Here is a 57,671-nt window from a genome sequence, read left to right as displayed (position 1 = left end):
GCGGATCATCTTCGTCCGCTGCGCCTCGCCGCCGGAGAGCGTGCCGGAGGCCCGGTCCAGGGAGAGGTAGCCGAGGCCGATCTCCACGAACGAGTCGAGCGTGTAGTGCAGCTTGGCGAGCAGCGGTGCGACCGAGGCGTCCTCGATCCCGCGCGCCCATGCGGCGAGGTCGCGGATCTCCATCGCGCAGGCCTCCGCGATGTTGAGTCCGGCGATGCGCGAGGAGCGGGCCAACTCGCTCAGCCGGGTGCCGTCGCAGTCGGGACACACGGCGAAGGTGACCGCCCGGTCCACGAAGGCCCGGATGTGCGGCTGCATCGACTCCCGGTCCTTGGAGAGGAACGACTTCTGGATCTTCGGGATCAGGCCCTCGTAGGTGAGGTTGACACCGTTGATCTTCACCTTGGTCGGCTCGCGGTACAGGAAGTCGTGCCGCTCCTTCTTGGTGTACTCCCGGATCGGCTTCTCCTTGTCGAAGAACCCGGATTCGGCGATGACCCGCACGACCCACCCGTCCCCCGTGTAGGTGGGGATGGTGAACGGGTCCTCGGACAGCGACTTCGTGTCGTCGAACAGCTGGGTGAGGTCGATGTCGGAGACCGTGCCCCGGCCCTCGCAGTGCGTGCACATCCCGCCGGTGCGGCTGAACGTCACCTTCTCCGTCTTGGTCTTGTCGGCGCCCCGGTCGACCGTGAGGCCGCCGCTCGCCGAGACCGAGGCGACGTTGAAGGAGAACGCGCCGGGTGGGCCGATGTGCGGGGTGCCGAGCCGGCTGAAGAGGATGCGCAGCATCGCGTTGGCGTCGGTGGCGGTGCCGACGGTGGAGCGCGGATCGGACCCCATCCGCTGCTGGTCCACGGTGATCGCGGTGGTCAGCCCGTCCAGCACGTCCACCTCGGGCCGGGCGAGGTTCGGCATGAAGCCCTGGAGGAAGGCGCTGTACGTCTCGTTGATCAGCCGCTGCGACTCGGCGGCGATCGTGTCGAACACCAGCGAGCTCTTCCCCGAGCCGGAGACCCCCGTGAACACGGTCAGCCGGCGTTTCGGGATCTCGATGCTGACGTCCTTGAGATTGTTCTCCCGCGCCCCGTGCACACGGATCAGATCATGGCTGTCGGCGGCGTGCGGCCCGGGAGCCTGCGCCTGCGTCCGCGCGCTCGTGGCCTTGGTCATCGTTCCTCCATCAGTCGGGCGGGGCCGCGTCACGGTCCCCACCGGCGTCGCCCGTCCACTGCCCACCGTCGTACGACCGCGGTGGCCCTCTTCGTGACGTCCTCTTCGTAACGGCTGCGGCGGTCCTCCGGATCTCAGACCTCGTGGACGCGGATCAGGTTGCCCGCCGGATCACGGACGGCGAAGGCACGGACGGCGATGGCGCGGACGCCGTAGGGCTACACATGCGTACGTCTCCCTGGTCATCATCTCGACGTGCGGGAGGACGCTCGCGTCGATGGTGAGGTCCATGGCCCTCACGCTAGGCGCGCCCCACCCGCCCGCGCTTCTCGAATCCTGACCGGTGCGGTGGCGGGGCCGGACCTGGCCGGCGGCGGGTGCCTGTTGGTCGTCGACGGGCAGGGTCGGAGGGTCGGCGTTACGGTGTGGACAAACCGGAAGCAGGGACCCGAAAGGTGCGTGCTGCCCGTGCGATCCATCTGGAACGGCGCCATCTCCTTCGGCCTGGTCAGCATCCCGATCAAGCTGGTGAACGCGACCGAGAGCCACTCCGTCTCCTTCCGCCAGGTCCATCTGGACGACGGCGGCCGCATCCGTTACCGCAAGGTCTGCGAGCTGGAGGACCGTGAGGTGACGCAGGGGGAGATCGGCAAGGCGTACGAGGACGCGGACGGCACGATGATCCCGATCACCGACGAGGATCTCGCGTCGTTGCCCATCCCCACGGCCAAGACCATCGAGATCGAGGGCTTCGTACCGGCCGAGAGCGTCGACCCGCTCCAGGTGGACGCGGCGTACTACCTCGCGGCGAACGGGGTCCCGGCCGCCAAGCCGTACACCCTCCTCCGCGAGGCGCTCAAGCGCAGCGGCAAGGTGGCGATCTGCAAGTTCGCGCTGCGGGGGCGTGAGCGGCTCGGCATGCTCCGGGTGGTGGACGACGTCCTCGCCATGCACGGTCTGCTCTGGCCCGACGAGATCCGTACGACCGAGGGGGTCGCTCCCGACGCGAGTGTCACCGTCCGCGACAAGGAACTCGACCTGGCGGACGCCCTGATGGACACGCTCGGGGAGGTCGACCTGGAATCCCTCCACGACGACTATCGCGAGGCAGTGGAGGAGCTGATCGCGGCGAAGGCGTCCGGCGAGGAGCCGCCGAGCGCTCCGATGCCGGCGGCGGAGGGCAAGGTCCTCGACCTCATGGCCGCGCTGGAGAAGAGCGTGCGTGAGGCGAAGGAGTCCCGTGGCGAGAGCGCCGAGGCCGACGCCGACGCTGACGTGACCCACCTCGCGGCCCGGCCCACCCCCAAACAGTCCCCGGGCAAGAAGTCCACGGCGTCGACCCGGAAAACGGCTGCTTCCCCCAAGAAAACGACCGCGAAGACAGCACAGCCGGCAAAGAAGACGGCCACGAAGCAGCAGACGTCCAGAAAGACGACGACGGCGAAGTCGACGACCACGAAATCCACGGCGGCGAAAAAGACCGCGACGGCGAAGACGCCCACGAAGAAAACCCCGGCAAAGAAAACCACCGCACGCAAACGCTCGGCCTGAGGGGGGCGACTCGACTCGGTACGACCCCACGCCGAGGGCCTCCTTCCGCGGTCTGGCCCAGTTCTTTCGTCGCCGGCCCTCGGCTTCCTGCCGCCGGTTCCCCTCCGAGCTCTCCGGTTGCTCTCCCGCCGACGCTCCCCGCCCGCGCGCCGCTCACCCACGACGGTCGCGGTAGGCCGGCGGCGCCGGGACGCACAGGAGCGGGTCTGCGTCAATCCGCGGCCGACCCGGAGGGCTACGTGGTGCGGCGGAGGGCCAGGACCGCGTTGTGGCCGCCGAAGCCGAAGGAGTTCGTGAGGGCGAGGTCGCCGTCGCGAGGCAGCGGGCGCGGGGCGGTGGTGACGACGTCGAGGGTGATGGCCCGGTCCTGGTCGGCGCAGCCGATGGTCGGGGGGATGAGCCCGTGGTGGAGCGTGAGCGCGGTGGCGAGGGCCTCCACCGCCCCGGCCGCCCCCTGAAGGTGCCCGAGGTGCCCCTTCAGCGCCGTCACCGGCACCCGGCGCCCCGACAGCACCGCCGTCAGCGCGTTCGCCTCCGCGAGGTCCCCGTCGACCGTGGCGGTGGCGTGCGCGTTGACGTGGACCACGTCCGAGGGCCCCGCCGCCGCGTCCTCCAACGCCCGCCGCAGCGCGAGCGCCACCCCCGAGCCCGACGGATCGGGCGCCGCCATGTGATGCGCGTCGGCGGACAGCCCCCACCCCGCGGCCTCGCAGTAGACCCGGGCCCCGCGAGCCCGGGCATGGTCCTCCGCCTCCAGCAGCAGGAACCCCGCCCCCTCGCCGTTCACGAACCCGTCCCGGTCCTTCGCGAACGGCCGGGACGGACTCGCCTCACCCTCGTCCAGCCCGTGCCGCGACAGCGCCCGCATCGCCGCGAAGGACGCCATGATCGCCGGGGTCACCACCGCCTCGGCCCCACCCGCGAGCGCCAGGTCCACCCGCCCGTACCGGATCCGGTCGACGGCCTGACCGATCGCCTCGGTCCCGGAGGCGCACGCACTGGTGACCGTGCGCGCCTCCCCGGTGATCCCGAGGTCCAGCGAGACCTGCGACGCTGCCTGCGAGGGCACACACATCGGGGTCGTGAGCGGCGAGACACCGCGCGGCCCCCGGTCCCGTAACTGCCGGTCGCCGGCCACCAGCACCGACGCGTCTCCGAGGATCGCCCCGGCGGACACCCCGACCCGGTCAGCGTCGAGCCCGCTCTCCGCCGCACCGCCGGGCTCGAAGCCCCCGTCCCGCCACGCCTCCCGCGCCGCCAGTACGGCGAACCGCGCGGCCCGGTTCATACGCCGGGCCCGGGGCCGGGGGAGCAGCTCGGCGGGATCCACCGGCACCGTCCCCGCGACCCGCACCGGTAACTCCGCGAACTCCTCCCCGTCCAACTCCCGTATCCCGCAACGGCCTTCCAGCAGCCCCTGCCACAGCTCATCCACGCCCACCCCGAGCGGGGTGACGGCCCCCAGCCCCGTGACGACCACTCGGCGCCCCACCGAGTACGACATACGCCCTCCCCGAACTGCCCAGTACCGCCCGATCCTCCAGTCCCTGAGATGGTTCCCGCTTCAACTGCTTGCTGCACCCACCCTGCACCCATGACCGGCGAGGGCACCCGCACGGGGGCGTAAGCGCGAAGGTGTCCCGCGAGCCCTTCCCGCGAGGCCGAGGCCGAGGCGGACACGGAGGTCCACGGCGGCCTCCCGCACCGTCGGCCGCTTGCCGGGGCGCGGCCCGAAGGCCGCCGCCCGTCAGTCGCCCGTCAAAGCACTTTCGCCCGCACCAGCGCCGAGAGGACGAGCGTGCCCGGCAGGAGGGGGAGCCAGACGGTGAGGACGCGGTAGCCGATGACCGTGGTGGTGGCGAGGGCCGCGGGCGCGCCGAAGGCGACCAGGGTGAAGACGAGCGCCGCGTCCATGGGGCCGAGGCCGCCCGGCGCGGGCACCGCACCGGCCGCCGTACTGGCGACGAGATAGGCGAAGAGCATCTGCGGCCAGGACACGGGCAGCCCGAGCGAGGAGCCGACCGAGGCGACCACGGCCCCCTGGCACAGAGGGAAGGCGGCGGCCCCGCCCCACAGGGCCAGCGCCCGGCCGGGGCAGCTGTGCACGATCCGGGTGTCGGTGAGGGCGGAACGCAGCCCTCCGATCAGCGGTCGCCGCAACGGCCGTACGGTCGTGATCAGTGTGACCACGGCCGCGAGGCTGACGCCGGTGATCGCGCCGACGAGGGCGAGCGTCTCGCCCTTCGGGAGGAGTTCGGTCAGGCGCAGCGTGCCCGGGAAGGCGACGACGAAGGCGACGATCACCAGGGTCTTGGCCACGGGTTTGACCGCCGAGTACAGGGCGAGCGAGGACGTGGCCCGGGCGAGCGGGATGCCCTGGCGCCGCAGGAAGCGCAGGACGACGGCGTGGGCGCCGATGTTGCCCGGCAGCGCGTGCCCCGCCGCCCCGGCTGCGAACTGCGTCGCCAGCAACGGGCCCGGCGGCAGCCGTTCCGGCACCGCGCCCTGCCGTACGAACGCGGAGGCCACTGAGCACAGGCCGGTGAACAACACCCCGGCCAGCAGCCACCGCGGATCGGCCGAGGCCAGCCGCACCGCCCCGCTGTGCACGGTGCGCCAGTCGAACGCCGCCCAGGCGCCGAGCAGTACCAACGGCAACAACGTCAGGGCCAGCCGCAGCCGTCGGCCATTGGCGGCCGACCGGGCGGGGAGCAGCGCCCGAACCCTGCCGGACAGGAGCGCGACGAGCCGGGCCGGGTGGGGTACGGGGGGCTGGGCGGAGGTGGAGGCGGAGTCGCAGGCTGGGGCCACCGTCGGGTTCGCGGGAGCCGCAGGGACCGTGGGGGCCGTGGGGGCCGTGCGAACCACGGGGTCGGCAGCTGCGGGATCCACAGGAGCCGCGAGCTCGCACACCGCGAGCGCGCACACCGCGAGCTCGCACACCGCGAGCTCGCACACCGCGAGCTCACCATCCGTGGGCGGGCAATCCGCGGGCGCGCAATCCGTCAGCTCGGCAGCGGGCTCAGAATCCGTGAGCCCGGCAGCCGTGGGTGCGGCAGCCGTGGGTGCGGCGTGACGCGGGGCCCGGGTGAGGTCCACGGGACGGGCCGGGCTGGGTATCAGGGTGAGGGGATCGGGGACCGGGGACGGGGTGGGCCGCGAGGGGGGCGGCGCGTCGAGCGGGAGCGGGAACAAAGGGCACGTCGTCCTTCCGCGTCGCGTCGGTACGGCGGGGGACCGCGTCGACGGAGGCAGGGCAAGTCAAGAACGAAGGGAACCCCAGGACCGTTCCCACCCCAAATGACTCCCCGGTATGCACCGCCCGAACTCCTGCCACCGCCAGAACGACGACACCGCCTCCGAACAGCGACTCCGCGCCCGAAACCCATCCGAACCCCACGACCCCGCATGAGACGCAAGTCACTCCAGAGACCCCCGACGCAAGGGGGCCCCACCCACCCCCTCCGGTATCCCGCCCCGCCCGCCTCACCGGTCGCCACCGGCAGCGACGACCGCCGCCGTACCCCGCCGCACGTCCTGAGCCGATCCGCCGCAACCACCACCACACCCACCCACCCGGCGCCCCCCCGACGCCGGAGTCCGCATCGGCACCATGCTCGACGTCACCCGTACCGCGGAGGAACCCGCCGACGTGGCCGCCCTCCGCTTCGCCGACTTCGCGGCCGTGGACCTGCTGGTCTCCATCCTGCTCGGCGACGAGCCGGAACCCTTCGGCCTCGGCACACGGCTGCGCCGGGTCGCCCTGGGCGCCGTGCACGAGGAGTCGCACCGGTACGAGGTCGGAGACTCGGTGGGACCCGGCCCGGCTGCAGCGCGCCCTCGCCGCCGGCATCCACTGCCGCGGTCGTGGAAGGACTACCGCCGTACCACCGGCGCGAGCCTGCTCGCGGTCGGCCACGACCGCACCTCCTACAGCGCTGGGGCGACCGCACAGTCCACTGGGAACGGTCAGCGAAAGCCGTGTCAACCCGATGCCCCGGACCACCCCCGCGGCACCGCCCCCCTCAGCCTCAATGGCGAGCGCCGGCTCCGGCAACGACGACACGGAGGACGGCACCCCACGGCGGCCCCCCACCGTGGCCCCGGTGACGCCACCGATCCCCGCTTCACGCACGTCCTCGCCGCAGCAACCCTCTCCCACCTCGGTGACCGGGTCCGCGCGGTCGCCCACCCGCTGTCGGCCGCGGCCACTACCTGCGATCCTTCAGCGAGTCGTGCCGCATTTCTACGAAGCCGCATTTCTACGAATCGGTCTCGATCCGGGCCACCGCTTGGGCGCTGAGGGCGGTGGGGCAATCATGGGGCCATGCATCGGCCGCCGCTCCGCCTCCACGCCCCTGAGTGGTTCACGGCCGACGAGTCGACCCTGAATGTGGCGTTCGTGTACCCGATGCAGGGGCCGGCCGGGATCTTCGGTCCCACCTGCGAGGCGTGCGCGCGGCTGGCCGCCGAGGAGATCAACAAGGCGGGCGGCGTGCTCGGCAAGGAGCTGCGGCTGCTGGAGGTCGACGGCGGCGCGGCTCCTCAGCAGGTCGCGAACGAGGTCGAGGCCCTGGTGGCGGCGGGTGCGGTGCAGGGCGTCACCGGCTGGCACATCTCCTCGGTGCGGCAGGCGGTGGCACCACGGATCGCGCACCGGGTGCCGTACGTCTACACGGCCCTGTACGAGGGCGGCGAGCGCACCGAGGGCGTCTACATGACCAGCGAGACGCCTGCCTGGCAGCTGCTGCCGGCGATGCGGCTGCTCGCCGAGGCGCGGGGCGTACGCCGGTGGTTCGTCGTCGGCAACAACTACATCTGGCCCCGGCGCACCGCCCGGGCCGCGCGCCGTTACGCGCGCGAAGGCCGGGACCGGGTCTGCGGCGAGGTGTACCTGCCGCTGGGCACCGACGACTTCACCGACGTCCTGCGGCGCATCGAGCGGGCGGACGCCGACGGCGTGCTCATGCTCATGGTGGGCAGCGACGCGGTCCGCTTCAACCGGGCCTTCGCCGCTGCCGGGCTCGACCAGCGCTGCTTGCGGCTGAGCACACTCATGGACGAGAGCATGCTGCTGGCGAGCGGCGCCGAGGCGACGACCGACCTCTACAGCACGGCCGGGTTCTTCGCCTCGCTGGCCGACCAGAACACCATGGACTTCCACGGCCGGTACGCGGGCCGCTTCGGTGTGGACGCACCGGTTCCGGGCAGTCTCGGCGAGTCCTGCTACGAGGGCGTGCTGCTGCTCGCGGCGCTCATCGAACGGGCCCGCACCCTGGACGTGTCCGCCATCGGAGCAGCCGCCGAGAACGTCGCGTACGAAGGTCCGCGCGGCCTGCTGAGCCTGGACGGACGGCATGTGCGCCAGCGCATCTACCTGGCGCGGGCGGACGGGCTCGACTTCAACGTGCTCGCCCAACTTCGCGCTCCGCACGAGCTGTTGTGACGCTCCCCTCGCCTTCCAGCGCCCCGGCCAGCCGATCGAGCAGGGTCTGCAACCGCTCCTCCTCGTCCTGCCCGAGCAGGGGTTCCAGCTCACCCCAGTCGGCCCGGACCGCGCGGGACAGTCGCTGCCGGCGCTGAATTCCCCGTGGGGTGAGCTGGGCCAGGACACGGCGCCGGTCGGCAGGGTCGACGCGGCGGAAGACCAGGTTCTGGTCGACGAGTTGGTCGATCAGCTTCGTCAGGGTCGGCGCCGGCAGGAAGGCATGGTCGGCGAGGGCCGTCATGTTGTGCCCCTCGCCGTCGGAGAGCAGGTCGAGCACCCACCACGCCTCGATGGAGCAGTCGAACTCCTCCAGCACGGACTGGACTCGGCGCACCGAGAGGCGCTCGGCCCGTGTCAGCAGGTGGAGCAGGTCCTGGGGCTGCCTCGCCATTGCACTCCTCAGCTCGCATGCGCACGACCCCGGGGCGGGGATGCCGTGAGCCTACCGTCGATCAACGCACTCTTGACGAGCATTCCCAGAATATGATCCTTTCTGGCGGAAGCAATAAATGCCGTCACTGAGACGCCGTCAATCATGCGTCGTCAGTGGCGGCTTTCCTCTTTTTCAGCCTATCTCGATACTTCCGATGGAAACTGTTCTTCAATTGCGCCGAAACGCCGTTGAAACAGTTCCGCCGCAGGCTGTGGACGCACTTCAACGACCAGCCCGGAGGTCACCCCGGAACGGCTGGGGGCTTCGCGCGCCAACGCCGCCGCCACTGAAGCGCGTCCGATCCATTCCTTCCCCAGAGTCTTCCGCTCGCTTCGCACCGCCCTTCGGGGCATGGAGGTATCGAATGTCCGGGCTCAACATCAGCAGGCGCGGTCTCCTGGCAGGCGTATCCGCCCTCGGCGCATCGGCCGCCCTCAGCGCGTGCGGCGCCAAGACCGGCAGCGACACGTCGTCAGGCTCCGGCGCCAAGGCGGACACCTCGGGCGACACCGTCAAGGTCGGCCTGCTGAACTCGCTCTCGGGCACCATGGCCATCAGCGAGGTGACCGTTCACAACGCCCTGCTGCTCGCGGTCAACGAGATCAACGCCGCCGGCGGCGTCCTCGGCAAGAAGCTCAAGCCGATCAGCCAGGACGGCGCCTCGGATTGGCCCACCTTCGCCGAGAAGGCACAGACCCTGATCACGGACGACAAGGTCGTCGCCACCTTCGGCTGCTGGACCTCTGCCAGCCGCAAGGCCGTCAAGCCGGTCTTCGAGCGGAACAAGTCGCTGCTGTTCTACCCCGTGCAGTACGAGGGCCTGGAGCAGTCCCCGTACATCTTCTACATCGGTGCGACCACCAACCAGCAGATCGTGCCCGCACTGGACTACCTCAAGAAGCAGGGCCTGACCAAGCTCTACCTCGTCGGCAGCGACTATGTCTTCCCGCGCACCGCCAACAAGGAGATCAGGGCCTACGCGAAGGCCAACGGCATGGAGGTGGTCGGTGAGGACTACGCGCCGCTGGGATCGACCGAGTTCAGCACCATCGTCAACAAGGTCAAGGACGCCGGCGCGGACGCCGTGTTCAACACCCTCAACGGCGACAGCAACGTGGCCTTCTTCAAGGAGTACAAGTCCGCGGGCCTGACCGCGAAGAGCCTGCCCGTGCTCTCGGTGTCCATCGCCGAGGAAGAGGTCAAGAGCATCGGCACCCAGTACCTGGAGGGCCAGCTGACGGCCTGGAACTACTACCAGACCACTCCGGGCGCGGCGAACGAGAAGTTCGTGAAGGCGTACCAGGCCGCCTACGGCAAGGACAAGCCGACGTCCGACCCGATGGAGGCCGCCTACATCTCGGTCTACCTGTGGAAGGCGATGGTCGAGAAGGCCGGCTCCTTCGACGTGGCGAAGGTGAAGGCCGCCTCCGACGGCATCACCTTCGACGCCCCCGAGGGCAAGGTCACCGTCGACGGCGCCACCCAGCACGTCCACAAGACGGCCCGGATCGGCAAGGTCGGCGCGGACGGCCTCATCGAGGAGGTCTGGAACTCGGGCAAGCCGATCGAGCCGGACCCGTACCTGAAGGGCTACTCCTGGGCCTCGGGCCTCTCCTGAGCCCCGCTCGGCCCCTCGCGGTGGGACCCGGCCTCGTCGTGAGGCCGGGTCACGCCCATGGAAAGCCCGCACCTTACGTCCCCGACCCGGAGCCGCTTCATGACGGTCGTCCTCAACCAGTCCTTCACCGGCATCAGTATCGGTGCCGTCCTGCTGCTCATCGCGCTCGGCCTGACCCTGACCTTCGGTCAGATGGGCGTGATCAACATGGCGCACGGCGAGTTCATCATGGCCGGCGCCTACACCACGTACGTGCTGCAGAAGTCCATCAGCGGCGCGGGCGTCTCCCTGCTCGTCGCCCTGCCCCTGGCCTTCCTGGTCGCCGGCGCCATGGGAGCGCTCCTGGAGTGGCTGCTCATCCGCCGCCTGTACACCCGGCCGCTGGACACCCTGCTGGTCACCTGGGGCGTGTCCCTGATGCTTCAACAGCTCGCCCGTGACATCTTCGGCGCCCCCAACGTGCAGACCGCCGCCCCGGACCTGCTGACCGGCAACATCTCGGTCGCGGGCATCACCCTCGCGAACAACCGGCTGTTCATCCTCGGCCTCGCGCTGCTGTGCGTCCTCGGCCTCACCCTGATCCTGCGGCTCACCCCGCTCGGGCGCCGGATCCGGGCCGTCGTGCAGAACCGGGCCCTCGCCGAGGTGTCCGGCATCGCCACCGAGCGGGTGGACCGTACGACGTTCTTCATCGGTTCGGGCCTGGCGGGTGTGGCGGGCGTCGCGCTCACCCTGGTCGGCCCGATCGGCCCGACGATGGGCACCAACTACATCGTCGACGCCTTCCTGGTCGTGGTCGTAGGCGGCATCGGCCAGCTCAAGGGCAGTGTCATCACGGCCTTCGCGCTCGGCGTGCTGCAGTCGGTGCTGGAGTACTCGACGACCGTGAGCGTCGCGAAGGTCATCGTGCTCGTGGCGATCGTCGCCTTCCTGCAGTGGCGACCCCAGGGCCTGTACGCACTGCGCACCCGGAGCCTGGCATGACGACGACAACCTCCCCGACCAGCACGACGCCCGTGGTGCAGCCGTCGGCGTCCCTCCTGGAACGCTTCCGCGTGCCCGGCGGGTTTCTCCTCGGCGCCGTCCTGCTTCTCGGCATCGCCCCGCTCGCCCTGTCCGACTTCCGGCTCAACCTCCTGGCCAAGTACCTCTGCTACGCGATCGTGGCCGTCGGCGTGAGCCTCGCCTGGGGCCGCGGCGGACTGATGGTCCTCGGCCAGGGCGTCTTCTTCGGCCTCGGCGGCTACGCCATGGCCATGCACCTCAAGCTCGCCGACGCCGCCGCCACCGGCCAGACCCTGCCCGACTTCATGCAGCTGTACGGCACCGGTGACGCGCTGCCCTGGTGGTGGAAACCGTTCGCCGACCCGGCCTTCGCGCTCGCCATGACCGTACTGCTGCCCATGGCGGTCGCCGCGCTGCTCGGCTTCCTCGTCTTCCGCCGCCGGGTCAAGGGCGCGTACTTCGCGATCCTCAGCCAGGCCCTCGCGGCGGCCCTGGCCATCTGGCTGGTCGGCCAGCAGGCCACCACGGGCGGCACCAACGGCCTGACCGACATCCAGGGCTTCTTCGGCTACGACCTCAACGACCCCGTCAACCAGCGGACGGTGTACTTCATCATCGCCGCTGCGCTTCTGCTGCTGATGGCGGTCGCTCGCCAGCTGTTCGTCTCCCGCTACGGCGAACTCCTCGTCGCCGTACGGGACTCCGAGGAGCGGGTGCGCTTCCTCGGCTACAACCCGGCCAACGTCAAGCTGGTGGCGTACGTCGTCGCGGCCGGCATGGCGGGCCTGGCCGGCGCCCTCTTCGTGCCCGCGGTCGGGATCATCTCCCCGGCGCTGATCGGGATCGTGCCGTCCATCGGCTTTGTCATCGGCGCGGCGGTCGGCGGCCGGGCCAGCCTGGTGGGCGCGGTGCTGGGCGCGATCGCGGTGGCCTGGACGCAGAGCACGCTCTCGGACGCCTACCCCGCCGCGTGGACGTACCTCCAGGGCCTGCTGTTCGTCGTGGCAGTCGGCTTCCTGCCCGGCGGCCTGGCGTCCCTGGTGACCGTCCTGCGCAAGCGCCGTACCGTTGCGACCCCGACGGGAGAGACAGCATGAGCGGCGAGGGACTGACCGTCCGCGACCTGCGCGTGACGTTCGACGGCTTCAGGGCCGTCGACGGAGTGGACCTGGACATCCATCCCGGCGACCTGCGCTTCCTCATCGGGCCGAACGGCGCCGGCAAGACCACACTCGTCGACGCGGTCACGGGTCTGGTGAAGGCGACCGGCTCGGTCCGTTTCGGAGACCAGGACCTGCTGGGCAAGCCGGTCCACAAGATCGCCCGTATGGGCGTCGGCCGTACCTTCCAGACGGCCACCGTCTTCGAGGAGCTGACCGTCCTGCAGAACCTCGACATCGCGGCAGGCGCCGGACGCGGCCCGTGGACGATGCTGCGGCGCCGCAAGGGTGTACCGGAGTCGGTGACGAGGGCGCTGGAGACCACCGGCCTGACGGACCTGCGCGATCGCCCGGCGGGCGTGCTCGCCCACGGTCAGAAGCAGTGGCTGGAGATCGGCATGCTGCTCGTCCAGGACGTGAAGCTGCTGCTGCTCGACGAGCCCGTCGCAGGGATGAGCCACGACGAACGCGAGGCCACCGGCGAACTGCTCCAACGGGTCAGCGGCGACCACACCGTCGTCGTCATCGAGCACGACATGGACTTCATGCGCTCCTTCGCCCGCAGCGTCTCCGTCCTGCACGCGGGCAAGGTGCTCAGCGAGGGCTCTGTCGCCGAGGTCCAGGCCGACGCCAAGGTCCAGGAGGTCTACCTCGGCCGCGCCTCCGAACCCGAACCCGAGCCCGCTGCCGTTCCCGTCGCCGAGGAGGCGTGACGCCCATGTTGGAGATCAACACCGTCCGGGCCGGCTACGACCGCACCACCGTGCTGCACGGAGTGACCGTCGCGGTCCCGACGGACGGCGTCGCGGCCGTCCTCGGCCACAACGGCGCCGGCAAGAGCACGCTCCTGCGTGCGGCCATGGGACTGATCAAGCCGACGGGCGGCACGATCCTGCTGGACGGCGAGGACATCACCCACCTCGCCCCGCACCGGCGGGTGGGCCGAGGCATGGCGTACGTCCCGCAGGGCCAGCAGTCCTTCCCACACCTCACCACCACCGAGAACCTCCAACTCGTCGCCGACGGCCGCCCCGACGGCAAGGAGGCCATCACCGAGGCCCTGGACCTCTTCCCGGCCCTGCGCGAATTGTCCGGCCGCCGCGCCGGCCTCCTCTCCGGCGGCCAGCGCCAGCAACTCGCCATCGCCCGCGCCCTGATCACCCGCCCCAGTCTCCTCCTTCTCGACGAGCCGACCGAGGGCATCCAGCCCTCCGTCGTCGCCGAGATCGAGGAGACGATCCTCGCCCTCACCCGACGCGGCGGCCTGTCCGTCCTCCTCGTCGAACAGCACGTCGGCTTCGCCATGCGCGCCGCCCAGCGCTACTACGTCCTGGAAGCGGGACGCGTGACCTCCTCCGGCGACGGCGGGGTGGCGGCCGAACAGACCGTACGGACCGCGCTCAGTGTGTGAGGACGGAGGGTTCCCCTGCTCATCGCGCAGGTGAGCGACCTCCACATCGGAGGTTGGCGAGGACAGCGTCGAGCGGGCCGTGAGGGTCCGGGAGTACCTCAACGGACTCCCGGACGGCGTTCCGCACAGTGCTCCTCGGCCGGAGAGGGTGGGGGCGGGTGCGGTAGGCGAAGGGCCGGCAGACGCAGGTCCCCAACGGCCCGGCCGCGCAGTGGCTCGGTCCCGGACGGCAGGCGGACCACGGCGGACGAGGTGGTTGGCCTCATCCGTGATCAGCGTCGGGTGACGGAACCGGGTCCGCACCGCCGTGGTGATGACGACTGTCGTCCACGTCGGCCAGGCCCTCGCGGTCGGCCTGCTCTCCGGCTCCTCCTCGGTCAGCTCCGACCCGCCTCACCATGGCGCGCAACCACTGGTGGCCGGGGTCGTTCTGCTGGTTGCGGTGCCAGTACATGGCTTCCACGAACGACACCTCGGGGAACGGCGTCGGCACGACCGTGCAGCCGGTGGAGTCGGCGTACCGTCTGGCGAGCCGCTCCGGGACCAGCGCCACCATGTCCGTGCCACTTACAAGAGAGGGCAGCAGACTGAAGCCGGGCACACTGGTCCGGATCCTCGGTGTGATGCCCTGGCTGTCCAGGTGACGGTCGAAGAGCATCAGAACCTTGCCGAACTCGGCCGCCGCATGCGGCATTTCGGCGAAGTCGCCCAGACTCAGTCCGCGACCGGTCAGCCGGGGGTTGCCGGCGTCGACGAGGCAGACGAAGCGGTCGCGCAGCACCGGCTCGCTGAACCCCGGCTGGCGGTGGCCGAGTGGCAGCAGGAGCAGGTCATGGCGGCGCAACCGGGTGTCGTCGGTCGGCTCGGCCGGGACCGGGAGGTGGATGTCGATGCGTGCACCCGGGGCCGCGCTCCCGATGGCACGCAGCAGTGGCTCGGCCATCATCGTCATCAGGTAGTCGGACATCACGATGGAGAACCGCTGGGTACTGTGCTCGGGTTCGAACGGCTGGATCAGTGACAACGTCTCCTCTGCTTTGCGCAAGGTCTCCTGGACGAGCGGCAGGAGACGGTCGGCGAGCGGCGTGCGTTGGTACTCACGACCCACCCGCACCAACAGGTCGTCGCTGAAGTGCCGGCGCAACCTCGACAGGGACCCGCTGGCGGTGGACCTCTACGCGTTCGGCTGTGTGCTCTTCGAATTGCTGACGGGCGAGAAGCCGTTCGAGGACAAGCCGGACCGGAACAAGGACATACAGCACCTCGAAGACCTACCGCCCCGCGTGCGGGACATCTACCTCGGCATTCCCGAGGACCTCGACGAACTCGTGTGGGACCTGCTCGGCAAGACACCCGCCGACCGTCCGGCAGGCATCGGCGAAGCACTCGCCGTACTGCGCGGACACCTGCCCGCACCCGGTGACCCCGGACCCGACCCGGAGCTGCATCCGGACCCCACGGCCCGGTACCGGCTGGGCGGAGCAGGCCCTGCCCTCGGGCCTCCCGGGCCGAGGGGGTGGGCGGACCCCGCGGGGCATGCCGAACATGTCCGGCACGGCGGCTCCCGTCGTCCCGTGCGGCGACGCGGGCCCTGGCTCGGACGTGGGGAATTCGCCGACCTGATAGCCCTGGCCAGGGCGGAACTTGCGGCGACCGGACCCGGTGCCGAATGCGAACGGCTTGCTTCGGTGCTCGCTCGCGCCGTGTCCGAGTGGGGGCTTCAGGAACCCGCCGTTGCGGAGGCCCACCTGATGTGCGGCGATGCCGCGCGCGCCTCGACGGCGGCACGGCCGTGCCAGGGAGCTCTATGACAAGGTGGCCACGCTTGGCGACGGGCGGCAGCTGCCCCGCCACGGCACGCTGACGCTGGAGGCGCGGCTGGGCGTGGCGGAATGCCGGATCCCCGAGGGCGACCTGCGGACCGCGCTCGAGGAATGGCGCCGGACCGTATCGGAGACGCTTGCTCTCACCTCGCCTCCGGCTCACCTGGTCGAACGGTGCCGTGAGCTCGCACTCGAACTGACCGAGCGCGGCTTCGGCGCCGAGGTCTCTTCCCTGGTCCGCCGCCTGGCCGAGCTGTAGGGACCTCCGGCAGTCGCGACCGGCTCGCTGACCAGTGGCCGCGGACGAGCCAGGTGCGGCGGCCCGGCTGGGGGACGGCGGCAGAACCGGGTACGGCGATCAGGTGCGCGGCAACCCGCCGTGGACCAACAGATCACCGAGCGAGCGGACGAGTTCGCCTCCCACCTGGCGAATCCCCTGGAGCTCCCTCTCGAACTTCGTGATCCTCCGGTAGATCTCGCCGTACCGCCGTTGCTCCTCCAGGGAGAGGCAGCTCAGAGCAATCACGTCCCGTCGGTCGAGGCGGCCGCCTACCTGCGCGGGTTCGTGGCGGGATGGTCCCGGCGCAGGGACGAGGCGGAGGTGCGCACGGTGTGGAGCGGCCCGGCCACACCGGGCGTGCCGGTCCGCGCGACTGCACGCGTCCTCACCGAGGTCGTCAGCCGGGCACGCTCCGAACTCCTGGCCATGACTTACGCGGCCCGCCGCCACCCACCGCTCATATCGGCCCTGCGTGAAGCCGTCGCCCGAGGCGTGGACGTCCATGTCGTCGAAACCCGGGAAGGCGCGGCCGGACTGCTCGACGGACCCGAACCGGCTGCCGCCTTCACCGCGGTGCCCGGTCTGCGACTGTGGCACTGGGCTCCCGAGGCACGCGAGCACGAGCGTGCCCGTCAGCACGCCAAACTGGCTGTCGCCGACCGCCGTGTCCTGCTGGTGGGCAGCGCGAACCTCACCGAGTCCGGAGTACGCAGGAACCTGGAAGCCGGGGTGATCGTCACCGGCGGCACCGCTCCGCAGAGAGCCGCCGAACACATCCGGGAACTGCAGCGCCGGGGAATTCTGATGCCGTTGCCTTGAGTCGGCCACTCGCCACTGCGCCGTGGCTGCTTCGACCGCAGGGGCCCGGTCCGGTGCCCACCGGTGGGACTCCGCAACCACTGTATCGTCAGCCGAGCCCGGCCCGGCCCACCACGCGCCTGGACGTGGTCCGTGACCAGCCGACCAGCCCTGGCACTTCACGAGCTGGAGGTCAAACCCTCCGAAGTCGTGGGCCCGCTCCCGAGGCAGCCCCTAGGCTGGCGACGCATCAAGTGCACAGCCACAGCAGGGCGGAAGAGAATCATGCGCGGCCTCACCGAGGCGAACCTCAAGAAGCTGGCGGGCTCCCGTTCCTTCGACCGCGGGCGCGGCTATGTCGACGCTGTGTCCGGGGTCGAGGTCGGTGACGGCTGGGTCACCGCGAGCGTCCACGGCACGGAACGGTACGAGGTGGAGCTGGCCCTGGACGCGCCCGGTGGGCTGTCCGGCGAGTGCGACTGCCCGTACGGCATGGAGGGCAACTTCTGCAAGCACCTGGTCGCCCTCGGCCTGACCGTGCTCGCCCAACGGGAGAGCCTGCCGCGGCAGCGGAAGGCGGCCCGGGACCGGGCCCAGGACCTCGACGCGTGGCTGTCGGCCCTCTCCCAGCCGGAGTTGCTCGCTCTGCTGCGGGAAGAGATCGACGAGAACAGGCAGCTGCGCCGCCGTCTGGAACTGCGGGCCGCGAGCGCCCGCGGAGACCTCGCCGGGGTCCGGGCCCGTATCCGCGACCTGATCGACATCGGTCCCTTCGCGCAGTACGGATACGTCGAGTACGCCGATGCCCGCGCCTACGCCGACCAGGCCGGGCAGGCAGTGTCCGCCATCGGCGCGCTCACCGGCTCGGGCCGGGCCATCGACGCGATCACCCTGGCGCGGGAGGCGATGCGGCTGCTGGCCGAGGCTGTGGAGAGCGTCGACGACTCCGACGGCTGGCTCGGACAGATCGGTGCCGACCTCGCCGACGCCCACCTCGACGCCTGCCGTGCGGCTCGCCCCGCCCCCGAGGAGCTCGCGCACTGGCTGGTCGGCCATGTGCTCGGAGACTTGGACGACGGCCTCACCGACATCGATCCGCTCGACTACGAAAACGTCCTCGGCGAAGAGGGAATGGGCGTCCTGCGGAAGCTGGCGGCCGAGGCGTGGCGGGGCAACCGTCGCGGCTGGGCCGAGAAGTACCTGATGGAGCGTCTGGCCAAGGCGGGAGGCGACGTCGACGCGGTGATCGCCGTACACGCGGCCGACCTGGCGCCGAACGGACACACGCACCTGGTCATCGCCCGCGAGCTGGACACGGCGGGGCGCCCCGCCGAGGCGCTGAGCTGGGCGGAACGCGGTATCCGGGAGGTCGAGGACCTCGCCACCGTCGATACCGCCCTCGTCGACCACCTCTGCGAGCGCTACGCGCAGGTGGCCCGGCTCGCCGACGCGGTCGCCCTGCGCCGCGACCACTTCGGCGCCCGCCTCTCCCTGCTCACCTACCAGCAGCTGCGGGCCGCCGCCCGCGCCGCCGAGTGCTGGCCGGCCGAACGTGAGGCGGCCCTGGCCCTGCTCCGCGCCGACGCCGCGGGACCCCGGCGAGGGGGCTGGTACGCCGGCCCCGTCCTGGTCGACGTCCTGCTCGACGACAAGGACACCGACGCCGCCTGGCAGGCCGCCACCGACGCGGGTGCCGACGACCGGCAATGGCTTGCCCTCACCGACCAGGCCCGCGCCGACCGCCCCGCCGACGCGCTCGGCGTCTACCTGCGCCTGGCCGAACCCCTGCTGAAGCAGACCGGCAACGCTGTCTACGAGCGGCTCGTCGGCTTGCTGCTGAGCATCCGCGACTGCCACCGCCGCCTGGGCACGGAGGACGAGTTCGGCGTGTACGTCGCGACTCTGCGCACCACCCAGAAACGCAAGCGGAATCTGATGAGCCTGATGGATGAACACGGTCTGTGAGCCGGACGGCGCATCGGAGGATCCCCCGGCTGGTGGGATGGTCAACCGTGGGAACTGTCAGTTGTCCCGGCCGTCCTACTCGCCCAGGCCCTCCCTCAGTCATCCTCGTGCAACCCGTGTTCTGTTCGGCCTCGGTCCGCGCGCCGCGACTTGCAGGGACCTGGCGAGCACCACGACCGCGTTCCAGCGGGCTTCGTTCAAGGAGCCGTCGGGAGCATCGGGGGTTTGTCAGGCGCAGTGCCGCGCGGACGGCCTCCTCTGCGACGCCGGGGCAACCGAGACGCAGCAGAACAGCCGAGACCGCGGTCAGCACCTCGCCGAGCAGCTCCGCGGATTCGGCGGAATACGTGGCGGAAGGCCCCAGTGCGGCCCTTGTCTCGACAGGCGTGTGCCGTTCGGCCACCGCCGCAGGGGCGGGTGGCGCAGCAGCGCCTGCTGCGGCGCGGACAGGCGCTCCGCGGTGCGAACGGAGGCGGTCGTCGTTCAGGCTGGTCAGGACGGCCCTCAGGCCAGTGCCGAGCGCCGCCATGGATGCCCTTGACTGGCTTGACCATCCGCACACAAGCCGCCGGGGCCAGCCGACCCCAACAATGGTGGGTAGTTAAATGACCGCTCACATGAGGTCACCTGCATGCGCACATCGAAGGGCGAACTCCACTAGCCAGGCCGAGTGGTCCGCGTGGCAGCGCCCAAGGCTGTTCCAGCGATCCGCCCAGGGCGCAGCGACAGGAAGACGAAAAATCGGGCACCCGCACCGAAGTGCTGGTACCCGATCATGGCACCCGGGTTCAGAGGCCGGGACGAAATGCCCGACCCCCGATTCTGTTCCAATGTTCTGGGTGCCCCCGGCAGGATTCGAACCTGCGCACACGGCTCCGGAGGCCGCTTGAGGGGCGGGTGATGTAGCTGGTCAGGGCCCTGCAGATACTCACTCGTCTGGCGCCGGTCCACAGGTAGTCCACGTAGCCCTGGTTGCTGCCGGAGGCCCATAGGGCACTGCCTAGTGCCGCAGGTAGTGGCCTCTGGCCCCACTCGCATGAGCGATCCTGTGCAGAACACGGCCCGCGACACGACACAGTGGGCACGTCTCAGGGCGGCGAGAACGCCAACGCGCTTGACAGGGGAGGTTGTGGGGATGGATGAGGGTCTTGCTGCTGTGATTGCCGGTATGGCCGGTGCTATCGGAGGCGTTAGCGGCGGAGTGTTTGGCGCTGTCTCAGCAGCGCGTGCCATGGCTCGGCAGGTGCGAGACCAGGCCACGACGGAGCATGGCCAGTGGATCAGGGGCCAACGAATGGCTTCCTACCTCACCCTTCTCCAGGAGTGGGATGCGGCCCAGAAGCACCTAAAAAGGATCTGGACACGGGCAGTCGATGCCTACTACGAGGATGCCCACGGCGTGCTGCAGGGCGACCTCGGCGAGATCTGCAACATGCTCCTGGAAGAGGTGGAAGAAGCCGTAGAGCCGACGGCGACGGCGTTTGAGCGTGTCGCAATGCTGGGCCCAAAAGAGATTGACGAGGTCGTGCTTGGACTGGAAATGTCGCTGCAAGAGCTCCGCGGAGTCACGGAAAATCGGTTGGGCCCAGATGAGACGCGGAGCACCCGACAGGCTCTGAGCTGGGGGCCTTGGAACGGAGCCGATTCGGCCGCAGCAGGTGCCCGTCAGGAGTTCGTGGAGTGTGTTCGACGAGTGCTGAGTGCTCCGCCAACACCATCCTTTAAGTCTCCAGCTTGACACCGGCAGCAATCGCCAGGAACTGCTCCATTCGATCAAGCCAAGGAGGACTGCTGAGCCGCCACGAATGGAGCGAATTTTACTTCTTGCATTCCTTCTTAGCGGCCACTGCACGGACTGAGCTGGAAGGCACCCTATTGACCACGCCGCGTTCACTGGTCACTATGAAAACACCCTTTGAAATTTTAACGCTACCGCAGTAATTCACGCCAGCAGCGTCCGTCACCGAAACCACGGGCTTGCCTGCTTCTTTTTGGGGGGCGTACGACATTACCGCGATAGAGGCCAAGTAAAAGGGAATGATCCAGAGGGCTAGCACCCTGCTTCGCGTCAGGTATTTGTTCGCGGTTTCTGTTCCAAGTAGGGTGGCCTGCCGGAATCTATCGCCTGTCGGAAGAACCCGAACTGCTTGACCTTGCGCGGCCCTAGCAGCATAGACCACGCTGCCCAACGCAGTAAAAAGAGACAAAGCGGAGAGAACGCCGACTGTTACTTTGCTGGCAGTGCTCTGCAGTGCATTAACGTCGCTTGGGCCACGGATGACCGTCAAGGCCGTGAGAAGGCCTGTGATGACCAGAATAGTGGCACCCCACCGCTCAGCAGTTGCTTGGATAGCGGTAAGGCTGTTAAAGCGTGCTTCTGTAGCACGTCGATCCCATTCGACGTCCTCAGCGGTTACGGGAACGTCGACGAATTCCAGGGTGAGTTGGCCAGTGGAAATTTGTGAAAGATCTTCTTCTTTTTTCTTCCTGCGGAAGGACACCATGTTTAGTGCCTAATCGTTACGAAGGCCCTGGAGCCGCAGCCCGAGGTGGTGCCTTCCGGGCGGCCGGGGTGGTCTTCTGAGCACGCGCACCGCACCAGGTGCTTAGCTGGTTTATCTGTCAGACCTCGCGCGGACTGGCCAGACACGGCACGGCCAGGGGTTATCAACTGTGGAGTGGTGAGGAGCACATAGGTGAAATCATGGTTACAGTCGGGACATTCACCCGTGATAATGAAACCCCCGTCGATGTCCTCCCGTGTGAAATTATTCAGAGCCCTTCCGAACGTCGGGCTCGTGCATTCTGCGTAGGACGTCTGACTGCCGGTCAAGTTTCAGCCCCCGAAACGTGAACGTGAAGGTTTCTATTTTCGACAGCGCCGCATAGCTGCCGAACGTGTGGGGTATGATACACCGTGCAGGCGTGTGTCCGGCGCCCGGATGTTGATCTGTGTAGGGCCGGAGCAGCGGGAGCATCTGACGACGCGTTGGTGAGGATGCGGTGATCCAGGACACCTTGATGGGTATTAGTAGCGGCGTCCATCAGAACGAAACGGCAAGGAACGGGGGCCTCGCCCAAGCGATCGAGAGGCGCGCCGAAACCGTGCGAGGAAATAAGCGGCCTCTGACCAGCGGAGTCACGCCATTGCCTCTGAGTGATGACGGCATGCCGCTACTCCTCCTTAGTGACAGTCGGGTCAGCTTCTCCGACATGGTGCTATCAAGGGAGAATCAGGAGATTCTTCTCGAACTAGTGCAAGAGCATCAAAGGCGGGAGCTTCTTGCGTCACACGGCTTGAGGCCTAGGCGCCGGCTACTGCTCGCTGGACCTAGCGGGACGGGAAAGACGCAGACAGCTGAGGCTCTCGCTCACGCTCTTGGTGTTCCTCTCGCTCGCGTCCGGCTTGCTGCTGTGGTCTCGTCATACTTGGGGCAAACAGCCCGCCATATTGAGAAGATCTTGGAGTTCACCCGTCGAGGCGCTTGGGTCTTGAGCTTCGACGAAATTGACATGCTCACAAGCGATCGCAATGGATCAGATAATGACGAGATTCGACGCGTTGTGACAGTAATTCTGCAGGAACTCGAAACGTATTCTTCAGACAATCTTGTAGTGGCAACGACCAACCACGGTGAATTGCTGGACACTGCGCTTTGGCGACGTTTTGATGAAATACTGACTTACAAATATCCAACGCAAGAGCAGATCGCCCATCTGCTCAAAATTAAGCTACGTCGCGCAAAGCGTTTGAGGGTTAACAGGGAGCAGGCGGCGCGCGCACTTCAGGGACTCAGCCACGCGCAAATTGAGTCGGTGTGCTTGGATGCGATGCGGAAGAATGTCCTCTCCGGCAGCGAATTTTTGTCAACGGCTGACCTTGTGGAGAGCGCAAGTTCCCGAAAGAAGAGGCTGAAGGAAGCGGGTCAGGTAGACAAATGATGCCACTGCCGGGCATGGAGCCGATTCGCTTGGATCACCTTCAATTTGAGCGGATCGACTATACGGGGGGTCGGCGTAAAGTAAAACGCGCGATTGGTAACGGCCCTCGCCACCCAGACTCAAAGGCGCACGCCGCTGATCTGCAGGCAGCCGCTGAGTTAGTAATCTCCGATACTAGCGACCGATCCGCTGCATTGGGTATCGACCCAAAGCTGATCCTGGTCGTTGAAATTGGGCCACCTGTTTCAGTAGAAGATGAGACTGACTGGGCAAATGCTGGGCTCCGAGTAGTTGATTCAAGTAGCCAGAAGAAGGTTGTGGCGTTTGGAAGCGATCCGCAGCTGACTGAGTTCTTGGCCCGCTTGAAAGCGTATGCTGACGGCCCAGAGGGGGAGCAGAAGCATCCCCCCTACAGTTCGTTTTTCGATGGTATCGATGCTGTACGGCCTTATGGTCCCCAAGATCGCGTTGGTCACCTGCTTGAAGAGGCGATTGGTGATCCAGAACACCATTCACTTTTGGTGGACGTGGAAGTTTGGTATCCCGGCGATACCTCGCTTGCAGATGACTGGGTCGATGAGATCAGCGACGGCGTCATTGCCGGCGGTAGTGAGGTGGTAGATAGATACGTCAGTCCGTCGGCTGGGATCTGTCTTATTCGGGTAAGGGCTTCTAGGGATGTCGTCGAGGCTCTTTTGCATGTGGACCTCGTGGCACGTGTTGAGCTGGTTCCTGGCGGAGTGCCGCAAAATACCGCGCTGAGCCAATACTCGGCTGATGAAATCGGCGAGCTTCCTACGCCCGCGCCTGATGCTCCAATCGTTGGGTTGATTGACAGCGGTGTAGTGGCTGAGCACCCTCTTCTCCGTGATTGCATCGCAGGCGCCGTAGTGTTGAGTGATTGGCTTCCTGATGGCGCCGATCGCACGGGTCATGGAACTGCGATTGCTTCGCTCATCGTGCGAGGTCAGATTGAGGGGCAGATTATTGAGGAGGAATGGGAAGTCCCACCTTGTCGCGTACTCTCGGTACGTGTTCTCGATGAGCAGAATGAGTTGCCTGCCCATCGTCTCATTGAGAATGAGATAGAGGCGGCCGTCCGATACCTCGTGGAGCAAGGCGTTCGGGTGATTAACTTGAGCCTTGGAGATCTTGGGTCATCTTATGACGGTAACAAGGTGCCCGTCCTGGCTGGCACGCTGGACCAGCTGGCGCGTGAATTGAATGTAGTTTTCACGATCCCCACCGGAACGGCGTACCCTGCTGATTATGCCTCTGAATATGGTGAGGGGTTCAGAACCGGTTATGCGCGTGACTTGGTGGAGTCGGACGCTACGCGGCTTATTGATCCCGCGCCTGCTGCAATCGCCCTGACTGTGGGCAGCGTAGTACCACCTCCTCGGCACACTTCTTTGGGGCTTCGACCAGTCGGCGAGACAGGATGGCCCTCCCCATTTTCGCGTGTTGGAGAGGGTGTAGCTGGCGCAATCAAGCCGGAACTCGCAGCGGTTGGTGGCACGATCGCGCAGGAAGTAGGTTCCGGCGACTGGCGGTTGGCTGACGAAATGAAGGTCCTCGTGGCCGATGGTCGCCCCGATGCTGCCGGCGTGATTACCTTCGAGCTTGGTACGAGCTTTGCTGCCCCGCTCGTGGCTCGGATTGGCGGGGCGTTGCAGCAGTCCTTCCCGACTGCATCGGCCAATCTGCTTAGAGCGTTGATTTTGCAATCAGCGCAGGAACCTCCCAATTTTTTGCAAGGCTGCGTTGACCTGGCAAAGGCTGAGAGGGAGAAGTTGCAGCGCAGGGCGGTGGGGTACGGAACTCCTGCGATGCTTCACAGTGTGACAAGCGATGAGCGGAATACTGTTCTCTACGCACAGGATGAGATTGAGGTTGATGACGTCCACCTCTTTGCACTTCCGATCCCTGCGTCCTTTTTTGCGCGCCGTCGTTTCCCCAGGGGTGTGACAGTTGCTCTTTGCTATGATCCTCCTGTTAGGGTACGCAGGTATGACTACCTCGGTAGTCGAATGGCATTTGAGATGGTCCGTGGAATCTCGGCCGATGCGGCACTGAAGTTGTTCCTAGACGAGAAGGCGGCAGGGCATATCGATGCTCGCGTTTCCCGTCTTTCCGAGATGAGTCCGGTTAACCGCATCTCTTTTGATCCAAGTAAAGCTGCGCGCTCGCGAGGAGCGAACCAGATTGGTAGATACGTCTGGAAGCAATCGCTCCAGGTTCTGGACGGTACCGGTGATGAATTTCTACTGGCTGTGCAGAACACTCGGCGTTGGGTTGCGCCTAAAAGCAAGCAGCGTTACGCCCTCGCCGTAAAGTTCTGGGTAGATGATCGCTTGCCTCCTATTTATAGCGAAATTCGTAGCCGCGTGCCGCGACTGCGTGCTCGTGAGCGTTTGCGCTGAGAGCTCCTAACGAAATGAGTGTTGGAGAACGGTAGGCTCGGTGGCCATGAGTCAGAGCGGTTCGCAAGCGGCGGCATTCTTCCGAGACGTCCGTCAAAGCGGCGTGGTCTGGCTTGTCCGGGATGACGACGGAAGCCCGACTCACCTCTCGGCAGACGGCACGCGAAGTCTTCCCTTCTGGTCGACCTCGCCCCGCGCCAAGAGGGCAGCAAAGATCTGGGGCGCGGGCTTCGCGTTGAGTCCATGCCCTTGGACACCTGGTGCGGTCGCGTACTGCCCGATGCCGCCCGGGATGGACTCGTGATCGGCATCAACTGGAGCGGGCCGCGCCTGGTCGGCTGGAGCTTCACCCCCAACGAAGTTCTTAACCGGCTATCGGGGGCTCGCACAGCGACCTGAGTTATCGGTGGTGATCAGGCAGCAGGCGAGCTTGAGGAAGGCTTCGTGGATGTCGGCTCGCCTTTCCCAGCGGATGCAAGGTTCCGCGTCGGGCGATGGCGGGAACGATGCCGCGGGCGCGGACCTGGTCGCGGACTGCGAGTGCCGTAGACCAGAGCAAGTTACGACGGCCGGCACGTGATGACGGTGCCTGAGCCCTCAGCTTGGGAAGCTGTGGGCGTTCGGCGTCGATCTGTGCGCTGGCCTGGGGAAACGATCGAGGCGTGGTGTCTTCGGGCCTGGCTGCTTTCACCGTGGTTCCCCGCTGTGCCTCGCCCGATCCGGTGCGCTTGTGGTGCGGCCATGGTTCGCGCACCACGGCCGTAACTCCACAGAAGCCGATCATTGGAGGTCATGCAGGCTGCGGTACAGCGTGAGAGTCAGTGAAACATCCTGCCAGTTGCTGGGATTGCTGTACGTTGCTGCTGAACTTCGAGCATGCGCGGGGGGTCGCAATGGACGAGCGTACGTACGCGATCATGGAAACCATGCGGTCTGCGCAAGCGGACACGATGGTGCGCGCCGTCAGGAAAGCTCTCGACGACGAGCCCGGCATCTCCGGGCGTGGGGTCTTGGCCCTACTTGAAGAACTGGCCAACGAGGCTCAGGAGCGCGCCACTGAGGCGATGGCGGACAGTGAGCCCGATCGGGACACATGCGCAAAGTGTGGGCAGCCTATTCAGACAGACTCCCGGGACCGGGAGCGTTGGTTGCATAGCTCCGATCGAAGCCGGGGCTGCCGAGCAGCCACCTTCGACCGAGAGAACGGCTGGAACGACGACATCCCGAGGTCTTGGATGGCTACCCCCCGTCGGCGTCACCCCTGACGGGCAGGTGACCCTACGGCCCGGCGTCTACGCCGGAGACGGAACAGACCCGCACGCTTTCCAACTGTGGTGGTGGTCTCGGAGGCCTCGGACGGGGCCGTTCACCTGCGTTCATGGGCGGTCGGTCGCCTGAGCGGCTGCCGCCTCGGGTCCCGTCTGAACGGCCACGAACGGCGCTGAATGAGACGGAAACTGAGACGGACGGCGGGACCGAGTTCGCTAGCATCGTCGCTCTTGGGGTGGGTGCCATGGCGCTGGTCCGCAAGGGATCACGACGGATCGTCGTCGACGGCACGGCCTGCCGCTGGCGCCTGCGAGGCAGGCCTACGTATGCCCAAGGTTGGCCTGTTCACCGTGCATATTCGTGGTCGAGCATGCGGACACTCCGGGTACGACCCTTCTGGTCACCACCGACCAGCCGCATCCGAGCAACTGGACCGGTCGCGAGACTGACCCGGTAGTGCCGTTTGGTGTTGGTGCTGTTCGGCTTGCCCTGCGTGAGGGTTGGACTCCGACGGTTCCGGGCTCCGTGTTCCACCTCGATCACTCCGCCGACTTCACGCCTTCGAACTGACCGGATCCGGGAATCGTTGGTGCTCGCACCTCAGCCGACGACAGTCAGCCACGACGGCGGGTGCGCCGACCGACCACGCACGCGTGTGCCTCGCTGCACCCCCACGGGCCTCAGCCACGCTGCTATGCCGTCGTCCAGAGCAGGCCGTGCCGGCGGAAGCGTGGCGGGGAGACCTTGGGTGACGACCTCTTCGTCCCGAACAACTTGGGTGGGGCTCTGCCTTGGGCTGGTGTTCCTCTTACCTGCGCTGATGGTCCGCAGGCGTCCGCGCTTGTTCGCCGTCGTCTGCTGGCGTTGCCATGCAGTTAGACACTCACCATGGCGTGCGTCCAGCAGACACGCCGACGGTCGCGTAATCAACAATTGTTGTTAGGACTCTAACAGCAGCACACCTGACGGGATCCGTCACCCTAATATGGCGTCTCCGTCGCCCTGCAGCTGAAGCAGACATGCGGCTGGATGGCCGCCGGGGTAACCTGGACACAGGTGATCTCCATGAAACTGGGACCTTTTGTCATAGGCCTTATGAGCATTGTCGATCCCACCGGAAGGGCGACGCGGGCGTTGACTATCCCTCGAGAAGCGCGGCACAACTCCAGCCGAGCTTCGTGCCACATGCGTGAAGCCTATGCCAGAAAAGAAACGCCGACGAATGCACCCTTCTCCTTGGAGTCGCACCCCGATATCGAGGAACTTCGCGAGATAGCTCGCAGGATAACCCCAAAGGGTGCGTCCAGGCGGCCCAAAGGGCAAAAGAATCAAATTCCCCGGAAACCGTTGATTCTCTGGCCTTTGGTGACCTACAACATCCTCTACCTATTCCAGATCGCCGCATCCATCTTCGTGATTACATCTAACGACCTCCATGGTGAATCATTCGCCTTCATGATCGCGATAGCGATACTGTCTGGAGCGTGGCTCCTCAACTCTTGGATCCAAGCGGCACGCTACCTTTCCATCACGCGAAGGAAGCAGACCCGTACTACCAAAAGCGAGCGCGTGGGTCGTGCATGACGAGCGCGTGGGTCGGGCATTTCGGCGAGGTCACAATGGTCGATAGAGGAACACCCGCGAGGCCAGCAAAGGGATATGTCCTGCCCCCTCCGGACATCGCCAAGCAATGGGAAGAAATTAGTCCCGGGCTGGCAGATAAGTTGTACAAGGATGCTCTCGCCGATTCGAAGCATGACCGGCGCACGGACTGGCTTCAAAATGCGCTGCAACTCACCGGTCAAATCGCAGGCGTAGCAGTTGTTTTTGTACTTGTCTGGTTTGGGCGTTACTGCATACAACAGAACGATGCATGGGTAGCCGCTACTGTTCTCGGTGCGCCTATGGTTGCTCTGGCGGTAGTTTTCGTGCTCGCTAAACAGCCCACGGAGTCACTAGCCAGCAGCCTGCGACCGGGTTGGGGGCGTGGAGAAGCGCGAGAAGATAAACCAGAAACGGAAAGCAAATAACAGCGGACGAGTCGCTTGGAGCAGCACAGGGCGGCTACCGTCGCTGGGGCATCGACCGGACTGTCTCCTGGCTGTGCTAATCGTTCACTGGACTTGATGCCTTTGCGGTCGAAGTCGACCGCCCACCGCCGTTTTCGATCTGGTCCAGGGCTGGTGTCTGGGGCCGACTCGACGACGCCGGCCTCATCGACGTCACCCGCGTCGTCCTCGACACGGCGCACGTGCGCACTGAAGAGGGGGCGAACACGCAGGTCCGGGCCCCGTGGACCGGGTCGGCGTCTCTGCCGCGGCGACACGCACGACAGCGAAGGGCTGAAGCCATGCTCCAGGCGCCACACACCCTCTCCGTGGGGCAAGCGGCTGATTGCTGTGCGCGCGGCCCGGGCGCCGGCCGGGCTGGAGCGGGGCGGAGACAGACATCCGATGCGGTTGATCAGTCAAGCGGTGTTGGGGAAAGCGGTCTGCTCGTCGTAGGGGATGCGGTGGGTGAGGCAGTGGTGCAGGCAGCCCAGTAGGCGGTTGAAGAGGTTGCGCTGGGCTGCGACATGTCGGTCCTCGGCCGCGCGGCGGCGGTCGTAGTGGGCCCGTGCTCCGGGAGATGCGGTGAGGGCGGCAAAGGCCCAGATGTAGCCGGCTGAGGCGAGACGCTGGTTCTTGATGTGCCTGGCCAGGACGGTGGTCTTGCGTCCGGAGGATCGAGTGATGGGGGCAGATCCGGCGTAGGCCTTGAGTGCGCGGGGGCTGGTGAAGCGGGTGTGGTCGTCGCCGAGTTCGGCCAGGAGGCGGGCGCCGGTGAGGGCGCCGAGGCCGGGGAAGCTGGTGATGATCTCGGCGTCCTGGTGGGTGGTGAAGGCGGCGGTGGTGGCTGCTTCCAGGTCGTCGGCGCTGGCGCAGGCCGCGTTGAACTGCCGCAGCAGAGCGAGGGCTTTGATGCCCATGGCCTGCTCGATCATGGGTGGCTGGTGCATCTGCGGTTCGCGGAGCAGGGTGTGGAGTCGTTCGACTTCTCCTGTGATCTCACGCTGACGTCCGGCCTTCTTCAGGATTGCTCGCAGTTGGGGGCGGGTGAGCTGCGCGGCTTGCGTGGGGGTGGGGGCTGCGGCGAGCAGGGTGCGGGTGACGGGTGAGGCGAGGCCTTCGCGGAAGTGACGGAAGACGGTGAGGAAGCCGGGGAAGTATTCGCGCAGGTGGGAGCGGAGGCGGTTGCCGGTTTGGACGCGGTCCCAGACGGCGTCCTGGTGGGCTCGGGCCAGGACGGTGATGGCCTGGGCGAGGTGGCTGTCCGCGGGCAGGGGCCGGTGTTCTGCAGGGTCGGTGCGCAGGATGTGGGCCAGGACTTTGGCGTCGAGGTGGTCGGACTTCTTGCGGCTGAGTGCGTAGCGGTCGCGGTAGCGGGCGGCGGTGAGCGGGTTGATCACGTAGATGGGTCTGCCGGTGGCGCGTAAGCAGGCGACCAGGAGCCCGTGAGAGGTCTCGATGGCGACCGGGATCGGGTTATCTGGACTGTCGCCGTGCTGGGCCAGCAGCTGCAGGAGCTGGCCCAGGCCCTCTGGAGTGTCGTCGATGCGGAGCTTGTCCAGGAGGGTGCCGGCCTCGTCGAGCAGTGCGATGTCGTGGTGGTCGGTGGCCCAGTCGATGCCGCAGAACACGCTGGTCATGGTGGTGTCCTTGGGTGGGTGCCGGTGGTGAGGTCGTTGCCGTGCCGGGGTTGCGCGTCTCCCTAATGGCAGGGCTCCAGGGCCCGTCATCCGATTAGCCGTTCGCAATCCCAGCGGTCGTCAGGGGTCTCGGTCAGCTGCGGAACTGGGGCGTTCACCGAGCGGTGAGAGGTGTTCCCTGGCGGCGGCTTGGACCACGAGAGCCAACGATGCCGCTGTTTGTGTGCGAGCGGGGGTGGTGGGGCCGGTCCGCGCGGGACGAAGGCAGGAGCGCGGACCGGCCCCACCACCCCCGGCGCTGCTTCACAGAGCGGGAAGGCACGTGGGGCCGACTCTGTCTTGAGAGGTCAGGCCTCAGGAGCGACTACGGATCACCACATGCCCACCTGCTTACGGCACCATTAGGAGCGCAGGCCCGGCCGGGGGCCGGGCCTGCGCGCGGGGAGCGGAGCGAGCCGCCTTGAACCAGTAGAGAAAGTTTGAATCACGGAGGGGCTGGCCGTGTGTCCGGTCCCGGGAGATGCTTGACACTTCGATCCCAGCTGATGGTTGACGGTGGCCGTGATCGGCTTTTCTGTGCCGGGCTGCCCTGTGGTGTAGAACCCTGAGCATGGGGAGTGAGCGGCGGGAGCGGATGCGGGCGCTTGGTGCGCGTCTTCGGGAACTTCGGGCAGAGGCTGGGCTGACGGGTGCTGTGCTGGCGCAGCGTGCCGGGGTAGGACAGCCGACCGTGTCCAAGGTCGAGACCGGACGCATGGTTCCGAGCGTTGATGTGCTCGACCGGCTCTCACGTGCTCTCGGCCTCGATGAGTCGACCGCTCGTGAGGTCCGTGAGCTGCTGCATGCTGTGATCGCCGCTCCGGGTGCTGACCCACAGGCAAAGGGCACAACTCCGGGCGTCGGTAGCACCGTTGATGAAGAAGTGCGGTCCGCGCAGCTGGTGAGGTCGTTCCAGTGCGTTGTGTTGCCGGCCCTGCTTCAGAGCGCGGAGTACGCCCGGCACGTCTTCGCGAGTGTGCCGAACTCGACGCCTGATGCCATCGGTCGGGCGGTGGCTGCCCGCATTGAGCGGCAGAGCGTGTTGTACGAGCCGGGGCGGGAGTCGGTGTTCGTGTTGACCGAAGCCGTGTTGCGTACCTGGCCGGGGACTCCGGCGCTCATGCTCGCCCAGCTTGACCGGCTGCTGGCTGTCGAGAGCCTGGACACGGTGCGGCTCGGGGTCATCCCCTGGCGTCGGAGGGTGCCGGTGCTGCCTCGCCACGGGTTCACCCTGTGCGACCAGCGGGCCGTTGTCGTCGAGACCTTCGACCGTGAACGCGTGTCGGCTGACTCCGCCGAACTGGCCGCCTACGAGGACACGTTCGCCCGCTTCGAGGAAGCGGCCATCTTCGGCGACGAGTTGCGGGAGCTGCTGCTGCGGTCGATGTCGGACTTTCGCAGCTTGGGAGACACCCTCACCCGATAGAGGAATAATTCCCCTGAATGCCTAGCTCGGCATCCAGTCATGGGAATACCCTTCCGTTGCGCTGTCTAGCCCCCTAGACGTAGAGTGAGGGATCTCCCATGCGAACCAAGTGGTGCCGCGCCTTTCCCGGCCTGGCCGAGGAGGTGGGTCATGCTCGACGCTTCGTCGCTGCTCTGCTGGAGGAGCGAGGACCGGTCGACGACGCGGTCCTGGTCGTCAGTGAGCTTGCGACCAACGCTGTGCGGCATTCGTTGAGCGGCACACTCGGCGGCTGGTTCGTCGTGGTCGTCAGCTTCGGCGACGACAGCGACCTCGTGCGCATCGAGGTAGTCGACGTGGGAGGCGAACGCGAACCTCACCTGCGCGACGTGACGGACCGGGATGAAGGTGGTCGCGGCCTGGCGCTGGTGGCCGCGTGCGCCAAGGACTGGGGCATCAAGAGCTGGCCCGACGGGCGGACCGTGTGGGCGGACCTCGTGCGGGAGAGCGTGTGATCGTGCCCGCCTCGACGGTCGTCTCGGGTCGCCTCGCGGGCGGTGACGGGTGAGCCCTCGGGGCGTGCCCGGCAGACGGTCGCGGTTCTACGTGGTCGGCGTAAGTACGGGACGCCGTCTCCCGCCCGTTCCGTCTAGGGCCCTAGACTCCTGGTTAGTGCTAGGAGGTGAAGTCATGTCGGACGAGTTGCAGCGGATCATGGCGATTGATGATCCGTACCGGCTGTTGCGCGAGGTCACGACCCGGTTGGCTGATGCACAGCAGGAGGTGACCGAGCTGGCTCGCCTCCGTCGACGCGTGGTCCAGGACCTCCACGCGCAAGGGCTGTCGTATGCGCAGATCGCTGAGAAGGCGGGCCTGAGCCGCGGGCGGATTCACCAGATCCGGCACACCGGCCCGGCGCCGGAAGGTGCCTTCCTCGGCCGGGGCTCCGTCGTCGTCGCCACCCCTCTGCGGCGTGATGACGAGCACGGGCGCACGGTCGTGGCCATGGACGACGTCAGCTCCGGCAAGCGGCTGGAAGATCTCGCGCGCACATACGGGCTCGAAGTCGCCTCGGAGCATGTGTCGGTCGGAGGAAAGATCGACCTCAATCGGGACGGCTTGGTCGTCGTCTGCGGGCCGCGCATGTCCCAGGAGATGTGGGACACCTACGCGCAAGACCCCGTTCTGAGCTGGGAACGCGCGGAAGACGGGCCCTGGACGGTGGTGGACCGGCGCACCGGCACCGTGTACCGGTCGGGCCAGGACAGCGACCCGGCCAGGCCGTACGACGTCGGATACCTTGGCCGGCTGCCGCGCCCGGACGGCAACGGTTCGCTGCTCGCCATCGCCGGTATCCACACTCAGGGTTCTCTCGGCGTCGTGCATCTGCTCGCAAACGACCTGAATGCGCTGTGGGGCCAGGTCGGTGACCGCCGGTTCTCCACGCTGGTCGGCGTCGAGTACGACCCGGAGACCAGCGAACCGCAGTCCGCCGAACTGCTCTGCCCTCTCTACAGGCACGACGAAGAGGTGACGGGGGCGGCGGGGTGAGGTTCGTGCTCGCCACGCAGCCCGCCGAACCCGACCGCGAGAACGAGGATTTCGCCGCTGCCGCCCCCGGTGCGGCCGTCGTCCTCGACGGTGCCGGTGTCGGCGGGACCGAGACCGGGTGCACGCACGGCGTCGCCTGGTTCTCCGCAACCCTGGGCGCTCTGCTGCTGCGCTGCATGACTGCGTGTCCTGCCCGGCCGCTCGCCGACTGCCTTGCCGACTCGATCAGTCTCGTCCGGTTGCTGCACGAGGACAGTTGCGACCTCGCCTACCGGGCCAGTCCCACCAGTACGGTCGTCGCCGCGCGGCTCGGTAGGGGAGTTCTTGAGTACCTCGTTCTCGGTGACTCGTCCCTGCTGCTGGCAGACAGGGAAGGCCGTACGACCGTGGTCACCGACCGGCGCCTGGACGAGGTCGGCAAGCGGCTGCGCGGGGCCGTCGACCAACTGCCCACCGGATCGCCGGAACACACTGCCGCGCTCGCCGAGTACCGGGATGCCTTGACCGGGCTCCGTAACCGGCCGGGCGGCTTCTGGATCGCCGGCCCCGATCCACGGGCGGCCGAGCATGCTCTGACCGGGACGGTGCCGCTGGACTCGCTGGCGTCCGTGACGCTGATGAGCGACGGTGCCACGCGACTCGTCGACCGGTTCGAACTCGCGGACTGGAGCGAGACGTTGTCTCTCCTCGACTCGTCGGGGCCGGATGAGCTGATCCGCCGTGTACGGGAAGCCGAGGCTGGCGACCCAGAGGGCCGGCGCTGGCCGCGGGGCAAGGCTCGCGACGACGCGACCGCCCTCCACTGGGCCTGGGCTGACGCACGCAACTCACGCGAGCGGTGAGGCCGCGACCCAACTCGTATACCCCCCTAGACAGTTCGAGCGACGGTCGTTTACCTTAGCTGTAGACCCCCCTAGACAGTTCAGGCGGCGGTCGCCTCCCTTCGTGCTGTCTAGGGGGGTATCCAGTTGGAATGGTGCTGCTCAGCGAGTGGGCATCAACGACCCTGTGAGGTACAGACAATGCGTGTCATCCCCGTGGACACCTCGGCCGCGACGCTGCTCATCACCAAGCTGCCGGAGGTCAAGGTGAGGGACCGGCAGACCGGTGAGGTGGCCGTTGATCCGGTGACCAACCAGCGGCTTATGACCGTGGAGTTGGTGTTCATCGCGGCCGGTGGCTCGGACATGATCAAGGTGACGGTTCCCGAGCAGGGCATCGGTGACGGTCTGGTCATGGGCGCCCCGGTCATCCTGTCCGGTCTGGTCGCTCGGCCCTGGGAGAGCGAGTTCGGGGGGCGGGCCCGGCACGGCATCGCCTACCGGGCCGACGCCGTCATGGTCAACGCCCCGGCTCCGGTTCAGGGTTGATCGCCGTGACGGAGGGATTTCGGGTTCCGCTGTCGATTCTGCTGCCGGTCCTGCTGGGCCTGGTCGTGCTACTGGTCGTGCGCCGTCGTATGCCGGTCGTGTTCTGGTGGGCCATCGGCTATCCGGTCGCCGCGCTGAGGGTGCTCGTGTCGTACCGGGACACGATGGACGCGTGTGGTCTGACGGTCCCGGCCTCGGCCGTCCGTCGGGCCACCGCCCGGATGGTCGGGCGCCAGGCCGCGCCGGTACCGCCTCGGCGGTCGTTCCCGCTGCCGACCGGGTCCGGTCTCGTGATGCGGCTGCGTATGGCGGCAGGTCAGGCTCCCGAGGACTTCATGGCCTCCGCCGACCGGCTGCGGCACGCCTGGGGCGTACATGCCGTGTACGTCCGCACCACAAAGCCGGGGCGGCTCGAACTGAGGCTCGTCGGCTGGGACGTGCTCGCCGAGGTCAAGCCGGCCCGGCGTCGGCCGGGGTCCGATCCGCTCTGCCTGCCGCTGGCGCTGCGGGAAGACGGTGAGTGGCACGTACGGGACTTCCGCACCGTGCCGCACGAACTGATCCTCGGCGCCACGCAGTCCGGCAAATCCGTCTACCTGCGCAATCTGCTGTGCGGTCTGGCCCGGCAGTCGGTCGTGCTCGTCGGCATCGACTGCAAGTGGGGCGTGGAACTCGCCCCGTTCGCACCACGGTTGTCCGCGCTCGCCGACACTCCCGACCGGGCTGACGAACTCCTGGACGCGCTGGTGGACGAGATGGAGGCACGATTCCGGCTCATCGGGCTCCGTAGTGGTGCGGGCAGTGGGGCCGATCCGGACGCCGTGCTCACCTCGGATGTGTGGGGGCTGCCGGAAGCCGTACGGCCGGTGCCGGTCGTAGTCGTCGTCGACGAAGTGGCGGAACTGTTCCTCGCCGCGAACCGGGACGACGAGAAGCGACGAGACGCCATGGTCACCAAGCTGATTCGCCTCGCCCAGCTCGGGCGTGCGGCCGGCATCTACCTGGAGGTGTGCGGGCAGCGTTTCGGATCCGAACTCGGCAAGGGGGCCACCATGCTCCGTGCCCAGCTGACCGGCCGCGTCTGCCACCGCGTCAACGACGAAGCCTCGGCGAACATGGCACTCGCCGACATCTCCCCGGAAGCGGCCCTCGCTGCTACCGCCATCCCGGCCGAACGCCCCGGCGTCGCCGTCGTCGGTGACTCCTCTGGCGGCTGGTCCCGCGTCCGCGCACCACACTTCACCCTCGCCGAAGCGGCGGCCGTCTGCCGTGATACCGCCGCACTGATGCCGGACCTGCCCCGGCTCGACTCCTTCCGGCCCGCCGTCGCCGTGGAGTCCGCCGTCCCGTCCTCTGCCACCGCTGCCGTTCCCACCGCCCAGCCGGTGACCGAGTAGCCCCTTCCTCACCCGGTCGGCGCGACCGTCTCGCGCCACGTCCCTACCTCTCCCATGCCAAAAACCGGAAGGAAACCCGATGACCGCCATGGTCAAGCGCCTGCGGGTCGACGCCGTGATCGTCCAGGCCGTCATCGCCGGTGCCCTGTCCTTCTCCCACCTGCACGACCTCGCCGAAGCGGCCGGGCAAGGCGGCTGGAAAGCGTGGGCCTACCCCGTCAGCGTCGACCTGCTGCTGGTCGCCGCCTGGCGCCGGATGCGGCAGGCACAGCGAGCGGGGCTGGGGGCTGGGGGTCCGCGGTTGTGGTTCCTGGTGGCCCTGACCGCCTCCCTCGGCGCCAACGTCGCCACCGCCGGGCTCCTCGACCTCGACCACGTCCCGGCCTGGCTCCGCGTCCTGGTCGCGGGCTGGCCAGCCGTCGCCTTCTTCGGCGGCACGCTCCTCGCCCACACACCACACCACCCCCAGGAAGCGCCTGCGGAGCCGACCTCGTCGACGACCGACCCGCACGAGGAATCCCGCTCCGCCCCGACTGCCGTCGACCTGCCCGACCCGGTCGCGCTCCCCACCCCCGACCTCGTCCCTGAGCCCACCATCAGCGAACCAACCACCGTCGCCGACCCGGTGGCGGAATCCACCCCCGCTCGGGCCCCGGCGGCCGTTCCCGCCGTCGCCCTCCCTCCCGCTCTCGTCGACCGCGTCCGGGCCCTCGCCGACGAACACCGCTCGGCCACCGGCCACCCCGCCGACCCCGACGTCGTACGCGCCCGGCTCGGCCTGCCCCCGTCCATGACCGCATCCGTCGCCGCCCACCTCTGAGAAGGGACCGCCATGCATCGCCGCTTCCGCAACGTCCGCCGTATCGGCCCCGTGAACGTCGCCTCCTACCTCGAACGCGGCAAGCACCGCCACCTGGCCGCCTGCACCGCGCCCCGCTGCGACTTCTCCGCCGAGTACGACTCCCGCGCCGCCGCCGAACTCGCCGCCCGCACCCACCGCTGCTCGGCCTGACAGGAGACCAACCCCATGGACGTACCGCTCTGGCTCGCCCTCCTCTGCATCGGGGTCCTGGGCGTCAAGCTCATCCGCCCGCCCTGGTGGCTCATCACCGTGCTGCTCCTCGGCGGCTACCTCATCGCCGACAGCCTGCTGGCCCCCGTCATCAACTCCCTCGTCGAGTAACCGAGAAAGGAGACCCGCTCATGTTCCGGCCCAAGATCCCGACCATGCCTCAGCCCACCGGCCTGGTGACACCGCCTGCGGTCATCGAGTCGACCGTCGGCACCCCGGCCGCCCTGCCCCCGCAACCGGCCCCTGCCACTCCCGCGCCGCCCCGTCCGGCCGTCCAGCTCACCCCCGGCACCGCGCTCGCCCTCGTAGGCGGCGGCACCGCCGTGGTCCTGGTCGTCGGCGCCGTCCTCGTCTCCATGCTCCTCGCCGTCGCCGTCACGGCCACCTCGACCGCTGTGTGCGCCGTCGTCATCCGCTCTCTCCTCACCCGTCGCGCCCGCTGACACGACAACTCCACGCGCCCGGCCCTACTCACACTGTCTAGCCCCCTCGACAGGCCGGGCCGGGCGCGCCAGACCTGCAACGCCTGCAAGGAGGAACCTGCACATGCGTCCCCCGGCTCCCCTCGGAGCCATCCGCCACCTCGCCGCCCTCGCCCGCTACGGCGACCTCGGCGCCTACGCCCGGCAGATCCAGCGCCTGGGCGGCTGTGAGCGGCCCGTACGGATGGAGGGCCACCGGCTCGACGTCCACGCCGCAACGGGAGAGATCGTCCGGGAGATCACCGACACCGACCTTCCGGCCGGACAGCTCCTCATCCGCTGCAACAACCGCCGGGCCACCAGATGCGCCGCCTGCGCCGAGGTGTACCGCAAAGACACCTTCCACCTCGTCACCGCCGGACTGAGCGGCGGCAAGGGCATCAGCCCGGCCGTCGCCCAACACCCGCGCGTCTTCGCCACCTTCACCGCCCCCTCCTTCGGCCCCGTCCACAACCGCCCCACCGGAGGGCGATGCCGCTGCGGCCGGGCCCACCTGGAGGATGACCCCGCCCTGGGTACGCCACTCGACCCGGACCGGTACGACTACCGCGCGGCCGTCCTGTGGAACGCACACGCCGGTGCACTCTGGGCCCGCTTCACCACCTACCTGCGCCAACAACTCGCCTCACGAGCGGGCATCACCCGCACGGCGCTGCGCCACAGCGTCAAGGTTTCCTACGCCAAGGTTGCCGAGTACCAGCGGCGTGGCGCCGTCCACTTCCACGCCGTGATCCGCCTCGACGGCCCGGAAGGTGCCGGGGACGCCCCACCGCCCTGGGCCACGACCGAACTCCTCACCGACGCCATCCGCACGGCGGCCCGCCTCGCCGAGACCCCTGGCCCCCTCCTCGACGGACGCTCCTTCTCCTTCCGCTTCGGCAAACAGCTCGACATCCGCCCCATCCGCTCAGCGGACTTCGCGGGGACCTCGGAACTCTCCAGCCGCGCCGTCGCCGCGTACATCGCGAAGTACGCCACCAAGGGCGCCGAGACCGCCGGCACCCTCGACCGCCCCATCCGTAACCCGATCACCGACCTCATCGGCGCCCAGGTCACCGACCACGCCCGACAGCTGATCCTCACCTGCTGGCACCTCGGCGCCCGCCCCGAACTCGAAGCCCTGCGCCTACGCAAGTGGGCCCACATGCTCGGCTTCCGCGGCCACTTCTCCACCAAGTCCCGCGCCTACTCCGTCACCCTCGGAGCCCTCCGCCAGGAACGCGCCGACCACAACGAAGCCCTCACCCGCGCCCGCGCCGCCGAAGCAGGCCACCCCCTGCCCGACCCGGACACCGTCCTCGTTCTCTCGCACTGGCGGTTCGCCGGCACTGGCCTGACTGCTGCTGAGACCTGGTTCGCGACATCGCGTCGGCCCGACGCCACCCCCGACACGGAAGGAGACTCGGCATGGATCGCCGACGAGACGAACTGATGACCGTCCCACAGATCCTCTCCGAGCTGGGCGGAGTCTCCCGCCGCACCTTCTACCGCTGGCGTGAGCTGGGGCAGGCTCCGGAAGCGATCAAGCTTCCGAACGGCGAACTCCGCGTGTGGCGGAGCGACTTCACCGCGTGGCTTCACGGACTCGGGGAGGCGGCGTGAAGTCGCATGACGTGAAGGTGTGGAGCATCCGTAAGCGGCCGTACAAAACGCCGTCCTACGACGTCCGGTGGAAGGTCGCTGATGCTCCGCCGTTCTCGGAGACCTTCCGAACGAAGGCACTCGCCGACAACTTCCGCGCGAAGCTCCTCCGGGCTGCTCAGAAGGGCGAGGCGTTCGACACGGAAACCGGGCTGCCGGACTCCATGGCACCTGCCAAAGAGTCCCGCACCTGGTACGACTTCGCGCGGGCGTACGTCGCCATGAAGTGGCCGCACGCCGCTCCGAACTCCCGCGACAGTCTGAACGAGACCATGACCCTCGTCACGACGGAACTTCTGGGGGATCGGCCTGGGCGCCCGGCCGACGACATCTTGCGGCGTGCTCTGCGCGGCTGGGCCTTCGTAGTCCAGGCCGGGGACGAGGACGAGGCTCCGGTGGACATCGCGAACGCTCTTCGGTGGGTGGCCAAAGCCTCGCTGCCGCTGGCCACGCTCAAGAATCCGGCGGACATCCGTCGCGTCCTCGACTCGCTCAAGCTCAGGCTTTCCGGGGAACCGGCGGCTGCCGAGACGGTGCGGCGCAAGCGAGCAGTCCTCTTCAACGCCCTCGCCTACGCGGTCGAACTGGGGGAGCTGCCCGAGAACCCCGTCACGCTGGTGAAGTGGAAGCTGCCCAAGGTCACCAAGGAAGTAGACCGCCGGGTGGTGGTGAACCCTCAGCAAGCCCGAGACCTCCTCGCCGCCGTTTCGTACGTGGGTGGCTATCGCCGGGCCCGTGGGCGCCGTCTCGTCGCGCTCTTCGCCTGCATGTACTTCGGTGGGCTTCGGCCGGCGGAAGCCGTGGCCCTGCGCCGCCCCGACTGCACGTTGCCGGAAACGGGGTGGGGTTCTCTGATCCTGGAAAAGACCCGCCCCACCGTTGGAAAGCGCTGGACCGGAACCGGGGAAGTTCACGACAACCGTGGCCTCAAGAACCGCCCCGCGAACGAAACTCGCATCGTCCCAATCCCGCCTCGCCTCGTCCGTATGCTCCTCGCTCACATCGAGGAGTTCGGCCCTGCCAAGGACGGGCGGATGTTCGCCAACGAGCGCGGGGGAGTGATCGCCTCCACCACCTATTGGCGCGTCTGGGACGAGGCTCGACACCTGGCGCTCACGCCGGAGCAGGTGGCCTCGCCGTTGGCCGCTCGGCCGTACGACCTGCGGCACGCTGCGCTCTCCTCCTGGCTCAACGCTGGCGTGGACCCCACCGAGGTCGCGGAGCGCGCGGGCAACAGCGTCGAAGTGCTCCTGAGCCGGTACGCCAAGTGCCTCGACGGTCGGCAGGACGTCGCCAATCGGCGCATCGCCGAACTCCTCGGCGAGGATGACGACCAGGAGGACCGGACCGGCGCCGGGCTCTGATCCACGCACTCCTCACGCACACCTGCGGCATGATGGCCCCTGGACTCCCGTCCGGGGGCCTCGGCGTTTTCCGGGGCTGACCTGCGGATTCCTGGCCTGCCGCCAGTCCACACATAGTCCACAGCGTCCGACATACAGCCGCTCCGAGCGGCATACGGCTGCACAAACACGAAGACCCCGGCCTCAGCGTTTCCGCTGGTGACGGGGTCTTTGGGCACCTCATGCAAGGTGCCCCCGGCAGGATTCGAACCTGCGCACACGGCTCCGGAGGCCGTTGCTCTATCCCCTGAGCTACGGGGGCGTGTCGGGCGCCTTGTTTGGCGGCGACGGGTAGAACCCTACCAGCTCTCCGAGGGAGATCATGAACGGTTTTTGTGGGGGTGGGAGCGGGGTTGAGTGGTCCGGGACCGCCCGCAGGGGGTGGAAGTGGGGAAAACCCGGACGCGGCGGTGGGTGTCGACCTACTCTCGAGTTGTGCCAGGCGCGTCCGGCCGGGTGCTTGTTGTGGACGACAACAAGGTCATCCGGCAGCTGATCAGGGTCAACCTCGAGCTGGAGGGCTTCGAGGTGGTGACCGCGGCCGATGGTGCCGAATGCCTGGACGTCGTTCATCAGGTGCGGCCCGACCTCATCACCCTCGATGTCGTCATGCCTCGGCTCGACGGTCTCCGTACCGCCGCCCAGCTCCGCGGCGACCCGCGCACACGACGTCTGCCACTCGCCATCGTCAGCGCCTGTACCCAACACGAGGTCGAGGCCGGGCTCGACGTCGGCGTCGACGCGTTCCTCGCCAAGCCCTTCGAGCCGAGCGAACTCGTCGCCTTGGTAAGGCAGTTGGTCGAGCAAGCGCGGCTCGGGAGCGGTGTGACCGTGCCTGACGGGGTCGGCGTAGTGGCCCACGGTCCGGTCGCCTCCGCCACCACCCTCGGCCCCGGCACCGCCACGTCCACCACCGCCCCCGGCGCTGCCATCGCTCCCTCCTCCACCGGTTCCGCCGGGTCCACGGCTGGCGGCTCGGGCAACGGGAGCGACCAACCCGAGCGTGCCCAGCGCGCAGGCCGTACCGGAAGTTGATTCGAGGGCGCGACACCTGACATCTGGCACCTGACACTGACACCGACACCATCACGCGTCACACGTCAGGTGTCTCCGCGGACTCCTGCTCCTTGTGCTTCGGCCTCGCCAGAAGTCCCGCCCGTCCACATCGCGGACCCCGAGGTAAACCGGCTCGCATACCCACCCCCCTCCTCCCATACGCTTGTCCCCGTGACCCCCGTCGAGCTCTCCCGTACCGTGCTGCGCGCGGTGCGTCGTGCTGTCGACGACGGGGAGCTGAGCGTGGCCGTGCCCGCACGCGCCGTCGTCACCCCACCGGGGCCCGGCGGGCGCGGGGACTACGCCACGAACATCGCCCTGCAGCTGGCCCGGCCCGCCGGTCGGCCTTCCCTGCAAGTCGCCGAGATACTGCGACCCCACCTCAGCCGCACCGACGGAGTCGCCGCCGTCGAGATCACCGGCCCCGGCTTCCTCAACATCCACCTCGACCGGGCCGCCGTCACCGCCCTCGTGCGCCGGATCCAGGGCAACGAGGGTGGTCCGGACACGACGAGTGCCCTTCCCTACGGTCACAGCGACACTCTCGCCGGGCGCGTCGTCCGGCTGCGCATTCCTTACGACATCCGCGCCGAGGTCGTCGCCGATGCGCTCGTACGGATCATCGCCAGTCAGGGTGGCCGGGTCGAGGTCGATCACGTGTCCGGTCCACTTCTGAAGCTTGGTGCCGATGACCGGAGCCGGGCCACGCCGCTCGGCGCTCCGGAAACGGCCCTCACCAGCACGCCCACCTCCGAAACCCCCATCGACCTCCGCCCCGTCCCCGCCCCGGAGGACCCCACCCCCCTCGGCCCCGACGCCCTCCGCTGGGCCCTGTTGCACCCGGCCGCCCACGACCGGCCCCGGGTCACGGCGGACCTCCTCGTGCAGCGGGCATCCAACCCCCTCTTCCGGGTCCGTTATGCCCACGCCCGGGCCCGCGCGCTCACCCGCAACGCCGCGGGCCTCGGGTTCACAAGCGACGTCACCACCCCCGACGTCACCGCCCCAGACGTGGCCACCCCCCTCGTCAGCGCCCTCACCGAGTACCCCTCCGTCCTCGCCCGAGCGGCCACGCACCGCGCTCCCGATCGTCTCGCCCGGCACCTGGTCGTCCTCGCCGACGCCCTGCTCGCCTTTCAGCCCACGGTGCTGCCGCGCGGCGACGAGAAACCCTCGGCCGCCCACCGGGCCCGGCTGGCCCTTGCCGAAGCCGCCGGGACGGTGCTGGCCGGCGGCCTGTCCCTGCTCGGCATCGACGCACCCGAATATCTCTGAGCGAGCGAGGGAGCAAGCCAGGAGCGAGGAGCGAGCGAGCCGGAGGCCATAGCCCAAGCCCAGGTCCAACCAAGGTCCCAGCCCAGGTCCGAGCCCGAACCGCAAGCCGAGCCGCCGACCGCAAGCCGCAAGCGAGCGAAGCGCAGTAGAGCCGACAGCCACCGTCGCCCGCCCGCCCGTCCGCCCACACCGCACCGCACCGCACCGCCGGCCAAAGCCCCCCGCGCCGCCCGCCCAGAGAGCACACAGAAAGCCGTAGGAAAATGAGCCGTTCCGCACACCCCGCCGGGCCCCGTCACGCCGACGTGCTTCCCGAGGGGCATTACTCCGCCCCGCCCGCCGACCTGAACACGTTGGACCCCAAGGTGTGGGCGCAGACCGTCACCCGTACCCCCGACGGAGTCGTCAGCGTCGGCGGGATCGATGTGAAGGCGCTTGCGGAGGAGTTCGGTACGCCCGCGTACTTCGTCGACGAGGCCGACTTCCGTGCGCGGGCGCGCGCCTGGCGCACCGCGTTCGGGCAGGACGCCGACGTGTTCTACGCGGGCAAGGCGTTCCTGTCCCGGGCCATCGTGCGCTGGCTGCACGAGGAGGGGCTCAACCTCGACGTCTGCTCCGGCGGCGAGCTGGCCACCGCGCTCTCCGCCGGGATGCCCGCCGACCGCATCGCCTTCCACGGCAACAACAAGTCCGAGAGCGAGATCCGCCGGGCCGTCGAGGCCGGCGTCGGGCGGATCGTGCTCGACTCCTTCCAGGAGATCGTGCGGGTCGCGCACATCGCCCAGTCGCTCGGCACGCGGCAGCGGGTGCAGATCCGTGTCACCGTCGGCGTCGAGGCGCACACCCACGAGTTCATCGCCACCGCCCACGAGGACCAGAAGTTCGGGATTCCGCTGGCGGGAGGGCAGGCCGCGGAGGCCGTTCGGCGGGCTCTGAAGCTCGATGGGCTCGAACTCATCGGGATCCACTCCCACATCGGGTCGCAGATCTTCGACACCTCCGGGTTCGAGGTCGCGGCCCACCGCGTCGTCGGGCTGCTCAAGCAGATCCGTGACGAGCACGGCGTCGAGCTGCCCGAGATCGACCTCGGCGGCGGGCTCGGCATCGCCTACACCAGCGACGACGACCCCCGTGAGCCCCACGAGATCGCCAAGGCGCTGACCGAGATCGTCAACCGGGAGTGTGACGCCGCCAAGCTGCGCGCCCCGCGCATCTCCGTCGAGCCGGGGCGGGCCATCGTCGGGCCCACCGCCTTCACGCTCTACGAGGTCGGAACCATCAAGCCGCTGGACGGGCTGCGGACGTACGTCTCCGTCGACGGGGGCATGTCGGACAACATCAGGACCGCGCTCTACGACGCCGAGTACAGCGTCGCGCTGGTGTCCCGGACCTCCGACGCCGAGCCGATGCTCGCGCGTGTGGTCGGCAAGCACTGCGAGAGCGGTGACATCGTGGTGAGGGACGCGTTCCTGCCGGCGGACCTGGCACCGGGTGACCTGATCGCCGTACCGGCGACGGGCGCGTACTGCCGTTCCATGGCGAGCAATTACAACCACGTCCTGCGCCCGCCGGTCGTCGCCGTCAATGATGGAGAGGCCCGTGTCATCGTCCGCCGCGAGACGGAGGAGGATCTTCTCCGGCTCGACATCGGCTGAAGCGCGGCGGAAATGAAGGATGAAGAACCTCAGGGCCGGAAGATCTCCGTCCTCCGGCGCTGAGAAAATGAAATAGATGTCTCACGATCCGGACCGGGGATAGAAACCCCCGTCCGGTGAGTGAGACTGGTCCCACCGTGTTCGGTATGTCGGTATGTGAGGAAACGAGGTCGGATGATGCGTACGCGTCCGCTGAAGGTGGCGCTGCTGGGCTGTGGGGTTGTCGGCTCAGAGGTGGCGCGCATCATGACGACGCACGCCGACGATCTCGCCGCGCGCATCGGCGCCCCGGTGGAGCTCGCGGGTGTGGCGGTCCGGCGGCCCTCGCGGGTGCGTGAGGGCATCGACCCGGCGCTCGTCACCACCGACGCGACCGCCCTGGTCAAACGGGGGGACATCGACGTCGTCGTCGAGGTCATCGGCGGTATCGAGCCCGCCCGCTCCCTCATCACCACCGCGTTCGAGTACGGCGCCTCCGTCGTCTCCGCCAACAAGGCACTCCTCGCCCAGGACGGCGCCGCCCTGCATGCCGCCGCCGGGGACCACGACGCGGACCTCTACTACGAGGCCGCCGTCGCCGGTGCCATCCCGCTGATCCGGCCGCTGCGCGAGTCCCTCGCCGGCGACAAGATCAACCGGGTGATGGGCATCGTCAACGGGACGACCAACTTCATTCTCGACAAGATGGACAGCACGGGCGCCGGTTATCAGGAGGCCCTCGACGAGGCCACCGCCCTGGGATACGCGGAAGCCGACCCGACCGCCGACGTCGAGGGCTTCGACGCCGCTGCCAAGGCCGCGATCCTCGCCGGCATCGCCTTCCACTCGCGTGTGCGCCTCGACGACGTGTACCGCGAGGGCATGACCGAGGTGACGGCGGCCGACTTCGCCTCCGCCAAGAACATGGGCTGCACCATCAAGCTGCTCGCCATCTGCGAGCGGGCCGCGGACGGCGGGTCCGTCACCGCGCGCGTGCACCCCGCGATGATCCCGCTGACCCACCCGCTGGCCTCCGTGCGTGGCGCCTACAACGCCGTGTTCGTGGAGTCGGACGCCGCAGGTCAGCTGATGTTCTACGGACCGGGCGCGGGCGGTGCCCCCACCGCCTCCGCCGTGCTCGGTGACCTCGTGGCCGTATGCCGCAACCGCCTCGCCGGCTCCACCGGACCCGGCGAGTCCGCCTATGCCGCCCTGCCGGTCTCGCCGATGGGCGAGGTCGTCACGCGCTACCACATCAGCCTCGACGTCGCCGACAAACCGGGAGTTCTCGCCCAGGTGGCGACCGTGTTCGCGGAGCACGGCGTGTCGATCGATACGGTTCGGCAGCAGGGCAAGGACGGCGAGGCCTCTCTCGTCGTCGTCACCCACCGCGCCTCCGACGCCTCCCTCACCGGGACCGTCGAGGCGCTGCGCAACCTCGACACCGTGCGGGGTGTCGCCAGCATCATGCGGGTTGAAGGAGAGTAACCAGCAATGACCCACCAGTGGCGCGGAATCATCGAGGAGTACCGGGACCGGCTGCCCGTCTCCGACAGCACGCCGGTCGTGACGCTCCGCGAGGGTGGTACGCCCCTCGTCCCCGCGCAGGTGCTCTCGGAGCGCACGGGCTGCGAGGTCCACCTCAAGGTGGAGGGCGCGAACCCCACCGGGTCCTTCAAGGACCGCGGCATGACCATGGCCATCACGCGTGCGAAGGAAGAGGGCGCGAAGGCCGTCATCTGTGCCTCCACGGGCAACACCTCTGCCTCCGCGGCCGCCTACGCCGTCCGCGCGGGCATGGTCTCGGCCGTGCTCGTCCCGCAGGGCAAGATCGCGCTGGGCAAGATGGGCCAGGCCCTGGTGCACGGTGCGAAGATCCTCCAGGTCGACGGCAACTTCGACGACTGCCTCACCCTCGCGCGTGAACTGAGCGACAACTACCCGGTGGCGCTGGTCAATTCGGTGAACCCGGTGCGGATCGAGGGTCAGAAGACCGCCGCGTTCGAGATCGTGGACATGCTCGGCGACGCGCCCGACATCCATGTCCTGCCGGTGGGCAACGCGGGCAACATCACGGCCTACTGGAAGGGCTACAAGGAGTACGCCGCCGACGGCATCGCCGCCAAGACGCCACGGATGTGGGGCTTCCAGGCCTCCGGTTCCGCGCCGATCGTGCGCGGCGAGGTCGTCAAGGACCCGTCGACGATCGCCACCGCGATCCGGATCGGCAACCCCGCGTCCTGGCAGTACGCCCTGGCCGCGCGGGACGAGTCGGGCGGCGCCATCGACGAGGTGACGGACCGTGAGATCCTGCGCGCCTACCGGCTGTTGGCCGCTCAGGAGGGTGTGTTCGTGGAGCCTGCCTCCGCCGCCTCCGTGGCCGGTCTGTTGAAGGCCGCCGAGGCCGGCAAGGTCGACCCGGGCCAGACCATCGTCTGCACGGTCACCGGCAACGGCCTGAAGGACCCCGACTGGGCCGTCGCGGGCGCCCCGCAGCCCGTCACGGTCCCGGTGGACGCGGCCACGGCGGCCGAGCGCCTCGGCCTCGCGTAACGACACGGACGGCTGCTCGCGTATCCTCTCGCCCAGCCGTTCGAAAAGACCTGGGAGTCGCGCGTAGATGTCGATTCTCGGGGGATAACCCTGACAGGACCCGACAGGGGGTGCACAGGGGGCTTACGACACGCATCGTGCGCCTCCTGTGCGCCCTATGTCGCCACAGAACCTTCCTTCGATAGGCTGTGGTGAACCCGCCCGCTGCATATGCCCCGCAAGGGTGCGGCGCCGCGCCGTCCTGAGCGGCCGCAGGGTTCCAGGTACCTGTCGAACGCCAATCGAATGTCATTCGACAATCGTCAATCTCGCAGCTCAAGGAGAGTCATCGAGCGATGGCCGGTCCAGCGTTCCGCGCCGCCGCCGTACGGGTGCGCGTCCCCGCCACCAGCGCCAACCTCGGTCCGGGCTTCGACGCCCTGGGCCTTTCGCTGGGGCTCTATGACGACGTGGTCGTCCGGGTGGCCGACTCCGGCCTGCACGTCGACATCGCGGGGGAGGGCAGCGAGACGCTCCCGCGCGACGAGCGGCATCTGCTCGTCCGCTCCCTGCGCACCGCCTTCGACCTGCTCGGCGGACAGCCCCGGGGCCTGGAGATCGTCTGCGCCAACCGCATCCCGCACGGCCGTGGCCTCGGCTCCTCCTCCGCCGCCATCTGCGCCGGCATCGTCGCCGCCCGCGCCGTGACCATAGGCGGGGACAACCGGCTCGACGACGCCGCGCTGCTCGAACTGGCCACGGAGATCGAGGGCCACCCCGACAACGTCGCGGCCTGCCTCCTCGGTGGTTTCACGCTCTCCTGGATGGAGGGCGGCGCCGCGCGAGCGATCAGGATGGATCCTGCGGATTCCATCGTTCCGGTGGTTTTCGTGCCCGGGAAGCCGGTTCTGACGGAGACGGCGCGCGGACTGCTCCCGCGCAACGTCCCGCACGTCGACGCTGCCACCAACGCGGGCCGGGCGGCCCTCCTCGTGGAGGCCCTGACCAGGCGCCCCGAGCTGCTGCTGCCCGCGACCGAGGACCGGCTGCACCAGGAATACCGGGCGCCCGCCATGCCGGAGAGCGCGGCCCTGGTCGAGCGACTGCGGGCCGACGGCGTCCCGGCGGTCATCTCCGGCGCCGGACCCACCGTCCTGGCCCTGGCCGACGAGGCCAGCGCCGACAAGGTGGCCGATCTCGCGGGTGCGGAATGGGCCGCGAACCGGCTGGACCTCGACGCCCGAGGGGCGTGCGTCCTGCCGCTCACCACCACCGTCGCCGAACACGGCGTCGACACCGGCGACGCGTAGGGGCGCGGTTGCCGGATTTCGAGAGGGGGAATGTTTGTTGGATCCGGTAGTGTTAACCTCAAGTCTGCACCTGCCCCAGCCATGGCGAGGTGCTTATCGTCCCCGTCCGGGACAACCATTCTTCCGGGAGTCTCCCAAGCCGCACTGTGCTTCGTACGTCAAGCTGTACGCCGTACGCAGGCACTGAGCGGTCTGCCGAGCAGGCTCCGGAACCGGCGTTGCCGAGCTGCGTGACACAGACACATCAGTGCCACGGCCCGGAAAGCGCCGAATCACCAGAAATTCCCCTCCGCCGCCTTTGGCGGACCACCGCCCCGGCACGGTCCACCCGAACAGGACCGAAGCCGGACAGCACAAACGGTCGCCGAGCCAGAAGGCCGACGTCCGCTCCAGGGAAGGACCCTTCGTGAGCGACACCACCGATCTGATGGGCGCACGTGTCGAGGACACCGCTGCCGCGCCCGCCACGGACGCCGCGCCTGCCAGCGGTGCCGGCTCCCGGCGGCGCCGTGGCACCGGCCTCGAGGGCATGGTGCTGGCCGAGCTGCAGCAGGTCGCATCCGGCCTCGGCATCAGGGGCACCGCGCGGATGCGCAAGAGCCAGCTGATCGAGGTCATCAAGGAGGCGCAGGCTGGCGGGGGTGCCCCGGCGAAGGCCGAGGCCGCCGCCGAGACCAAGCCGAAGCGCCGCGCCACCTCGAAGGCGCGCACGGGCGACGATGCCGCCCCGGCCGAGAAGGCCACCGCCACCGCCAAGAAGGCCGCGGCGCCCGCCGAGAAGGCCGAGAAGGCCGTGGCCCAGCAGCAGATCGAGATCCCCGGCCAGCCGGCCGGTGGCGACGAGGCGCCCACTGAGCGCCGTCGGCGCCGTGCCACCGCCGACGCGGGCAGCCCCGAGACGGTCGCCGCCGAGGCGAAGAGCGAGCCCAAGGCCGAGACCCCGGCCGCGCCCGCCGAGACCAGGGCCGACGCCGGTGACCAGGGCGGCGAGGGCCGTCAGGGTCGCCGCGAGCGTGGCCGTGACCGGGGCGAGCGTGGGGACCGCGGTGAGCGCGGCGACCGCGGCCGCCGAGGCAAGGGCGACGATCAGCAGGGCGGCGGCCAGCAGCAGCGCGACCGCGGCCAGCAGGGCCAGCAGCAGGGCGGCGGCCGTCAGGACCGTCAGCGTGACAACGGCCCGCAGGACGACGACGACTTCGACGGCGGACGCCGTGGCCGTCGCGGCCGCTACCGGGACCGTCGTGGCCGCCGTGGCCGTGACGAGATGGGCGCCCCCGAGCCGCAGCTCGCCGACGACGACGTCCTGATCCCCGTCGCGGGCATCCTGGACATCCTCGACAACTACGCCTTCATCCGCACCTCGGGCTACCTGCCCGGCCCGAACGACGTGTATGTCTCCCTCGCCCAGGTCCGCAAGAACGGCCTGCGCAAGGGCGACCACGTCACCGGTGCCGTGCGTCAGCCCAAGGAGGGCGAGCGCCGCGAGAAGTTCAACGCGCTGGTCCGCCTGGACTCCCAGAACGGCATGGCGCCCGACTCCGGGCGCGGCCGTCCCGAGTTCAACAAGCTGACGCCGCTGTACCCGCAGGACCGCCTCCGTCTGGAGACGGACCCGGGCGTGCTCACCACCCGCATCATCGACCTGGTCTCGCCCATCGGTAAGGGTCAGCGCGGTCTGATCGTGGCCCCGCCGAAGACCGGTAAGACCATGATCATGCAGGCGATCGCCAACGCGATCACGCACAACAACCCCGAGTGCCACCTGATGGTCGTCCTCGTCGACGAGCGTCCGGAAGAGGTCACCGACATGCAGCGGTCGGTGAAGGGCGAGGTCATCTCCTCGACCTTCGACCGCCCGGCCGAGGACCACACGACGGTCGCCGAGCTCGCCATCGAGCGTGCCAAGCGCCTCGTCGAGCTGGGCCACGACGTGGTCGTGCTCCTCGACTCGATCACGCGTCTGGGCCGTGCCTACAACCTGGCGGCGCCGGCCTCCGGCCGCATCCTGTCCGGTGGTGTCGACTCGACCGCCCTGTACCCGCCGAAGCGCTTCTTCGGTGCGGCCCGGAACATCGAGGACGGCGGTTCGCTGACCATCCTCGCCACCGCCCTGGTGGACACCGGGTCCCGCATGGACGAGGTGATCTTCGAGGAGTTCAAGGGCACCGGCAACATGGAGCTCAAGCTCGACCGCAAGCTCGCCGACAAGCGCATCTTCCCGGCGGTGGACGTGGACGCGTCCGGTACCCGTAAGGAAGAGATCCTGCTCGGCAACGAGGAGCTGGCGGTCGTCTGGAAGCTGCGCCGGGTGCTGCACGCGCTCGACCAGCAGCAGGCCATCGAGCTGCTCCTCGACAAGATGAAGCAGACCAAGTCGAACATCGAGTTCCTGATGCAGATCCAGAAGACGACGCCCACGCCCGGTAACGGCGACTAGGTCTCGTACCTCTGCAAACGCTGGGGCCACCCTCTTTGTGAGGGTGGCCCCAGTTTTCTGTATGCGACACGTGTACGATCACGGTCTTCCACGATCAGTTTCTGCACGATCTGATCAATCTGATCAATCCATGCACTCCCAGGGGGGAATTGAGTGGCCAGACCTGTGTCCGGAGCCATAGCCGCCGCGATAGCCGGGACGCTACTGATGTCGTCCGCGAGCGCGGCCGGCGCCGACAGCACCTCGACACCGGACGAGGCGGATGTACGCATCGCCAAGGCGATGGCGGCGGACGACACCGTGGCCGTGACGCGGGAGCCGTCGTCGACCGCGAGCACGGACAGCGACAGCGACAGCGGCATGAAGCCGTCCGCCCAGATCATCGGCGGCTCGGAGACGACCATCGCCAACGCGCCCTGGATGGCGCAGCTCTGGTACTACGACCCGACGCAGGACCTCGGCTTCTTCTGCGGCGGTACGGTCGTCTCGCCGACGAAGATCCTCACCGCCGCGCACTGCGTCGACAAGAATCACTACAACTGGGTCAAGTACGGCGAGGTCGTCACCGGCACCGACCAGCTGCCCACGGCCGTCTACAAGTCCGACGGCAGCCTCGACCACCTCGACTACCACGGCGGCACCCCCAGCAAGGTCTCGCGCCAGTGGAACCACTCCTCGTGGGACGAGGAGGCGATCGACAACGACGTCGCGGTCCTCACGCTGTCCGCCCCCGTCAAGGCCACGCCGATCAAGATGACGACGTCCGGCGACACGGCCTCGTACGCGGCGGGCACCAGCGCCAGGGCCTACGGCTGGGGCCGTACCAGCTCCACCAACCAGGACATCTCGCAGACGCTGAAGACGGCCACCCTGCCGATCGTCAGCGACACGACCTGCGCGAACACCTGGAGCCCCTGGTTCGTCAAGGGGCACATGGTCTGCGCGGGCAAGCCCGCCGGCGGCACCGACGCCACGACCACCGCCACCTGCAACGGTGACTCCGGTGGCCCGCTCGTCGTGAACAGCAAGGTCGTCGGCGTCGTCTCATGGGGCGTCGAGGACTGCGTGTACAAGGGCGCCTACCCGGTCTTCGCCAAGGTCAGCACCTACGTCGGTGCGGTCTACCCGAGGGTCGACGACGCCGCCATCACCCGGGACGGCAAGGCCGACGTCTTCCTGCGCAACAAGGAGACCGGCAAGGGCTACGTCCGCGCCTCCACGGGCTCCAAGCTCGGTGACCGCAAGGCCCTGACCGCCGAGGGCAGCTGGAAGGGCTACAACCTGGTCCAGCAGACCGACCTGAACCGGGACGGCTACCAGGACTACGTCCTGCGCCGCTCCTCCGACGGTGACGTCTTCTGGCGGCGGTACGTGCCCTCGTCCAAGACCTGGTCGACCACGCAGATCTTCGACAACTGGAAGACCCGCACCCGGATCCTCACCCCCGGTGACGTCACCGGCGACGCGCTGCCCGACCTGCTCTCGGTCGACTCGGCGGGCGCCCTGTGGATCTACCCGGGCAAGGGCAACGGGGCGTTCTCGACCCGCGTCAAGGTCGGCACGGGCTGGAACACGTACAACGCGGTGCTCGGCCACGGCGACTTCACCGGCGACGGCAAGGCCGACCTGATCGCGCGCACCAAGACCGGCTCGAACGTCTACCTCTACAAGGGCACCGGCAAGTCCGGCACGGGCGCCTTCGCCACCCGGATCAAGGTCCGCTCGGACTGGAGCGCCTACAACACGCTCATCACTCCCGGTGACGTGAACGGCGACGGCAGGGCGGACCTGCTGGCCCGTAAGCCGTCCGGCACGATGTACCTCTACAAGGGCACCGGCAAGGCCACGAGCGAGATCTTCAGCACACGCGTCTCGGTCGGCACCAGCTACGCCCAGTACGACCTGCTCGGCTGAAACACCAGGTGAGCCCGGTCCCGCCGGGCTCATCCGTCACACACGGTGCCCATCGTGCTTTGCGCGATGGGCACCGTTCGTTGTGCAACCCTTTCCCGGCATATCCCGTCTGACCGGGCGGACCGGTCATGGAGCGGCGACGCCGTGGCACGGCCGCGTCCGACCCGACAGGCCTGGGCCTGAGCGCAGGGGGTAACCGACCGGAGAGAGAACGAGGAGCAGATGTCCGCCGACAGCACGCCGGACGCCGGCATACCGGGGAAGACCGGCACCACCGGCCCGCGCCACCGCGCGGCCAAGGGCCGTCGCCGCAAGACACGCGACGGGCACAGCAGAGCGGCGCTCGCTGTCGTCTGGACCGCAGCGGGCGTCCTGGTGCTGGGCGGCACCGGGATCGGCTACCTCTACTTCAAGCTCAACGGCAACATCAAGAGCGTCGACATCAACCAGGCCCTCGGCACCGACCGGCCCCTCGACGTCGACAACGGCTCGCAGGACATCCTGCTCCTCGGCTCCGACACTCGTTCGGGCAGCAACAAGAAGCTGGGCGGCGGCGTCGACGACGGCAGTGCCCGCTCCGACACGGCGATGGTCGTGCACGTCTACGAGGGCCACAAGCGGGCCAGCGTGGTCTCCATCCCCCGCGACACCCTCGTCGAGCGGCCCGAGTGCACGGACGCGAAGGGTACGGCGCACCCGGCGGCCTCGTACGCGATGTTCAACTCCGCGTACTCGACGGGCGGCGCGGCGTGTGCGGTGAAGACCGTCGAGTCCATGACCGGGATCCGGATGGACCACTACATCGAGGTGGACTTCGCGGGCTTCGAGAAGCTGATCGACGTCCTCGGTGGGGTGCCCATCACCACCACCAAGGACATCAAGGACCCCGACAGCCATCTGAACCTCAAGGCCGGGGAGCACACGCTCACGGGCAAGCAGGCGCTCGGGCTCGTGCGGACGCGGCACGGGGTGGGCGACGGGTCGGACCTGGGGCGCATCCAGCTCCAGCAGGCGTTCATCAAGGCGCTGATCGAGCAGGTCAAGTCGGTCGGGATCTTCAGCAACCCGACGAAGCTCTACGATCTCGCCGACACCGCGACCGACGCGGTGACCACCGACTCCGAACTGAAGGACGTCAAGGACCTCGCGTCCTTCGCGAACGGTCTGAAGGGCATCAGCTCCAAGAACATGACCATGGTCACGATGCCGGTGCAGTACGACCCCGACGACCTGAACCGGGTGCTGGTGGACGAGGCGAAGGCGAAGCGGGTCTGGGCTGCGCTGAAGGCCGACAAGGCGATCCCCAAGTCGGCGACGAAGGGGACGGCGACGGGGGCCGCGGAGGGCGTGGTGACGGCCGGCACCTAGTAGACTGTCGCGACTAAGTGTCGTTATGGTTGGTGGAGTTGGTGTCGGGCAGGCTTCGCTTGATGCTTCCGTCCGGCCGGGCAGGGGGTGCTGTGTCCTCGCAGAAGAAGTATCCGGTTGTCTTGAGTGCCGAAGACCGTCGGGCGTTGGAGCGTGTGACGACGACGGGGGTCCGCAGCGCGTCGATGATCAGGCGGGCGCGGGTGCTGCTCGCGTTGGACACCTCGGCCGGCGAGGTCGCTCCGCGGGCGGTGATCGCGGAGCGGGTCGGGGTCTCGTGCGATTCGGTCCGCCTGATCTCGAAGCGGTATGCGGAGACCGGCGGCGATGTGTGGGCCACGGTCGGCCGGAAGGAACGCGCACTGCCGCCGGTGCCCTCCCCGGTGACCGGCGAGGTCGAGGCAAGACTGATTGCGCTGGCCTGCTCGACGCCGCCCGAAGGACACGCCCGCTGGTCGCTGCGCCTGCTGGAGAAGCACGTCGCGCTGGCCGAGGACATCCCGGATCTGGACCACTCCACGATCGGGCGGGTCTTAAAAAAACGGAACTGCGCCCTCACGTGAAGAAGTGCTGGACCATCCCGCCGGCCGCGAACGCGGCCTTCGCCGCGGCGATGGAGGACGTCCTGGCGGTCTATCACCGGCCCTTCGACCCGGCGCGCCCGGTGGTGTGCATGGACGAGAAGCCGTACCAGCTGCTCGGCCACGTCCGTGATCCGCTCCCCGCGCGGCCGGGCCGTGACCGGCGCGAGGACAACGAGTACGTCCGCTCGGGGACCTGCTCGATCTTCTGCTGGGTCGAGCCGCTGCGCGGATGGCGGCGCGTGGACGCGCAGTCCCGCCGGACCAGGGTCGACTGGGCGCACCAGGTCGAGCACCTGCTGACCGTGGACTATCCCGACGCCGCCACGGTCGTGCTGGTGATGGACAACCTCAACACCCACACCACCGCCTCGCTCTACGAGGCGTTCGACCCGGCAAAGGCCTTCGCGCTGGCCCAGCGCCTGGAGATCCACCACACCCCCAAACACGGGTCCTGGCTCAACATCGCCGAGATCGAGCTCTCCGCGCTCACCCGTCAGTGCCTGGACCGCCGCATCGACGACCTCACCGTGCTCAACACCGAACTCGCCGCCTGGCAGCAGCACACCAACAGCAACCAGCGCCAAGTCGACTGGCACTTCACCACCGACGACGCACGCGTGAAACTGCGCCACCTCTACCCAACCACACGACGAAATTAAGCCGCGACAATCTACTAGGGGCGCGAGGAACTGCGCGACAAGCCACGACGGCCCTGCGGTCGCGTACGGCGCTGACGAGGCACCCCGTGGCACGGCCGGCCGGGACCAGGAGGCGCTTACCGGCGCTGACAGGGTGCCGCCTGCGCCCACCCTCCCCCACTCTCGGCTTCGCTCGAGCGGGAGGTGCCCCCATCGCCCCAGCGGCACGGCTGCCCGCAGTCGATGAAAGCCCGGGGGAATACCTGGCGGCACCCCCTGGTTTTGGGAGATGACGCCAGTGCTGGCAGACTGGTACGTCGGCTCCGGTTCACGCGCTCGCACCCCGCGGACGCGACCCGGCGCCCTCCCGAAACTAGGAGACACCTTGAAGCGCGACATCCACCCCGAGTACGTCGAGACGCAGGTCAGCTGCACCTGTGGCGCGTCGTTCACCACCCGCAGCACGATCGAGAGCGGCACCATCCGTGCCGAGGTCTGCTCCGAGTGCCACCCGTTCTACACGGGCAAGCAGAAGATCCTCGACACCGGTGGCCGCGTGGCCCGCTTCGAGGCCCGCTTCGGCAAGGCTGCCGCTGCCAAGAAGTAGCGAGCCCCCAGCGCCGGTCCGCGGCGCCCCCATCGGGGGCGTCGGGACCGGCGCTTTGCGGTGCAGCCCACTCACAACGTCGTACGTCGTACAGGGAGCCGGAGAAGATGTTCGAGGCGGTCGAGGAACTGGTCGGGGAACACGCCGACCTGGAGAAGAAGCTCGCCGACCCGTCGGTCCACGCGGACCAGGCCAACGCGCGCAAGCTGAACAAGCGCTATGCGGAGCTGACCCCGATCGTCGGCACGTACCGCTCCTGGAAGCAGACCGGCGACGACATCGACACGGCCCGTGAGTTCGCCGCGGACGACCCGGACTTCGCCGCCGAGGTCAAGGACCTGGAGAAGCAGCGCGAGGAGCTGACGGAGAAGCTGCGGCTGCTGCTCGTGCCCCGGGACCCGTCCGACGACAAGGACGTCATCCTGGAGATCAAGGCCGGCGCAGGGGGGGACGAGTCCGCGCTGTTCGCCGGCGACCTGCTCCGGATGTATCTGCGGTACGCCGAGCGCGTCGGCTGGAAGACCGAGATCATCGACTCCACCGAGTCCGAGCTGGGCGGCTACAAGGACGTCCAGGTCGCCGTGAAGACCAAGGGCGGCCAGGGCGCCACCGAGCCCGGGCAGGGCGTCTGGGCCCGGCTGAAGTACGAGGGCGGCGTGCACCGCGTCCAGCGCGTGCCGGCCACCGAGTCCCAGGGCCGCATCCACACCTCCGCCGCCGGTGTGCTGGTCACACCCGAGGCCGAGGAGGTCGACGTCGAGATCAACATGAACGACCTGCGGATCGACGTCTACCGCTCCTCCGGGCCCGGCGGCCAGTCCGTCAACACCACCGACTCCGCCGTGCGCATCACGCACATTCCCACCGGAGTCGTCGCCTCCTGCCAGAACGAGAAGAGCCAGCTGCAGAACAAGGAGCAGGCGATGCGTATCCTGCGCTCCAGGCTGCTCGCCGCGGCACAGGAGGAGGCGGAGAAGGAAGCCGCCGACGCCCGCCGCAGCCAGGTCCGTACCGTCGACCGCTCCGAGAAGATCCGCACGTACAACTTCCCGGAGAACCGCATCTCGGACCACCGTGTCGGCTTCAAGGCCTACAACCTGGACCAGGTGCTGGACGGGGAACTCGACGCGGTGATCCAGGCCTGTGTCGACGCGGACTCGGCCGCGAAGCTGGCAGCCGCGTAGGGCCGTTACGGGCACGAAGAGTACGACGGAGGACTTGCGTGCAGCATCATCTTGGGGGGCGACCCCCAAACCCCCGCGGCCTGCTGCTCGCGGAAGTGGCCCAGGCCACCCAGCGCCTGGCCGACGCCGGCGTGCCCTCGCCGCGCAACGACGCGGAGGAGCTCGCCGCGTTCGTGCACGGCGTCAAGCGGGGCGAGCTGCACACCGTCAAGGACGCCGACTTCGACGCCCGGTACTGGGAGGTCATCGCCCGGCGCGAGCAGCGTGAGCCGCTCCAGCACATCACCGGGCGGGCCTACTTCCGCTACCTCGAACTTCAGGTCGGGCCCGGGGTGTTCGTGCCCCGGCCCGAGACCGAGTCGGTGGTCGGCTGGGCCATAGACGCCGTCCGCGCGATGGACGTCGTCGAGCCGCTGATCGTCGACCTGTGCACCGGCTCCGGCGCGATCGCCCTCGCCCTCGCCCAGGAGGTGCCGCGCTCGCGCGTGCACGCCGTGGAGCTGTCCGAGGAGGCGCTGACGTGGACCCGCAAGAACATGGCGGGCTCCCGCGTCGACCTGCGCCAGGGCAACGCCCTGGACGCCTTCCGCGACCTCGACGGCCAGGTCGACCTCGTCGTCTCCAACCCGCCGTACATCCCGCTCACCGAGTGGGAGTACGTGGCACCCGAGGCACGCGACTACGATCCCCAACTCGCCCTGTTCTCAGGGGAGGACGGCCTGGATCTGATCCGAGGCCTCGAACG

The 57,671-nt window shown here is 68.4% G+C and carries 50 protein-coding genes, 2 tRNA genes and 3 pseudogenes (2 of these 55 cut by a window edge); 45 read left to right on the top strand and 10 right to left on the bottom strand.

Annotated features, from left to right (window positions below; translation table 11 throughout):
* Positions 1-1,173 carry the start of an excinuclease ABC subunit UvrA gene (locus tag P8T65_RS14765; RefSeq protein ID WP_316725844.1) on the bottom strand. 1,227 nt of this gene lie to the left of the window's left edge, so the window shows 1,173 of its 2,400 coding nt (coding positions 1-1,173); the start codon lies at positions 1,171-1,173; its stop codon lies off the left edge, out of view.
* 459 nt (positions 1,174-1,632) lie between these two features.
* On the opposite strand from P8T65_RS14765, the gene P8T65_RS14760 reads away from it, so the two are divergent.
* On the top strand, positions 1,633-2,724 hold the full coding sequence (locus P8T65_RS14760; RefSeq protein WP_316725843.1) for a Ku protein: 1,092 nt from the start codon (positions 1,633-1,635) through the stop codon (positions 2,722-2,724).
* A gap of 235 nt (positions 2,725-2,959) precedes the next feature.
* Here P8T65_RS14760 and P8T65_RS14755 read toward each other — a convergent pair whose 3' ends face one another.
* Both P8T65_RS14755 and P8T65_RS14750 read right to left on the bottom strand, forming a co-directional pair.
* Positions 2,960-4,228, bottom strand: coding sequence for a beta-ketoacyl-[acyl-carrier-protein] synthase family protein (locus tag P8T65_RS14755; RefSeq protein ID WP_316725842.1), 1,269 nt, complete (start codon positions 4,226-4,228; stop codon positions 2,960-2,962).
* Positions 4,229-4,482: 254 nt separating this feature from the next.
* Positions 4,483-5,535, bottom strand: a complete 1,053-nt coding sequence (locus P8T65_RS14750; RefSeq protein WP_399103089.1) for a YbhN family protein — start codon at positions 5,533-5,535, stop codon at positions 4,483-4,485.
* 802 nt (positions 5,536-6,337) lie between these two features.
* On the opposite strand from P8T65_RS14750, the gene P8T65_RS14745 reads away from it, so the two are divergent.
* Complete coding sequence (locus P8T65_RS14745) at positions 6,338-7,027, top strand: hypothetical protein (RefSeq protein WP_316725841.1); 690 nt, start codon at positions 6,338-6,340, stop codon at positions 7,025-7,027.
* 24 nt (positions 7,028-7,051) lie between these two features.
* Positions 7,052-8,170 (top strand): substrate-binding domain-containing protein, encoded by a 1,119-nt coding sequence (locus P8T65_RS14740; RefSeq protein WP_316725840.1) that lies wholly within the window; start codon positions 7,052-7,054, stop codon positions 8,168-8,170.
* On the opposite strand, the gene P8T65_RS14735 is transcribed toward P8T65_RS14740, so the two are convergent.
* Positions 8,127-8,603, bottom strand: coding sequence for a MarR family transcriptional regulator (locus P8T65_RS14735; protein ID WP_316725839.1), 477 nt, complete (start codon positions 8,601-8,603; stop codon positions 8,127-8,129). The genes P8T65_RS14740 and P8T65_RS14735 overlap by 44 nt on opposite strands.
* Before the next feature lie 406 nt (positions 8,604-9,009).
* On the opposite strand from P8T65_RS14735, the gene urtA reads away from it, so the two are divergent.
* The 5 genes from urtA (at position 9,010) to urtE (ending at position 13,839) form a co-directional block, all read left to right on the top strand.
* Positions 9,010-10,263: an urea ABC transporter substrate-binding protein gene (gene urtA / locus P8T65_RS14730; protein ID WP_316725838.1), complete on the top strand. Its 1,254-nt coding sequence runs from the start codon at positions 9,010-9,012 to the stop codon at positions 10,261-10,263.
* A 99-nt stretch (positions 10,264-10,362) separates the two neighbouring features.
* Positions 10,363-11,247, top strand: a complete 885-nt coding sequence (urtB, locus tag P8T65_RS14725) for an urea ABC transporter permease subunit UrtB (RefSeq protein WP_316725837.1) — start codon at positions 10,363-10,365, stop codon at positions 11,245-11,247.
* Entirely contained in the window at positions 11,244-12,365 is a 1,122-nt protein-coding gene (gene urtC / locus P8T65_RS14720) for an urea ABC transporter permease subunit UrtC (RefSeq protein ID WP_316725836.1), read from the top strand. The genes urtB and urtC overlap by 4 nt, the downstream gene beginning before the upstream one ends.
* Complete coding sequence (gene urtD / locus P8T65_RS14715) at positions 12,362-13,141, top strand: urea ABC transporter ATP-binding protein UrtD (RefSeq protein WP_316725835.1); 780 nt, start codon at positions 12,362-12,364, stop codon at positions 13,139-13,141. Before urtC ends, urtD begins: the two co-directional genes overlap by 4 nt.
* A gap of 5 nt (positions 13,142-13,146) precedes the next feature.
* On the top strand, positions 13,147-13,839 hold the full coding sequence (gene urtE, locus P8T65_RS14710; RefSeq protein ID WP_316725834.1) for an urea ABC transporter ATP-binding subunit UrtE: 693 nt from the start codon (positions 13,147-13,149) through the stop codon (positions 13,837-13,839).
* Positions 13,840-14,101: 262 nt separating this feature from the next.
* Here the strand turns inward: urtE and P8T65_RS14705 are convergent, their stop codons facing one another.
* The gene (locus P8T65_RS14705; RefSeq protein WP_316725833.1) at positions 14,102-14,983 is read right to left on the bottom strand and encodes a LysR substrate-binding domain-containing protein; all 882 of its coding nucleotides are present in this window, start codon (positions 14,981-14,983) and stop codon (positions 14,102-14,104) included.
* A 22-nt stretch (positions 14,984-15,005) separates the two neighbouring features.
* Between P8T65_RS14705 and P8T65_RS14700 the strand changes: the two genes are divergently transcribed.
* The 4 genes from P8T65_RS14700 (at position 15,006) to P8T65_RS14685 (ending at position 18,705) form a co-directional block, all read left to right on the top strand.
* Complete coding sequence (locus P8T65_RS14700) at positions 15,006-15,650, top strand: hypothetical protein (protein ID WP_316725832.1); 645 nt, start codon at positions 15,006-15,008, stop codon at positions 15,648-15,650.
* Positions 15,651-15,654: 4 nt separating this feature from the next.
* Positions 15,655-15,921, top strand: coding sequence for a hypothetical protein (locus P8T65_RS14695; RefSeq protein WP_316725831.1), 267 nt, complete (start codon positions 15,655-15,657; stop codon positions 15,919-15,921).
* Between the two features lie 120 nt (positions 15,922-16,041).
* Positions 16,042-16,761 carry a DISARM system phospholipase D-like protein DrmC gene (gene drmC / locus P8T65_RS14690; protein ID WP_316725830.1) on the top strand — a complete coding sequence of 240 codons (720 nt, stop codon included), beginning with the start codon at positions 16,042-16,044 and terminating at the stop codon, positions 16,759-16,761.
* A gap of 264 nt (positions 16,762-17,025) precedes the next feature.
* Positions 17,026-18,705, top strand: a complete 1,680-nt coding sequence (locus P8T65_RS14685; protein ID WP_316725829.1) for a DUF6880 family protein — start codon at positions 17,026-17,028, stop codon at positions 18,703-18,705.
* 840 nt (positions 18,706-19,545) lie between these two features.
* Here P8T65_RS14685 and P8T65_RS14680 read toward each other — a convergent pair.
* Positions 19,546-19,646 (bottom strand) — tRNA-Ser (locus P8T65_RS14680).
* 353 nt (positions 19,647-19,999) lie between these two features.
* Here P8T65_RS14680 and P8T65_RS14675 point away from each other — a divergent pair.
* A complete protein-coding gene (locus tag P8T65_RS14675) occupies positions 20,000-20,443 on the top strand; it encodes a hypothetical protein (RefSeq protein ID WP_316725828.1) in 444 nt (147 codons plus the stop codon).
* A gap of 79 nt (positions 20,444-20,522) precedes the next feature.
* On the opposite strand, the gene P8T65_RS14670 is transcribed toward P8T65_RS14675, so the two are convergent.
* A complete protein-coding gene (locus P8T65_RS14670; protein ID WP_316725827.1) occupies positions 20,523-21,209 on the bottom strand; it encodes a hypothetical protein in 687 nt (228 codons plus the stop codon).
* A gap of 517 nt (positions 21,210-21,726) precedes the next feature.
* Here P8T65_RS14670 and P8T65_RS14665 point away from each other — a divergent pair.
* The 5 genes and pseudogenes from P8T65_RS14665 to P8T65_RS14650 form a co-directional block, all read left to right on the top strand.
* A complete protein-coding gene (locus tag P8T65_RS14665) occupies positions 21,727-22,647 on the top strand; it encodes an ATP-binding protein (RefSeq protein WP_316731590.1) in 921 nt (306 codons plus the stop codon).
* Positions 22,644-25,070 (top strand): S8 family peptidase, encoded by a 2,427-nt coding sequence (locus P8T65_RS14660; protein WP_316725826.1) that lies wholly within the window; start codon positions 22,644-22,646, stop codon positions 25,068-25,070. The genes P8T65_RS14665 and P8T65_RS14660 overlap by 4 nt, the downstream gene beginning before the upstream one ends.
* Before the next feature lie 46 nt (positions 25,071-25,116).
* Positions 25,117-25,374: a DUF2750 domain-containing protein gene (locus P8T65_RS47260; protein ID WP_399098930.1), complete on the top strand. Its 258-nt coding sequence runs from the start codon at positions 25,117-25,119 to the stop codon at positions 25,372-25,374.
* A gap of 2,150 nt (positions 25,375-27,524) precedes the next feature.
* Positions 27,525-27,923 (top strand): hypothetical protein, encoded by a 399-nt coding sequence (locus P8T65_RS14655; RefSeq protein ID WP_316725825.1) that lies wholly within the window; start codon positions 27,525-27,527, stop codon positions 27,921-27,923.
* 506 nt (positions 27,924-28,429) lie between these two features.
* Positions 28,430-28,705: pseudogene (locus P8T65_RS14650) on the top strand (IS5/IS1182 family transposase); the annotation flags it as partial.
* A gap of 101 nt (positions 28,706-28,806) precedes the next feature.
* Here the strand turns inward: P8T65_RS14650 and P8T65_RS14645 are convergent.
* Positions 28,807-30,027, bottom strand: coding sequence for an IS110 family transposase (locus P8T65_RS14645; protein ID WP_316725824.1), 1,221 nt, complete (start codon positions 30,025-30,027; stop codon positions 28,807-28,809).
* Between the two features lie 610 nt (positions 30,028-30,637).
* Between P8T65_RS14645 and P8T65_RS14640 the strand changes: the two genes are divergently transcribed.
* The 13 genes from P8T65_RS14640 (at position 30,638) to P8T65_RS14580 (ending at position 40,348) form a co-directional block, all read left to right on the top strand.
* Positions 30,638-31,492: a helix-turn-helix transcriptional regulator gene (locus tag P8T65_RS14640; RefSeq protein ID WP_316725823.1), complete on the top strand. Its 855-nt coding sequence runs from the start codon at positions 30,638-30,640 to the stop codon at positions 31,490-31,492.
* Positions 31,493-31,590: 98 nt separating this feature from the next.
* The gene (locus P8T65_RS14635) at positions 31,591-31,986 is read left to right on the top strand and encodes an ATP-binding protein (protein ID WP_316725822.1); all 396 of its coding nucleotides are present in this window, start codon (positions 31,591-31,593) and stop codon (positions 31,984-31,986) included.
* 175 nt (positions 31,987-32,161) lie between these two features.
* Complete coding sequence (locus tag P8T65_RS14630; protein WP_316725821.1) at positions 32,162-33,022, top strand: sigma factor-like helix-turn-helix DNA-binding protein; 861 nt, start codon at positions 32,162-32,164, stop codon at positions 33,020-33,022.
* Entirely contained in the window at positions 33,019-33,864 is an 846-nt protein-coding gene (locus P8T65_RS14625; RefSeq protein ID WP_316725820.1) for a protein phosphatase 2C domain-containing protein, read from the top strand. Before P8T65_RS14630 ends, P8T65_RS14625 begins: the two co-directional genes overlap by 4 nt.
* Positions 33,865-34,044: 180 nt before the next feature.
* A complete protein-coding gene (locus P8T65_RS14620) occupies positions 34,045-34,392 on the top strand; it encodes a hypothetical protein (RefSeq protein WP_055517769.1) in 348 nt (115 codons plus the stop codon).
* Positions 34,393-34,481: 89 nt separating this feature from the next.
* Positions 34,482-35,789 (top strand): FtsK/SpoIIIE domain-containing protein, encoded by a 1,308-nt coding sequence (locus tag P8T65_RS14615; protein WP_316731589.1) that lies wholly within the window; start codon positions 34,482-34,484, stop codon positions 35,787-35,789.
* Positions 35,790-35,877: 88 nt separating this feature from the next.
* Positions 35,878-36,609 (top strand): DUF2637 domain-containing protein, encoded by a 732-nt coding sequence (locus tag P8T65_RS14610; RefSeq protein ID WP_399103084.1) that lies wholly within the window; start codon positions 35,878-35,880, stop codon positions 36,607-36,609.
* 12 nt (positions 36,610-36,621) lie between these two features.
* Positions 36,622-36,801 carry a mobile element transfer protein gene (locus P8T65_RS14605; protein ID WP_159773066.1) on the top strand — a complete coding sequence of 60 codons (180 nt, stop codon included), beginning with the start codon at positions 36,622-36,624 and terminating at the stop codon, positions 36,799-36,801.
* Between the two features lie 15 nt (positions 36,802-36,816).
* Positions 36,817-36,972 (top strand): hypothetical protein, encoded by a 156-nt coding sequence (locus P8T65_RS14600; RefSeq protein WP_316725818.1) that lies wholly within the window; start codon positions 36,817-36,819, stop codon positions 36,970-36,972.
* A gap of 20 nt (positions 36,973-36,992) precedes the next feature.
* The gene (locus tag P8T65_RS14595) at positions 36,993-37,304 is read left to right on the top strand and encodes a SpdD-like protein (RefSeq protein WP_316725817.1); all 312 of its coding nucleotides are present in this window, start codon (positions 36,993-36,995) and stop codon (positions 37,302-37,304) included.
* A 103-nt stretch (positions 37,305-37,407) separates the two neighbouring features.
* Positions 37,408-38,775, top strand: coding sequence for a replication initiator (locus P8T65_RS14590; RefSeq protein ID WP_316725816.1), 1,368 nt, complete (start codon positions 37,408-37,410; stop codon positions 38,773-38,775).
* On the top strand, positions 38,751-38,945 hold the full coding sequence (locus tag P8T65_RS14585) for an AlpA family transcriptional regulator (protein WP_055541015.1): 195 nt from the start codon (positions 38,751-38,753) through the stop codon (positions 38,943-38,945). The genes P8T65_RS14590 and P8T65_RS14585 overlap by 25 nt, the downstream gene beginning before the upstream one ends.
* The gene (locus P8T65_RS14580; protein WP_316725815.1) at positions 38,942-40,348 is read left to right on the top strand and encodes a tyrosine-type recombinase/integrase; all 1,407 of its coding nucleotides are present in this window, start codon (positions 38,942-38,944) and stop codon (positions 40,346-40,348) included. Before P8T65_RS14585 ends, P8T65_RS14580 begins: the two co-directional genes overlap by 4 nt.
* A 229-nt stretch (positions 40,349-40,577) precedes the next feature.
* On the opposite strand, the gene P8T65_RS14575 is transcribed toward P8T65_RS14580, so the two are convergent.
* A tRNA-Arg gene (locus P8T65_RS14575) sits at positions 40,578-40,649 on the bottom strand.
* A gap of 173 nt (positions 40,650-40,822) precedes the next feature.
* Between P8T65_RS14575 and P8T65_RS14570 the strand changes: the two are divergent.
* The 6 genes and pseudogenes from P8T65_RS14570 to thrB all read left to right on the top strand — a co-directional run.
* Positions 40,823-41,266, top strand: a pseudogene (locus tag P8T65_RS14570) (response regulator); the annotation flags it as partial.
* Between the two features lie 348 nt (positions 41,267-41,614).
* Complete coding sequence (gene nrtL, locus P8T65_RS14565) at positions 41,615-42,718, top strand: ArgS-related anticodon-binding protein NrtL (protein WP_316725814.1); 1,104 nt, start codon at positions 41,615-41,617, stop codon at positions 42,716-42,718.
* Between the two features lie 263 nt (positions 42,719-42,981).
* The gene (gene lysA / locus P8T65_RS14560; protein WP_316725813.1) at positions 42,982-44,373 is read left to right on the top strand and encodes a diaminopimelate decarboxylase; all 1,392 of its coding nucleotides are present in this window, start codon (positions 42,982-42,984) and stop codon (positions 44,371-44,373) included.
* Positions 44,374-44,547: 174 nt separating this feature from the next.
* Positions 44,548-45,840 carry a homoserine dehydrogenase gene (locus P8T65_RS14555; protein WP_220646529.1) on the top strand — a complete coding sequence of 431 codons (1,293 nt, stop codon included), beginning with the start codon at positions 44,548-44,550 and terminating at the stop codon, positions 45,838-45,840.
* A 6-nt stretch (positions 45,841-45,846) separates the two neighbouring features.
* Positions 45,847-46,905 (top strand): threonine synthase, encoded by a 1,059-nt coding sequence (gene thrC / locus P8T65_RS14550; protein WP_316725812.1) that lies wholly within the window; start codon positions 45,847-45,849, stop codon positions 46,903-46,905.
* Positions 46,906-47,240: 335 nt separating this feature from the next.
* Complete coding sequence (gene thrB / locus P8T65_RS14545; RefSeq protein WP_316725811.1) at positions 47,241-48,194, top strand: homoserine kinase; 954 nt, start codon at positions 47,241-47,243, stop codon at positions 48,192-48,194.
* A 158-nt stretch (positions 48,195-48,352) separates the two neighbouring features.
* On the opposite strand, the pseudogene P8T65_RS47255 reads toward thrB, so the two are convergent.
* Positions 48,353-48,463, bottom strand: a pseudogene (locus P8T65_RS47255) (hypothetical protein); the annotation flags it as partial.
* 137 nt (positions 48,464-48,600) lie between these two features.
* Between P8T65_RS47255 and rho the strand changes: the two are divergent.
* The 8 genes from rho to prmC form a co-directional block, all read left to right on the top strand.
* On the top strand, positions 48,601-50,631 hold the full coding sequence (gene rho / locus P8T65_RS14540; RefSeq protein ID WP_316725809.1) for a transcription termination factor Rho: 2,031 nt from the start codon (positions 48,601-48,603) through the stop codon (positions 50,629-50,631).
* A 207-nt stretch (positions 50,632-50,838) separates the two neighbouring features.
* On the top strand, positions 50,839-52,545 hold the full coding sequence (locus tag P8T65_RS14535) for a trypsin-like serine protease (RefSeq protein WP_316731588.1): 1,707 nt from the start codon (positions 50,839-50,841) through the stop codon (positions 52,543-52,545).
* Positions 52,546-52,767: 222 nt separating this feature from the next.
* Positions 52,768-53,913: an LCP family protein gene (locus P8T65_RS14530; protein WP_316725808.1), complete on the top strand. Its 1,146-nt coding sequence runs from the start codon at positions 52,768-52,770 to the stop codon at positions 53,911-53,913.
* A gap of 155 nt (positions 53,914-54,068) precedes the next feature.
* On the top strand, positions 54,069-54,476 hold the full coding sequence (locus P8T65_RS14525) for a helix-turn-helix domain-containing protein (protein WP_316731502.1): 408 nt from the start codon (positions 54,069-54,071) through the stop codon (positions 54,474-54,476).
* Positions 54,473-55,156, top strand: coding sequence for an IS630 family transposase (locus tag P8T65_RS14520; RefSeq protein WP_316724412.1), 684 nt, complete (start codon positions 54,473-54,475; stop codon positions 55,154-55,156). The genes P8T65_RS14525 and P8T65_RS14520 overlap by 4 nt, the downstream gene beginning before the upstream one ends.
* A 364-nt stretch (positions 55,157-55,520) precedes the next feature.
* Positions 55,521-55,742, top strand: coding sequence for a 50S ribosomal protein L31 (rpmE, locus tag P8T65_RS14515; protein WP_028804216.1), 222 nt, complete (start codon positions 55,521-55,523; stop codon positions 55,740-55,742).
* Positions 55,743-55,849: 107 nt separating this feature from the next.
* Positions 55,850-56,926: a peptide chain release factor 1 gene (prfA, locus tag P8T65_RS14510; protein WP_215449021.1), complete on the top strand. Its 1,077-nt coding sequence runs from the start codon at positions 55,850-55,852 to the stop codon at positions 56,924-56,926.
* Between the two features lie 80 nt (positions 56,927-57,006).
* Positions 57,007-57,671, top strand: the 5' portion of a protein-coding gene (gene prmC / locus P8T65_RS14505; protein WP_251829530.1) for a peptide chain release factor N(5)-glutamine methyltransferase. Its footprint extends 175 nt past the window's final position; the window shows 665 of its 840 coding nt (coding positions 1-665); its start codon is at positions 57,007-57,009; the stop codon falls past the right edge of the window.

Source organism: Streptomyces sp. 11x1, from assembly GCF_032598905.1.
Lineage (GTDB): Bacteria > Actinomycetota > Actinomycetes > Streptomycetales > Streptomycetaceae > Streptomyces.
Note: the sequence above shows the minus strand (reverse complement) of the source record. Positions and strands in the feature narration are given on the sequence as shown.

Coding starts and splice junctions, on each gene's coding strand:
- P8T65_RS14755 (WP_316725842.1), bottom strand. CDS start 4,228: ATGTCGTACTCGGTGGGGCGCCGAGTGGTCGTCACGGGGCTGGGGGCC.
- P8T65_RS14745 (WP_316725841.1), top strand. CDS start 6,338: ATGCTCGACGTCACCCGTACCGCGGAGGAACCCGCCGACGTGGCCGCC.
- P8T65_RS14740 (WP_316725840.1), top strand. CDS start 7,052: ATGCATCGGCCGCCGCTCCGCCTCCACGCCCCTGAGTGGTTCACGGCC.
- P8T65_RS14735 (WP_316725839.1), bottom strand. CDS start 8,603: ATGGCGAGGCAGCCCCAGGACCTGCTCCACCTGCTGACACGGGCCGAG.
- urtA (WP_316725838.1), top strand. CDS start 9,010: ATGTCCGGGCTCAACATCAGCAGGCGCGGTCTCCTGGCAGGCGTATCC.
- urtB (WP_316725837.1), top strand. CDS start 10,363: ATGACGGTCGTCCTCAACCAGTCCTTCACCGGCATCAGTATCGGTGCC.
- urtC (WP_316725836.1), top strand. CDS start 11,244: ATGACGACGACAACCTCCCCGACCAGCACGACGCCCGTGGTGCAGCCG.
- urtD (WP_316725835.1), top strand. CDS start 12,362: ATGAGCGGCGAGGGACTGACCGTCCGCGACCTGCGCGTGACGTTCGAC.
- urtE (WP_316725834.1), top strand. CDS start 13,147: ATGTTGGAGATCAACACCGTCCGGGCCGGCTACGACCGCACCACCGTG.
- P8T65_RS14685 (WP_316725829.1), top strand. CDS start 17,026: ATGCGCGGCCTCACCGAGGCGAACCTCAAGAAGCTGGCGGGCTCCCGT.
- P8T65_RS14675 (WP_316725828.1), top strand. CDS start 20,000: ATGGCTTCCTACCTCACCCTTCTCCAGGAGTGGGATGCGGCCCAGAAG.
- P8T65_RS14670 (WP_316725827.1), bottom strand. CDS start 21,209: ATGGTGTCCTTCCGCAGGAAGAAAAAAGAAGAAGATCTTTCACAAATT.
- P8T65_RS14665 (WP_316731590.1), top strand. CDS start 21,727: ATGGGTATTAGTAGCGGCGTCCATCAGAACGAAACGGCAAGGAACGGG.
- P8T65_RS14660 (WP_316725826.1), top strand. CDS start 22,644: ATGATGCCACTGCCGGGCATGGAGCCGATTCGCTTGGATCACCTTCAA.
- P8T65_RS47260 (WP_399098930.1), top strand. CDS start 25,117: ATGAGTCAGAGCGGTTCGCAAGCGGCGGCATTCTTCCGAGACGTCCGT.
- P8T65_RS14655 (WP_316725825.1), top strand. CDS start 27,525: ATGCGTGAAGCCTATGCCAGAAAAGAAACGCCGACGAATGCACCCTTC.
- P8T65_RS14645 (WP_316725824.1), bottom strand. CDS start 30,027: ATGACCAGCGTGTTCTGCGGCATCGACTGGGCCACCGACCACCACGAC.
- P8T65_RS14640 (WP_316725823.1), top strand. CDS start 30,638: ATGGGGAGTGAGCGGCGGGAGCGGATGCGGGCGCTTGGTGCGCGTCTT.
- P8T65_RS14635 (WP_316725822.1), top strand. CDS start 31,591: ATGCGAACCAAGTGGTGCCGCGCCTTTCCCGGCCTGGCCGAGGAGGTG.
- P8T65_RS14630 (WP_316725821.1), top strand. CDS start 32,162: ATGTCGGACGAGTTGCAGCGGATCATGGCGATTGATGATCCGTACCGG.
- P8T65_RS14620 (WP_055517769.1), top strand. CDS start 34,045: ATGCGTGTCATCCCCGTGGACACCTCGGCCGCGACGCTGCTCATCACC.
- P8T65_RS14615 (WP_316731589.1), top strand. CDS start 34,482: ATGCCGGTCGTGTTCTGGTGGGCCATCGGCTATCCGGTCGCCGCGCTG.
- P8T65_RS14610 (WP_399103084.1), top strand. CDS start 35,878: ATGGTCAAGCGCCTGCGGGTCGACGCCGTGATCGTCCAGGCCGTCATC.
- P8T65_RS14605 (WP_159773066.1), top strand. CDS start 36,622: ATGCATCGCCGCTTCCGCAACGTCCGCCGTATCGGCCCCGTGAACGTC.
- P8T65_RS14600 (WP_316725818.1), top strand. CDS start 36,817: ATGGACGTACCGCTCTGGCTCGCCCTCCTCTGCATCGGGGTCCTGGGC.
- P8T65_RS14595 (WP_316725817.1), top strand. CDS start 36,993: ATGTTCCGGCCCAAGATCCCGACCATGCCTCAGCCCACCGGCCTGGTG.
- P8T65_RS14590 (WP_316725816.1), top strand. CDS start 37,408: ATGCGTCCCCCGGCTCCCCTCGGAGCCATCCGCCACCTCGCCGCCCTC.
- P8T65_RS14585 (WP_055541015.1), top strand. CDS start 38,751: ATGGATCGCCGACGAGACGAACTGATGACCGTCCCACAGATCCTCTCC.
- lysA (WP_316725813.1), top strand. CDS start 42,982: ATGAGCCGTTCCGCACACCCCGCCGGGCCCCGTCACGCCGACGTGCTT.
- P8T65_RS14555 (WP_220646529.1), top strand. CDS start 44,548: ATGATGCGTACGCGTCCGCTGAAGGTGGCGCTGCTGGGCTGTGGGGTT.
- thrC (WP_316725812.1), top strand. CDS start 45,847: ATGACCCACCAGTGGCGCGGAATCATCGAGGAGTACCGGGACCGGCTG.
- thrB (WP_316725811.1), top strand. CDS start 47,241: ATGGCCGGTCCAGCGTTCCGCGCCGCCGCCGTACGGGTGCGCGTCCCC.
- P8T65_RS14535 (WP_316731588.1), top strand. CDS start 50,839: ATGTCGTCCGCGAGCGCGGCCGGCGCCGACAGCACCTCGACACCGGAC.
- P8T65_RS14530 (WP_316725808.1), top strand. CDS start 52,768: ATGTCCGCCGACAGCACGCCGGACGCCGGCATACCGGGGAAGACCGGC.
- prfA (WP_215449021.1), top strand. CDS start 55,850: ATGTTCGAGGCGGTCGAGGAACTGGTCGGGGAACACGCCGACCTGGAG.